Here is a 57,671-nt window from a genome sequence, read left to right on the forward strand (position 1 = left end):
GCCTAGTAGGCCCCGCATGGTAAAGCAATCAAAGACGAGGTATCCAGTATCTCGTAATGCTGTTTCGCTTAAGTGAACAGCATTAACCCTGAAGGTGGCTTTTATAATGTTAAAGCACTTAGTTTAACGCTTTTTCAGTGCTTTAATTACAAACGGCCCAACCAAAGCAAGCAGCGTTGCGATCGCTAGTGTAATAGTGATGGGTCCATTGAATAGAATGCCCCAGTCTCCACCACTTATAGAAAGCGCTCGACGTAGGTTTTCTTCTAGTACAGCTCCTAGCACTAAGCCGAGAATAACCGGCGCCAATGAGAACCCTAGTTTACGTAGAATGAACGCAAACACACCCAGCACGACCATGAAGTAAAGATCAAAGCTGTCACCATGAATGGAATAGATACCAATAAAGGTTAACATCACGATGATCGGTACAAGATAAGATTGTTTAATAGACAACAATCGAACGAACATACCAATCAGTGGTAGGTTCATCACCAACAAAGCAATGTTACCGACAAACATAGAGGCAATCAGACCCCATGCGATTTCCGGCTGCTGTTCAAACAACAGCGGTCCTGGTGTGATGTTAAACATCAACAACGCGCCAAGCAGAATCGCTGTCGTACCACTGCCAGGGATGCCCAATGTCAGCATTGGCAACATTGAGCCAGCCGCCGATGCATTATTCGCCGCTTCCGGTGCCGCTAGGCCGCGAATGTCACCTTTACCAAACTGATCATCATGACCTTCCGCGAAACGCTTTTCGGTACCGTAGGCCACGGCACTACCGATAGAGGCTCCTGTGCCGGGTAAAACACCAATAACAAAACCAACGATAGTAGAGCGTAACACGACCCATTTCACCGCCATCAAATCACTCATCGATACAAAACTTTTGCCAACTGGCGTCAGCTTCATATCGTTGCGTAGCCAGCTTTCCAATAACACTAATACTTCACTGATCGCAAACATACCTATGACAACGACCAAGAAGTCGACACCATCAAAGAAGTTTGGAATGTCCATCGTAAAACGTAGGATCCCCGTACCAGAGTCAACACCGACCGTTGCTAATAACAAACCAATGATCACACCAATGGTGGTTTTAAGAGGACGGCTGCCAACCATGGTTGCAAGACAGGTAAAGGCGAACGTCATCAGCCAAACAAACTCACTTGGGCCGAATTTAAGCGCAAGATCGCTTAACATCGGTGCGAAGAACACAATTAAAATAAGTGCGCCCATGCTACCGAAAAATGATGCCACCGCTGAAAGCGCCAACGCTCTTCCACCCTCACCTTTTTGAGCGAGTGGATAACCATCTAAGGTTGTCATGATCGCTCCGGCGTCGCCGGGCACATTTAATAAGATACTTGAAATACGGCCGCCATATTCTGCACCGTAATACACACCAGCCAATAGAATCAGTGCGGATTCAGGTGGAAATCCCATGGCATAAGCCAATGGTAATAAAATGGCCACACCGTTGATCGGTCCGATACCTGGTAACGAACCAATGAGTGTTCCCACAAAGCAACCAATTAATACTAATGCCAAATTCATTGGCGCGAGAGCGACCGAAAAGCCCGTCGCAAGAAATCCGAGCGTTTCCATATTACCCTCCGAATAACATACCAGTTGGTACGTTTAGCTGCAGTAGATGTTTCATCACAAAGTAACTGACGACACTTAAGATGACAGAGTAAATGATTGCTCGAACTGGTTTTTCGCCAAACAGAATACAAAATACCGTGCCTACAATGGCTGTCGATACAATAAATCCTGCTTTTTCAAATAGAAAAGCGTAACCCGTCATTAATGCGACACCACTTAAAAGCTTTAGTAACACGGCGCCCGTTGGTGCCCATTTATTTGGGCTAGGTTTGACGAATAACCAAACTGAACAAAAAGCCATTACTGTCGATAAAATAAGAGGAAAGGCTTTAGGCCCAAGCGGTTCATACTGAAAAGGCACATCGAAGTGATATGCTGTCCAGGCAATAAGCCCAGACAGACATAACAGAGCGCCAGCAAATAGGCGGTCAAACATAAAAAGCCCCATCCATTATTTAATCAAGCCGGCTGCTTTTGCTAATTCACGCATGTCTTGAACTCGTACTTTCACATACTCATCCAATGCTTCGCCGTGCATGTAAAATGGCATCAAGCCTTTTTCTGCAACCGTTTGCTTAAAGCCATCTGTTTTATAGGCTTCAGCAAATTTATTTGACCAGTACTCGTACGCATCATCTGATACTTTTGGCCCTAGATAATAGCCACGCATAATGGTCCATTCGGCATTGAACCCCTGCTCATGAGCCGTTGGAATCGAGGAAAACTCACCTTCTAAACGCTCTGGCGACATAACGGCCAAAACACGCACTTTACCCGCATCAAGTTGGCCTTTCATTTCACCAATATCACCAGGATATACTTTGATATGTCCGCCCATTAACGCCGCAGTTGCTTCACCACCACCTTCGTAGGCAACGTAGCGCATTTTCTTGGGGTCGATGCCAGACGCTTTCATCAAGATCGCAGCTTTCATCCAATCTTGACTGCCGACACCGCCGCCAGCACCCAGTACAAAGGCGGTAGGATCTTTTCGCATATCTGTTACAAGATCGCCAAGTGTTTGCCATGGCGCATCCGATGAAACGATGATAGCGCCGTAGTCAACCCCTGCAGTGCCGACCCAACGTGCATCATTCTCGTCCAAGCCCTTACCAAACTTACCTTGCGCTAGGTTAAGTAAAGAACCAGAGCTGAATGCCACAAGCACATCGCCATCATCTGGGTTCACTTTGTTGATATGGTTATAAGCCACCGCGCCAACACCGCCAGGCATAAACTTAACGGCCATTGGCTTATCAAGCAGTTGAGCGCGCTCGAAACCTGTTGAAATCACTCGGCAAGTTAGGTCGAAGCCGCCGCCAGGTTTTGCTGGGGCAATACAAGTAGGTTTAGATGGCTCATAGGCAGACGCCATGGACGCCATGCCGATGAAAGAAAGGGCTAGGAGAGATTTCTTAAAAGTCTTCATTATTAAAGCTCCGCTTTTGTTGTTATTGTTCTGCATCGAAGATCGCAGTAAGGTAAAAGTAAGCACCGAAACTGACATCAACCTGACAGGTATAAAAAAGAGTATCTCTATGCGGGTTTTACTTACCGAAGACAATGAAGGATTAGCCAACTCGATCGTTCATTATTTTACTGAAAATGGGCATGCGATTGACTGGGTGAGTAGCGCGGAAAAGGCCGACTCGATACTTGCGCACGACGAATTTGACATGTTGATCCTTGATGTTAACTTGCCGGGAAAAAGCGGCTTTGAGCTGCTATCTTCTCTAAGAATTCGAAAAAACCCACTTCCAGTATTAATATTAACAGCGCGCGCTGACATTGATGATCGAGTGAGTGCCTTAGACTTAGGTGCGGATGATTACTTGGTAAAACCGTTCGATTTAAGAGAGCTCGCGGCACGTTGCCGAGCACTGGTGAGACGAGAACGAGGAAAATCAGACAACGAAATTCAATGTGGCAATTTAAGCTTTAACAGTGCAACCAAAACCGTAAAGATTGGCGATGAGATCATCGAGCTACGGCCGCGAGAAGTACAAATGCTGGAACTGTTTCTAACGCATCTCGATAGAATGCTAACCAAAGATGATATCGCTAACCGTCTGTATAATTTTGGTGAGGCCTATACACCTAATGCGGTCGAGCAAATCTTGACGAGGTTAAGAAAGCAAATTCAAGGGTCGACTTTGATTATCAAGACCGTTCGTGGCATGGGATATTTAGCGCATGTTCACGATTAAAGAGCATCTAAAGAAGCTCACTTCGTCGCGAATGTATTCCTTACGCCAGAAGATGCTGACCCGAACAGCGCTGTTGATGTGTACCGTGTTAGCCATTCTCAGTGTTGGCGTATGGCATTACGCCAACACCAGCGCTGACTATTCCTATGACCGACTGCTCTCAAGTGCCAGCGTTACCATGTTGGATGGCATCAACGTCGCTAAAAACAAGGTACATATTGATCTGCCCTATTCCGCTTTTGAGATTTTACAACTCGCCCCTGAAGATAAAGTTTATTACGCCATTTATGGTCCAAATGGTGATTTTTTAAGTGGTTATTCGGATTTACCTCTTTCCCCATCGGTAACGGAGCAAGCGTCCACGCAGCCACGTTATGAATTGCATTTTTACAAACAGCAAAAAGTACGCTTTATTGTGCGTCATAAGCGCTTAAGCGAGCGTTCTGTTGCTGGCAATGTCTCCATCATTTTGGGGCAAACAACCATTGCTCGCGATGAACAAATGCGAGACACACTCTATGCCGCACTGACAACCCTAATGGCGGTCATGGCCATTGCTCTCTTGGTTATGTGGGTTGCCATTAATCGTGCCCTATCACCGCTTAGCTGGCTTTCTTCACAACTTGTTTCTCAGTCACCTATGGAAAACGGACGACTGCCCGCCACCAAAATACTAGAAGTTGCTCCATTAACACATGCGATTAATAACTATCGGCAACAATGGTTGGATGCGCTGGTAGCAATGCGCGACTTTATTGCTGACGCATCTCATCAAATACGCACAGCCCAAGCCACAACAAAAGCGCAGCTTGAGATCGCTCTGTCGTCTAAAAACGAGCGAGTAGATAAAAAAGTTGTCGAAGCGATCTATCAAGACCATACCAAACTCACACGTTTAACCAATCAATTATTAGTTCACGCAACCATCGTACATAGGGGCGACCATCAAGCCTTTACGCCTATCGATATGCATCATTTTTTACAGGACATAATCACCTATGCAGTGCGCGATTATGCGCACACAAACATTGAGTTTGAGTATGTCCCCGCCTCAGAGAACATCACTATTCTTGGGGATGAAATAGTGCTTAAAGAAGCCTTACGAAATGTCATCGACAATGCCGTTGCTCATGGCACTTCAGATCGTTCAACAACACATGGAGTCATTCGTATTAGTCTTGAGACATATGATTTAGATTGTCGAGTGTGCATAGAAGACAATGGTCAAGGTATTCCAGAAAATCAAAGAATGCATGCATTAGAACGCTTCGTGAAAGTCGGAACCAACACTCAAGGCTCTGGCCTAGGGCTTGCTATCGCACAAAGTGCGGCGTTATCCCATCAGGGCCGCCTGATACTCTCGAAAAGTGAGTTGGGTGGTCTTGCCGTTTGCTTTTCATTACCTCGATTAACGGAGACACTCCATGCGTCGTCTAATCATTAGCCTCTTGAGTTTTTGTATCACCTCCCATCTTTTTGCGAACGATACCGTGCTTCGTATATACAGTGCTACGGACATTGGCGCCATACGACCCATGCTGCACGAATTTGAAACGCTTTACCCTAATACGACGATCGTATATAGAGAGTTTAATACCATTGAGCTGTTTCAAGAGTTACTCACGCCTACTTTACCGGCGCCTGATGTGGTGATCAGCTCTGCATCAGACTTACAGGTAAAACTGGTCAATGACGGCTTTGCCCAACCCGTTTACGATGTACCTGAAGTCACGTCTAATCAGCCCTGGGCACAATGGACGAACGAGCTGTTTGGTTTTACTTATGAACCGGTCGTGTTTGTATACAACAAAGAAGCGTTTATTAATAAACCTATCCCTCATACCCACGAAGCACTTGCTGAACAGCTGAGGGAGCAAGCGGATTTTTATCACAACAGGATTGGCACTTATGATGCAGCCAGTTCCGGACTGGGTTATTTGGTCGCCTCTCAAGACGAGGTTGCTTTCAGTCTTACAGGTCGATTACAGGAGAGTTTAGGTCGAGCAAGAGCCGATATTCATTGTTGTACATCACTACTTCTGACACGACTCACAACAGGAGATTTGGTTTTCGGCTATAACCTTTTAGGCTCTTACGCCATGGCAAAAGCGGCTTATAATGAGCACATTGGCGTGATTATTCCTGAAGACTATACCTTGGCGATTATTCGTTCCGCTTTTGTTCATCGAAACGCTAAAAGTCCTCCTTTAGCCGCGGCCTTTATCACATACCTAAGGTCTCCAGCAGGGCAAAAAACCATTGCCAACAAAACTGCATTAATGCCACTTGACCGCCGCCTCGGCTCCCATAACGACACCAATAATCAGCTGCAAAAGTCCACGAACTTCCACCCTATTCGTCTTGGACCGGAATTATTACTCTACTTGGACCAACATAAAAAAATGCATTTTTTAAACAACTGGTCGTTAGCAATGGACCCTTAAATCTGAGAAGAAGCGAACCCTCTGATCATGCAGTGATGATCAGAGAGATGGAGAGTAGCCAATACATCTATCCTAGACGATACAAGTCTAAACTGAAGCGGTTTAGTGTCGCGGTGCGAAAAATGTCGTTGTTTTTTTCAGCGTAGCGTCTCCTGCTGTAAACACCATTTCAACCGCTGTTTTTCCGGCAGCCGGGGCATTTGTACACAGTCGAACAGAACGCCAGTAAGCGTCGCCGGGTTTAAGCGCGATATCAGAATCACCGTAGATTCGGTAGGTTGAATTACCGACCCGCATCTGCATGGTTTTGGCTTCAATATTAAACGCTTCCGCTTTGACTTTATAGAAGTTACACACGTCTCCATTCCCCATGATGCTGTACATTGCACCTCGCTCGCGGTTAAATTCCACTAATAAATCCGTTGTCTGAGTGAAGCCATACGCGACCGTTGCAAACGCGATAGACATGACTGAAAAATACCCGATAAGTCGTGGACGCAACAGCTGATAGCGTTGGCCTTCTAGTTCCGATTCACTGGCAAAACGAACCAATCCTAGCGGCTTGGAAAGCTTTTTCATGACACTGTCGCACGCGTCAATACACGCACCGCAATTAATACAAGGCGCTTGTAAGCCCTGCCGTATGTCGATCCCAACGGGACACACTTGCACACACAGAGTACAGTCAACACAATCCCCTTGACGCGATGCCTGTGCTAGCTGGCGCTTAGATACCCTTGGTTCGCCGCGAGCAACATCATACGACACAACTTTACTGTGCTGATCCAGCATCACCGATTGAAAACGCGAGTACGGGCAAGCATGTAGACAAATTTTCTCGCGAACAATGCCAGCATTTAAGTAAGTGAATGCACTAACAGTCATAAGCCAACCCACTAGGTAAATGGGCAGTTCAAAATGAATAATCTGCGACAATAAACTGTATAAATCGACAAAGTAACCGGTGAATGTTAAAGCGGTCCAGACAGACACGATTAACCATAGTGCGTGCTTTAAGAGTCTTCTGTAAACATGTGCTTGTTTAATCGGTTGCTTATCTTGTTTGGCTCGTCGATTGGCTTTGCCCTCGACCACATCTTCAATACGAATAAAGATCCAAGTCCACACACTTTGTGGACATGCAAAACCACACCAGACTCGTCCTGCCAACATGGACAAGAAAAACATCAGTGTTGCCCCTGCAATAAGCAGCCCTCCAAGCAGCTGAAGGTCGTACCAAGACAACTCCAAACCAAACAATAGAATACGGTGCGTAGAAAAGGAGAACATCAGCACTGGAACGTCGTCAATACGTAGCCAACATAACAGAAAAAACGCAGTCAGCATCGGCCAACTAATCAAGCGTCGTAACGTTTGAAAGCGCCCTTTTATAAGGCGCACGTAGATCTTGCCATCCGAAACAGTGGTGTCTTTTAAGGGAATCTTTTGCATGGGTTGTACCTCAATGAAACATCGAGGCTACTTTAGTGATATTTATTTTTAGAATTAGAGACAGATCACCCCGAAATACATGAGCACAGAAGGTTAAAAGCCATCCCTTGATTTAACTCAAATTTTTGCCACCAACCAAAAACTTAATACGTTAAAAATATACCCAGATAGATGAATTCCCAAATAAATTCGCTAAACTATGCCCAGATGAGCCAATTAAACTAGGAGCACTACCTTATGGGGGCATTTCGTTACCAAGCACTTGAAGTATTGCTTCGCCAACAGATTCAAACAGGTCGTTTTAAAGTGGGTGAAAAACTCCCCTCTGTCAGAATACTCTGTAAACTTCATGAGATGTCTAAGGCAACGGTTGTTCATGCTTTACATAAATTAGAAGCCGATCAACTGATCTATGCGGTACCTAAATCTGGATACTTTGTGAATGAGGCGAATGCGGATTACAATGCGCCGCAAAAAGTCTCTACGCCTTCGGTCCCAGCATTGGTAAACGTGCCTGACATTTTTCGCGATATTATGTCTCGAAGTGCCGCGTTCGACATATTGCCAACGGATGACCCCGTGCCCGTGGCACAACATCTAGTGACACTGAATCGCATGATTGGCAAAGCTTCTCGCACTCATCCAGAACAAAAAGCCCATTATTACGATGAACCCAAAGGTCATGTGGGATTGCGTCAAGCCATTGCGGACTTATATCGGCAGCGAGAAACGCAGTTAACACCTGACGACTTATGCATTACTTCTGGCTGCCAGCATGCTTTGTTTCTCGCTTTAATGGCCGCTTGCCAACCGGGGGATACTGTCGCGATTGAATCGCCTGCCTTCTACGGTGTATTACAACAGCTAGAGCAACTTGGGCTGCATGTCATTGAAATTTCATCTGACCCCAATACAGGGATTGATTTACAAGAACTGGCCGAAAAAATACAAGACTGGCCGATCAAAGCCTGTATTGTCACCCCCAATTTTAACACCCCAACTGGGGCTAGGATGCCCATAGAGCACACTAGATCGCTTCTGCAACTTGCCCACCAACATGATTTTTTCATCATAGAAGACGATATTTACGGTGAACTACGTTTTCGCAGTGAACTGTGCCCACCCATTAAAAATGAATGCCGCGAAGGTCGAGTTATTTTGTGCAGCTCGTTCTCAAAGTGCTTATCAAGAGAACTTCGTATTGGGTGGGTTGCCGGCGGCGCATTGCATGCGAAAATAGTCCAGTTAAAACTGATTACGCAATTGGCGAGTCCACAAGCGGTGCAAGAAGGGCTGGCAGAGTTCATCCATCAGGGGCATTTCAAGCGTTACGTCAATCAATATCGCCAGCAATTAAAAGAGCAAAGAGACCAATTGCTCGACGAGCTGAAGCGTTATTGGGGGGGACAAATAAAGTTTAGTAAACCTCATGGCGGGCTCAGCTGCTGGGTTGAGCTCCCTAATCAGATCGACACTCAAAAAAGCTATAAACTGTTACTGGAGAAAGGCATCGTACTCACGCCTGGTGTTCTATTTTCAGCACATGGATTGTATAAAAACCACATGCGTTTGAGCTTTTCGCAACCGTTGACTGAGCGCCGTCGAGCGGCGCTGCATCTGCTGTTTCAAACGTTGTTGGAAAATCAATAACGTCGTACTCGCCTAAACAAAGGTGAAGGCGAACTGACGCTTGAGCTGTAAGTGACGGACAGACCTTTGATGCCTTTTAATGCATCATAGGGATCTTTCCCTTCTTTGATAGCAAAGCTGGTAAAACCACATTGTCGCATCAAACTTAATTGATCACGGAGTACGTCTCCGACGGCCCTTAGCTCACCTTTATAGCCAAAGCGCGTACGCAGTAAATACGCCAAGCTATAGGCCCTGCCGTCTTTGAAGTCCTTGAACATTAAAGCCACCAGTCGAATATCCTGCAAATATGGCTGAATATCATGCAGCTCTTGTTCTTGCTCAATTAGAACCGCCGCTCCCCTATCGGACGCAGGTCGACTTAACCAAATCGCTGATGGTTCAACGCAGTACTGCCCTGAACATTCTTGATTCAGCACTAGTTCCCATGGGTCGTTTAAATCCACACTCGCTTCACCATCGACTAAGGTAATCGTATTCTTCATACACTTTTCTCCTGGTACAGTGCGTCCTTGAAGGGTGCTAAACCAATACGATCTACTACCTGAATGAAGCTCTCTTTTACCTCACGATGTCGTCGATACACATCAAACAACATGCGAATAGCCTGTGGTAATTCCGACTCCGCAATCGCTGGGCCAAGCACTTTACCTAATCGACTCTGCGTTCCCTGTCGTCCGCCTAAGGTAATTTGATAGTGATCTGTTTGGCTCTTGTTGAGACCTAACATGCCAATGTTAGCGATGTGATGGTGCGCGCAAGAGTTTATACATCCTGATAAATTCATACTAACAGGACCAATATCTTGCTGTTCCTCCAAGCTAAAAACTTGAACAACCTGCTCCGCTACTGGAAAAGAATGTGCTGTTGCCAAATTACAATAGCTTGCGCCTGGGCAGACAATCATATCGGACAAGAGTGTGTGGTTAGATACACCTAGGCCTAGCTCATTAAGCTGCATCCAGACTTGAAACAGCGCAGTGTTTGGCACATCAGGCAACACCAAATTTTGTTCATGGGTGACGCGCACTTCACCAAAACCAAAACGTTCGGCTAGATCTGCTATTCCACGCATTTGTTCGCTGGTAACGTCGCCTGGAATGTTATTGGGAAATTTCGTTGAAATGACCACCGATCGATAACCAGAGACTTTGTGCTTACGTACATTCAAGTTATACCAGTTAGAAAATGCCTCATTATTTTGTAGGCGCGTCGCGAAACCTAAATCTGTTTCGTCTAACCGCTGGTAAACCGCAGGCAAAAACTGTGAGGCAATTCGGCTTAGTTCACTGTCCGTTAACCGATTAGGCTCTTTAGCAATTTGCTGAAACTCTTGCTCAACCTCTTGCTTAAAAGCATCTATTCCCAATGTATTTACCAAAATCTTGATGCGCGCTTTGTATTTACTATCTCGTCGGCCATAGCGATTAAACACCCGCAAAATTGCCTCTAGATAAGACAGTAGATCACACCAAGGCAGCCGGTCATTTAAAAGCTTACTAATGTATGGTGTGCGACCTAATCCGCCACCGACCATAACTTTAAAATATAACGCTTCAGACTCATCACGATGCAAGTATAAGCCAACATCATGAATACGTACCGCCGCACGATCCTCTTCTGTGGCGCTTACTGCAATCTTGAATTTTCTTGGCAAGAACAAAAATTCAGGGTTAATCGTCGACCACTGACGAATGATCTCTGCAAAAATGCGCGGGTCATACACCTCATCTTCGGCCACACCGGCAAACGCTTCCGTGGTGACATTACGCACAACATTGCCAGAAGTCTGAATCGCATGCATATCATGCTCAGCTAGGTACGCTAGAATATCGGGCACTTTAGACAATTTGACCCAGTTATACTGAATATTTTGGCGCGTTGTAAAATGACCATAGCCTTTATCATACCTGTCACCAATGTCGGCCAGCGCGCGTAATTGTTTCGTTGATAACACACCATATGGAATGGCAACACGCAGCATATAGGCATGTTTTTGCAGATATAATCCATTTTGCAATCGTAAAGGCAAAAACTCTTCTTCACTCAGTTCTTCTGCTTGGTAACGTGCAACTTGATCGCGAAATTGTGCAACGCGCTCTTTCACTAAGGCACGGTCATAGTCATCGTATTGATACATAAAATAGTCCTACAAGGTTTTGAGTTAGCCGTGTACTTATCTAGTATTACCCTTCTGTATCACGAACTTTGGCGCAAAAAACATGATAAGACCAATAGCAACAACCAAGTATGACAGGTACAAAAATAGCGCCCCCCCAGAGGGTAAAGGGTAAGCTCGATTCAGGTGCGGCCGCTTGATAGACAGTCAGATCTGGCGGGATAATGTTCGGCATCAAGCTAGTAATCAACGTGAAATAAGCTAGCCCAAGCAGTCCTAGCGTCAATGCAAATGGCCACTTTTGCCATTCTGAGAAGCGAATAACGTAGTACACCCAAGTAAACTGCATCAAACCAAGCATTGGAATGAAGCCCATATAGAAGAAATTTGGTAGCCCTAGCCAACGCTCTCTTAACGCTTCTGTTAAGAATGGCGTAACAAGGATAAGTACGGTCATCGCGTAGCCAAGCCACACTAATAAATGGTGCGAATAATGGCGCATTTTTTGGTTGAGTTCGTTTTCCGTTTTGATCAATAACCAAGTGGATCCCAATAAACCGTAAGCAGGCAAAATACAAAAACCAACCAGAATACTAAACCAACTCACCCAATCCCATGCACTTCCAACGAATTGACCATTCTCAATGGCAAACCCTTCAATGACCGCTCCTATCGCCACGCCTTGGAAGAAGGTCGCCACAACAGAGCCCACACAGAACAGGGCGTCCCAAATACCTTTATCTTTAGCGCCCGCTTTGAAGCGATATTGAAAGGCAACTCCGCGCAGCATGAAACCAAACAACATACACAACAAAGGAATGTATAACGCGTCTAAAATGATCGAATACGCCAGCGGAAACACGGCCATCATGCAGGCGCCGCCGAGTACTAACCAAATTGCATTCCCATCCCATACAGGGGCCACGGAATCTATCATTACATCTCGGTGTTGTTTATTTCGGACCCCAATAAACAACAAACCGACACCCAAATCAAAACCATCCATCAAGACATACATCATTAGCGCAAAGCCAATTACGAGTGCCCAGATGATAATTAAGTCGAATCCCATAATGTTACCTCTTAATCAATAAAATCTTCACAACAGACAGTGGTTTGACAAGGTGCTGCACCCATGTAAGGGATCTCTGCCGTGCTTCTAAACAAGCTGATAATAGGACTGTTTAAGAATTCAACACAGGTACAAAAAAGAAGAGAATAAATAGGGACAGATAAAAACGTACAATGGATTCTCAGTGTCTGTCATCATCTTTTATTTCACATCTGCCCCTACTACTTGAACAAAAACCGTATCAATATCCTATTTATGCGATGACTTGTTTTTAGGAATAAAATGACTTTACCCCTACCCAAATTTAGTCTTGAGACAACAGGCAAGAGCGTACAGGAGCTCTCAACGGTTGCCGGCCTGCTGCCACCCCATACGCCCGTTAATATTGCTTTTATTGGTAATGAAACGCACCAGCAACGAATTCAGGCTGCTGTCACAATCAAAGCGCTCGGTTTAGAGCCTACACCTATCCTTTCGTCAAGAAGGATCACGTCAAAAGCAGACCTCGACTATTTAGTGGGTGAGCTAAAATATCGCGCTGACATCAAACGACTTATGTTCGTTGGCGGTGACCCAGTGGCGCCTGAAGGACCGTATGAAAATTCACTGGCGCTGTTTGAAAGCAACATATTGAAGACATGTGATGTTGAAACCATTGTTATAGCGGGCTATCCAGAAGGACACCCGCATATAACGTCAGATCAACTAATGGCGGCATTGAAGTGGAAAATCGCATTTCTAAGAAAAAACCATTATAAGATAGAGATCACTACGCAGCTGGCGTTTTGTACGACGCGTATTATTAAGTGGGTTCAGGACATCAGGGCAGCGGGAATCATGGAGCCTATTCGAATCGGCGTACCTTGCCCAACAAAGGTGAAAACAATACGCTACTTCGCCAACCTTTTTGGCGTGCCTATTACGGCTGACGCACTCGCTCACTATAAGATGGATATCGCTGACGAACAACTCGATGCGAAGACCGACTCACTTTTTGTTGAACTGGCTCAGCAGATTGAAAGACTGGGTATAAAAAATATCTATTTTCATCTCTATACTTTAGATGGTGTAAGCAAAAACACATCATGGATACAGAACCACCTATAATGGAAAACAAGACAAGCTGTAAACGCGGCTAAGCCTTATCGGTAACAACGATAGGGCTTTAATTTTTGCCATTACTCAGGCTTTCAAGTATCCTGCCAAGCTTATATCTTTGTGACGTGTACTAACGATTTTACCATCGCGGATCTTGTTTCGCCTCGCTGCAACCCAGCTTTTTCTTAACCAATAACCATTGAAAGGCTTTTAATGATTCTCAAGCTATACATTAGCAGGATGAACAGAGTGTTATTAGCTGGATAAGGTAATGCTGATACACTACCATCTAGTATCATCGAACATTTCTTAAACTACATTCTCCTCAGTGATCATCGGACTCCTCACTTATGTCAGCAACGCTATTTTCATTATTGGCTTTATTCGCCAGCGGCTTCTTCATCTATATAAGCCATGGACTCATTAATGTCCTGCTTCCTCTACGGTTAAATTTCGAACACGTAAGCACCGGAAACATTGGTTTAATCATGTCTATGTTTTCCGTGGGGCTGTTGTTAGGTGGCGTGTTTACTCGACGATTGATGACACGGGTTGGACATATTCGAATGTACACGGCGTCAGCCGCGCTGGCTGCGATCAGTATTTTGATCTGCTACCTATGGTTTGATGAATGGGTTTGGGCGATCATGCGTATTCTTATGGGGTTTTGTATTGCTGCGACCAACATTGTTTCCGATGGTTGGCTAAGTGAACGTTCCACCTCTGAAACACGTTCACGTATTTTGGCCACTAACCAAATTGTAGTGCTGTTGTCGATGTTCTTAGGGTCATTTGTCGTTAATATAGCTGATGTCACTCATGCAACGCTCTACATCATCGCTGGTCTGCTTCTGTGTGGCGGGGTTGTCCCCATCGCAATGGGCAAAGCAACGGCACCTCAAGTCGAAGATACTGTGCCTATGCCAATGCTGCAATTGATTCGTACATCCCCAGTAGGTGCCAGCTCGGTACTGGTCTGTGGTTTAGTATTAAGCTCCTTACTTAGCATGCTGTCCGTTTATGCGGATTCAAAAGGCATCTCTGGTGTGAATCTATCACTGCTGGTTGGTGCTGCTATCATTGGTGGCGCCGCGCTGCAATTCCCAATAGGCTATCTTGCTGACCGATTAGAACGACGCAAAGTTATACTCTATATTGTACTTTTCTCGATCGTATGCACGTTACTCATTCCTACCGTTCTGGGCTTTGACTTCTTCATTGCATCATTGATATTGATTAGTATCAGTAGCGGAATTGTTTCAAGTCTCTATCCGTTAGGTATTTCTGAAACATTTGACCGATTACAACAAAATCAAATGAGCGGTGCTATTGGCGCCATCATTATCATCTATGCGACTGGAGGTATTATTGGCCCCTACATTATCGGTCTGGTAATGGAGCACATTGGCATTGACTATTTCTTTATTGCACTGGGTCTTATTCAGTTAGTGTTCGCGTTCTTTGTTGTTTACCGCAGTAAGGTACGTCAATCTATACCGCTTGATGAGCAAGAGTCCTTTGTCCCGCAAGGTGCAGCAATGGGTTGGGTAAGTAGCGAACTAGACCCTCGAATAGAATACGTCGATACGTCTACGTTAAGTCATGAAGTGGCGATCGCGGTCGATATTGCTCAGTTACAGCCAAAGCTGGCGTTGAAGATGGTCAGCATCTTGGCGCGTTCTTATCCTGAACAAGTGTTAGATTTTGCCAAAGCGTTGGCCAGTATCGAAGGTATCGATGTGACCGAGCTGTACCAACGGTTGAATAAATACGATCCTAACCATGAGCATCAGCAAGAGCTAATCCAGACGATTATTACCAACGCATCGGGTTCTACCGCAGAATTAGTAGATCTTGTCTTTAAAGAAGCAGATTACGAAGAAGTACCTGAGTTGACCACCATGATAACCGACGCAGACCCTGAACACAGTATGGAAATCTTTGAAGCGGCGGCCGAATCGGTTATGGAGGAACATCCCGAGACCGTTGTAGAGATTGCAGAAGCTTACGCAACTTCAGCTGCGACGCAGTTAGAAGAAATGCGCTACGCGGATCGCTTGGCTGAAGAAAGCGAATTGGAGCAAAACATCAGTGGTATGGTTGATTACATCTCTGAGAACGCGCCACAACACGCTGACGATATTGAATCCGTTATTCCTGAAACGCTAAAGCATAAAGACGAATCAACTCAGTAAGACGCCTGATTTAACTGTCTGCCTCTATTTCAGGGGCAGACTGCTCCCTCGAATAAACTAAAAGCTCTCATTACCCTGCTCCATTCACTTTTTTTGCTCCAGCACAGCTAAGCTTTAACTGTTACTCAAAAAGGCAGCCCCCCATCATTAGAATAATTCAACACAAACTGAATTAGACGAATTTTACTCATAATAACAATGTGCGTACATTGTCCCTATACCGAGCTGCCAACGATGCTAAAGCAACGCATTGCTCAAATAGGCAGAAAACGCTGGATGATTCGAAAGATAGGATGACAGATCGCCATGAGCCACGAATTTACTTACTCAATTTCGACGATTCGCTTTGATGAAGACTACCAACCTTCAGCGAAAACACGCACCACCACCAACTTCGCTAACCTAGCACGCGGTGAGCGTCGCCAGCAAAACTTGCGCGATACCTTGAGTATGATGAATAACCGCTTTAATGCGCTGGCTCATTGGGACAATCCTACTGGCAACCGTTATGCCCTTGAGCTGGACATTGTGTCGGTTGACATCGATATTGAAGGCAAAGGTGAAACCTTTCCCAGCATTGAAGTACTAAAAACCACCATTATTGATCAACAAACCAATGAGCGAATTGAAGGGTTGGTTGGCAATAACTTTTCATCGTATGTACGCGACTATGACTTTAGTGTGGTACTGCCTGAGCATAATAAAGATCAATCCGACTTTAGTGTCCCTGAAGACTTTGGTGCCCTACACGGTAAAATCTTTCAACACTTTGTTCACTCAGAGGCCTTCAAAGCGCGCTTTAAAAAGCTACCTGTTATTTGCCTCAGTGTGTCTGAAACAAAAACCTACCAGCGGACGGAAAACAAACACCCTATTTTGGGCGACGAATATGTGCCTAGCGGATCATCGTTAACCGAGAGCTACTTTAAGAAAATGGGCTTAGCGGTACGCTACTTCATGCCTGAGGACAGTGCAGCACCATTAGCCTTTTACTTCTATGGTGACTTACTAAATGACTACACCAATTTAGAGCTGATTGGCACGATCAGCACGATGGAGACGTTCCAGAAGATCTATCGTCCCGAGATTTACAACGCCAATGCTGCAGCAGGTGAACACTTCAAACCGAGCTTAAAACATTCGGATCACTCGTTAACGCAGATTCAATACGATCGAGAAGAACGCAGTCAGTTGGCCGTAAAACAAGGCAAGTTCACTGAAGAGCATTTTATTAAACCTTTTCAAACGATTCTAGAACAGTGGTCGGCGCAATCTGCCATCTAACACAATGATATTGAGAGCACCCAATTATGAGTATTTTACTTCCTACTTCTACCGCAGGCAGTTTGCCGAAGCCCGCTTGGCTAGCACAACCAGAAACCTTATGGTCCCCGTGGAAACTTGAAGGCGATGAGCTGATTGCGGGAAAGCAAGATGCACTTCGTGTCGCATTGCATGAGCAAAGCTTAGCTGGTACAGACATCGTGAGTGATGGCGAGCAAACACGTCAGCATTTCGTCACCACTTTTATTGAGCATCTAAACGGTGTCGATTTTGAAAATCGTAAAACGGTGAAAATTCGTGATCGCTATGATGCCAGCGTACCGGTCGTCATGGGTCCTGTTTCACGCCAAAAGTCGGTGTTTGTCGAGGATGCTAAATTCTTACGCCAGCAAACGAAACAGCCCATTAAATGGGCGCTGCCTGGACCCATGACTATGGTCGACACACTTTACGACGACCATTACAAAAGTCGCGAGAAGCTCGCTTGGGAATTTGCCAAAGTTCTCAACGAAGAAGCCAAAGAACTAGAGGCAGCAGGCGTTGATATCATCCAATTTGATGAACCGGCTTTTAACGTGTTTTTTGACGAGGTCAATGATTGGGGCATCGCATGCCTGGAACGCGCCATTGAAGGTCTTAAGTGTGAGACTGCTGTGCATATCTGCTATGGCTACGGCATCAAGGCTAATACCGATTGGAAGAAAACACTGGGCTCAGAGTGGCGTCAATACGAAGAAATATTCCCAAAACTGCAAGCTTCTAACATTGATATCATTTCACTCGAATGCCATAACTCACATGTGCCAACAGAGCTTTTAGAACTGGTGCGTGGCAAAAAGGTTATGGTCGGCGCCATTGATGTCGCGACCGATACCATTGAAACCCCTGAGGAAGTAGCAGCAACCCTACGCGAAGCATTAAAATACGTCGATGCTGACAAGCTGTATCCTTGCACCAACTGCGGCATGGCTCCCCTGTCACGTGAGGTGGCTCGTGGTAAATTACAGGCACTTAGCGCCGGTGCCGCCATCGTGCGTAAAGAACTATCTCAATAGCCCTTTCTAGCAGCCCCACATCAAAACCGGCTAATTATTTAGTCGGTTTTACTACACCCGCCCAATACACGAATCGAGCACAGAGGTTAAAAGTATTACCTTGCGTGTTTCGCTATCCACTAGACTCAGTAGTCCCATCGCAATACTTCTCTAGCACCTCACCTAAGAATTTTCTTGTCCAGAAACTAGATCAAACACTTGACCTTAGAGTTTACTCCAAGGTTTATACTGGCGTCATAAATTCATAAGAGTAAAGCAAATGTATCGAATCGGTGAGTTGGCTAAGCAGTTTGATGTCAATACAGACACCCTGCGCTACTACGAAAAAGAAGGGTTGCTAGTACCATCAAGCGTTGCTAGTAATGGCTATCGCATGTACTCCTCGGCAGACGCTAAGACGCTTGGCGTTATTTTACGCGCCAAAGCCATTGGCTTTTCTTTGAGCGACATCAAAACCTTACTGTCAATCGAAGTGGATAAGGCTAATAAAGAATGTCTAGATGTAAAGCTGGTCGTGGACGACAAACTGGACCAAGTAAATGCCAAAATTGATGAGTTGCAAACTTTCCAACGCTCTCTTAAACGACTATCCGATGCCTGCTGTGGCGGACATGAGAGCGCGCAAGATTGTACGATTCTACAAGCATTAGAGTCCGAATCGTTTACCATCCTATCCGAATGTCACCATGACTAGAGAGGCATCCCTATGAATTGGCTTATCGCATTTGTCGATTTATTTTTAGAATCCGCACCGTGGTTGATGCTCGGCTTGGTGATGGCGGGCGTTCTTAAAGAGTTTGTCTCTATGCAATGGATGGAGCGCCAACTGGGTAAAAATGCGCGTTTTGGCGTCGCTAAAGCCGCCATTATTGGTTCGCCTCTACCACTGTGCTCGTGTGGTGTTATTCCTGCGGCCGCGGGTCTACGAAAAGCCGGAGCATCCAAAGGTGCCACCACTTCTTTTCTGATCTCAACCCCAGAAACAGGGGTCGACTCGATTGCTTTATCTTGGGTACTCCTTGGCCCATTTATGGCCATCATCCGCCCCATTGCAGCCATCGTCAGCGCCATCACTGCGGGCTGGTTAGTCGGTAAAGAGTCCACTGAGCCGAGCCAAATACCTGAAGCCAAATCTTCCTGTTGCAGCAGCCGGGGGTGCTCCAGCTCGCAGCCAGTTCCTAAGCCTTCTGTAATGCGCCGTCTGATACGCGGCTTACGCTATGCAGCCACTGACATGGTTGACGATATCGCCCTCTGGCTTGTTGTCGGCATCGGATTTGCGGCGTTAGTACAAGCGTATGTGCCAACGAGCTTTCTGGCCGAATGGGGCAATGGTTTGATGGCCATGTTAGTGATGGTGGTTATTTCAATCCCTATGTATATTTGCGCTACGGCTTCAACTCCGATTGCCGCTGGATTACTGGTAGCCGGCGTTTCACCTGGTGCCGTATTGGTATTTATGTTGGCGGGGCCCGCGACCAATATCGCAACACTCGGCGTTGTATATTCCTTACTCGGTAAAAGAGCGCTAGTAAGCTACCTAACTGGCGTGCTGGTCTGTGCCTTGGGATTTGGTTTTTTATGCGATTGGATTTTTACTAACTTTGAGTTAACCCTCAATGTAGCAGACTCGATTCATGCCCATGCTCATGTTAATTGGTGGTCAGTATTAAGTGGTGTCTTGCTAGCAAGCTTGATAGGTCTAAGCCTTGCAAAACTACTCACCAAAAAGTGGTCCTCTTCACCCAGTAAAAGCTGCTGTTCATAGCAGCTTTTATGCCTCCCCTACCGCCTTAACAGTTCAGAATATAACGGACAGCCTGCCAAGTGATGAGCTTAAACAAGCTCATGAACGCCACTCACCCAAATGAGAATTATTTTTTATCGAAGCGTCGCGCAATAGCCCCTACAATATAGCGCTTTGATCATTCATATTGGCAATGGAGTTCCAGTGAAATCAGTCTTTTCCATGTCGCTAATCGCGGCAGCTTTTTTTAGCGCAGCGCACATCTCAGCAACGGAATATCCTTTAACCATTGAAAACTGCGGTTACACGCACACCTACGAACAAGCGCCACAAAGCACTGTCACAGTCGGCCAAGCGGCTACCGAGATTTTGTACACCTTAGATCTCGCCGATAAAGTCAAAGGCACATCGGTTTGGTTTAACGAGGTTTTACCTGAGTTTAAAAAAGTGAACACTGGTATCCCACGTTTGGCCGACAATGACCCAAGCTTTGAGTCAATTTTAGAAAAACGCCCTGATTTGGTTACGGTTCAGTATGAGTGGCATGTAGGTGACCAAGGCATCGTTGCGACGCGTGATATGTTCCACGACGTAAACGTCCCTACGTACATTTTACCTACTGACTGTGATAATAAAGACAATTCCGTAGGCCTTGATGGCACACGTCTAGATCAATTTTCGACAGCTGCTTTATACAAATCAATCGATCAATTATCAGATATCTTTGACGTGTCGGGGCGCGGCGATCAACTGGTGGCGTCTTTAAAAGAACGTGAAAACCAAGCCATCGAACGTGCCCAAGCCGCAGGCAGTGAAGGAAAAACCGCGGTGTTTTGGTATTCCAGCGCTGCGATGGACATTGACCCATACGTCGCAGGTCAAAAAGGCGCAGCCGGATACCTAATGAAAACTCTAGGCATTGAAAACGTGGTTCAGTCTGATGAAGAATGGCCAACGGTCGGCTGGGAAACCTTAGCCAAAGCCAATCCTGATATCATTGTCATTGCTAAAATGAACCGCCGTCGCTTTCCAGCTGATGATTTCGAGAAAAAACTGGCATTCCTAAAGAGCGATCCAGTGACCAAAGAAATGGATGCGGTTAAAAACGGTAATATTGTGATCATGGATGCCTTAGAGATGGACGCCACCATTCGTCTTATCAACGGTCTTGAAAAGTTAACGGATGCGGTAGAAGAACTTTAATCTATGCTGATTCAAGCATTCAATAGGGTGACCTCACGTCACCATTTTTCATTTGTTGTATTGAGTTTCTTTATTTTGCTAGCGGCCGTCACCATGGGTGTTGCCATTGGAGAAACCAATATCGCCTTTTCGACAGTGTTGCAAGCCGTGGCCAATGCTGCCTGGGGTGCTGATTACGCCGTGCATCCCATAGACCAAGGGGTAATTTGGAATTACCGGTTGACCCGGACGATTGTGGCAGCATGTTGCGGTGCTGCATTAGCCGTCACAGGTCTGGTGCTACAATCGCTCCTGCGTAACGCCTTAGCCGACCCCTATTTGCTGGGTATTTCGGCGGGCGCTTCTACTGGTGCCGTTATGGTGACCATTGCCGGCATCGGCATTGGCGTGTTGAGTATGTCGTTTGGTGCTTTGATCGGTGCCATGTTGGCATTTGGATTCGTTATGCTACTTTCAGCTTTAGCGTCTAAGCGACGTAGCGGTAACATTTCCACGCAAATTATCTTAGCCGGTATCGCAGGCTCACAATTATTTAACGCTCTTACAGCATTTGTGATCGCAAAATCTGCCAATGCCGAGCAAGCTCGAGGCATTATGTTTTGGTTATTGGGTAACCTCTCAGGTGCTCGCTGGCAAGAAGTCACCTTGGCACTTCCTGTGCTCTTAATTGGACTTGCATTAGTCATCTGGCACGCAAGAGCCTTGGATGCCTTTTTATTTGGCTCGGATGCTGCTGCATCAATCGGAATCCCCGTTCGCCGTGTGCAAGTCATTCTAATTTTCGGCACGGCCATGATGACGGCTGTCATGGTCTCTATGGTCGGCGCCATTGGCTTTGTCGGCCTGGTGATTCCCCATGCCGCACGGTTTTTATTTGGTAGCTCTCATTTAATTTTGGTGCCGGCTTGCGCTGTCATTGGTGCCCTGTTCTTGATCTTTTGTGATATCGGCTCACGCATCGTGATACCTGGGCAAGTCTTACCCATCGGTGTGGTTACAGCACTGATCGGAGCACCCTGTTTTGCTTTGGTGCTAATACGAGGACAAAAGCAATGAACTTAGATGTTTCCAATATTCAGTATCAACTTGGCAAGAAGACACTGCTCAACGATATCTCGTTAAGCATGAACAAAGGCGAACGCGTCGCCCTAATTGGCCCTAATGGCTGCGGTAAGTCGACTTTGTTGCGCTTAATCTGCGGTTTAAACAAACCCAGTACGGGGCAGATAAGGCTGAATGGTAAAGCCATTGACCGTTACCCACGACGAGCCCTCGCCCAACACCTATCGTTTGTGCAACAAAAAGCCACCACTGAAGAATTAGTCAAAGCTGAAGACGCTGTGGCACTTGGTCGCACCCCTTGGATAAAAGCCTTCGAACGATGGAGTGAGACCCACCAAACTTACGTCGACCAAGCATTGGAAAAAGTCAGTATGCTGCATAAGCGTCAACAGCACTGGCATACTCTATCCGGCGGTGAGCAGCAACGTTTGCATATTGCGCGAGCTCTGGCTCAGAACACCCCTTTTATCGTCATGGATGAGCCAACCAATCACCTAGATATTAAACAGCAAATGGTCGTGCTATCCCTGATAGAAACCATCCAACGTACCATGCTGGTTGCTGTTCACGACTTAAATCACGCATTGCGTTTTGATCGCATCATCGCCATGAAAGACGGTCAAATCATTGCCCAAGGTCGCCCTGAAGTGCTCATTAATGAAGCCTTTATTGCTGATGTATTTGAGGTGCAGTCGCGGGTTATTCACTCATCAGACCACCCTCCCCATATCCAACTACTGAACTAACAAGGAATCCTGACATGTTAAAATCAATGTTTACGCTCACTCTTTGTGCGCTCATGGCAAGTTCGCTATCTGCCAAACAGTATGAAGTCAAAATGGTGAACCGTAATAGCCTAGGAGCGATGTCTTATGAACCAAGCTATCTAAATATTCGACCAGGCGATACTGTGAAGTTTCTGCGTACTGCCCCTGGTCATAACGCCGCCGCTATCAAAACCATGTGGCCAGAAGGCGCGACGGCATACCGTGGCAATATAAACGAAGAGATAGAAATGACCTTTGAGCAAGAAGGTACTTACGGTATTGAATGTACACCACATATGGCTATGGGAATGGTCATGATCATTCAGGTAGGTGAGAAAAATCTCCAAGCGATCACCACACCTGACACTCTTCCACAACGAGCCCAAAAGCGAATGATCGATATCAAACAAACATACGCGAACTAATTGTTTTCAACATCAGATTAACTTTATGAAAACGGTAACCCTAGAACTCATCAACGAGCACCATCTTGAGGCAATCTGCGTATTGGCTAATAACCCCAATATTAGTCGAACCAGTGGCGTTCCAGATAATTGCCAGCCAGAACACGTGTATTCTTGGATTCATTCAACACACGCGCCTAAAAGTGAAGAGATGCACTTTGTTATTGTGTCCGAAAAAGGTGTTATCGGCTGCTGCATTTTGAAAAAGATCAACTATCACGTTCAATCCGCTGAACTATCGTATTGGGTTGGTGAGCCTTACTGGGGCAAAGGATTGGCTCAAGAAGCCGCTAAATATGCGCTGCAGTTTGCCTTTGAGTCCTTAAAGCTTGCTAAAGTTGATGCTCATTATCTAAAACACAATAACGTTGCATCCGGTTATGTTTTATCAAAATTAGGATTTGCACCGGACAATAGCCGTAAGGAATTGCCCGTTGCTGGACGTTTCAAAAAGTTTACCGGTGATGTGTGGACCTTCGTATCAATAACACGTCAAGCATTCGAAACGCGCCAGCACTGGATTCTATAATCGCGTGATTTTTGGTGAAGGCCGAACCGCTGAAATTGTCCTACGCAGTAAATTCTAAGCGAAAAAGCGCCAATACCTTTGAGGTTATCGGCGCTTCTCAATTAGCAATCAAATTCATTACCTCAGCGCTCGGTAATATTAAAGATCTATCTCGATAGAAATAAAATATCTCATCTAACTACGTTTTATTTAATCTCGTGCCATTCCACCTCAATCGTGTGGCCCGGCCCTGCGTCCATTAGGATATAAAACTCTCCATTGTATGGCTTAAAATGCACATTGGACTGCTCATCAAACGCTTTGCTCGCGATGATTTCTTCGTCATACGAAATTAAGTCTATGGTAACACCAGCCACACCTGAGCCATCGGAAAAGCCACCTTGGCAGACGATATCCACTGTGCTTTGATGGCACTCCACAAAGGGAAAATGCGCCAATGCCATGGATGACCACACACTGGCTAAGGCCGCCAGCGTTATAAAACGCATATACGTTCTTAACATGTTAAAGCTCCTGTTGCTGCTGCAAAAATTCGATGGTAGCGGGTGACGCTTGGCGCAGTGGCCATTGCACTTGATGCAGTGAACCATCCCATCCCTCTAATGTGAGCCAAACATCAGCGTCCACCGAGGTATTCTCCGGTACCGGCATACTAAAGCTCATGTGATACGGTGAACCGAAGCCAATCACCCCAGCTGTACGCAAGCTACGCGGTTTACCCAAGCGCATATACACCGCTTTTACCTGCTCAGCACATTGCTGACACAGCGCGGCATTAAACGTCTTCATGTAGCCTGCAGGGCCGTCTAACTTAGGCCCACGTTCAAATTGTTCGGCTAATGTAATGCGCCACGGACCAACCTGTTTTTCGCCAATCGTGCGCTCACCCAAGCCATTCGCACCACCAAAGACCGACATTAATTCAATATAGAAAGGTATCAACGAGAAAGGGATAAGGATCAGTAATCCAGTCAAATGAAAACGCCAGCGAAACCAACGGCTATGGGACTTCTTTGTCGCTGAGTTTGAGCTCATACTGAACCTCCTGGTTGAATCGCTCTGGTCGTCTTTTGGCGTATCGCCGCTTTGGTCGATTTGAAAGTACGCGTCATCCAAATGCGCATACCACTAAACACCATCATGGTGAGCAGCACACCAAAGAAGAAATACACCAACTTCAAACTTAAACCGACAAAATCGCCCGTGTGCAACGCACGCATCGACAAACGCGTCAGCATCAAACCTGGCTGATCCATCACTCGCATGGCTTGATCAATCGAGCCCGTATAAGGATTGACGAGGAAACTTTCGTGAACCAAAGGAAACGCTTGGCTACGTCCTAAAATGCGATAATGTCCAAAAGCCGTGCTCGGCAAATCTACTCTTTGTGTCTCAACATTTTCATAGTGCTGGTTGACTTGGGCGATGGCTTGATCAGGCGAAATTAATGGCGGCCGACCTTGATTTGATACAGGTACCTCATCACGCGCCACAAACACAGGTGCTTGAGACGCACCGTTAAACGGTACACCCACCTCAAACAATAAGCCTTGGATCATGAACCAGATCGCGGTCACAGAAATGATAAAGATGAACGGAATCGACCAAATCCCCGCTAAGCGATGGAAATCACCCCAGAACACTCGTGCCCCGCGGTTGAAGCGCAAGCGCGGACGCAAGAAACCACGCCAGAACTTCTTATACACCACTAAGCCGGTGATCAACGATAACAGCATGGGGATACCTAGAATGCTGACCATATACCAACCTAAGCTGTAGCGAGTGAAGCCAGTATTGAAGGGAATCAGCAACCATCCATGGATCGCGCGGACAAACTGGCGGAAATTAAAGCCTGTCGCAGCCCGTCCCTGAATCTCACCCGTATAAGGGTTAATAAACACATTTTCGCTGGTCGAATCTGGGTAACTAATCTCGGCTGTCAGGGCAAACTGAGATTTTACTGGGCGTGTTATCTGCTCAACATAGGCACCGGGAGCTTCGCGCTCAACTACCTTAATTACCTCATCAAATGTCAGCATCGCGCCCACCTTGTCCGGAGGATTGGCGCGCACACTCGAATCAAACAGCCAAACAATCTCTTGGCTAACCGTAGCAATGGTGCCCGTCAGACAGACAAAAAATAAAAATAGCCAGATTGGCATCGCCAACCAACTGTGCAGCAAAAACCACCACTGCGTCCGCTTCTTCGGCGCATTGGTTTGTATATCGGGATTCATAAATCAGACCTAATTGAACACTCTATAACCGCCAAATAGATAATTGACGAGGGATATTAGGTATGACGTTTGAGGCATATAAAAAAGGTACTTCAATAATCACCTTCCTTATTTTTTACTATTTTAAACAACTAAATGACCCGTAGATGGTTAAAAAATCGTCGTCGTGAATACGACCCATCTACAACACTACATCCATGATTTTTTTAAGGATTCGGTTTTATACAGTGCTTGGTTCGCTATATCGTATGCGAGTGATTCATCGATATAAGGGACTACAATGGCACCACTGGCTAAGACAAATTTGACGGATGCTAGCTTGCGCTTTGTCATCAAGAGGCTTTGCTCAATGCTAACCTGTTGTAACTTATAAATCGGAAAACACACGTACCGCACCCCAAGGATGCCGCTACGTACGTAGTAATAGTGGTCATCTGCTGCAAACCCTAGGCGACGCCAATGACAGAAAAACAACAAGGCAATTATGATCAATACACTCACGCCAGCGAGCGCATAGCCAACGTCCAGGTACACCCATAAAGCAGTACTCGTCACAATGCTCAGCGGTAAGACAAACAGAGTCAGAAAATATAAAAAGTAATACGGGCTCGCGGAGCGATATTGCACCTTTGTAAACGGCTGAGCATCTGGCCATGTCTCGGCAATCAGCGCGTCTCGCTCATGGGCTTTTACAGAAGGAACGACTAGGCTGCTGACTGTCTCTATACTGCGACTATCAGAGCCACTGAGGTTTTGTTGAAACACAAGGTTCGTGCGCCCGATCAGTCTGTCCAACCAATCTTGTTTGCTCTCAATCATTTGAATACGGGAAAGCCGTACACTCACCTCTTGACGGGTAAACAGACCACAACGCCGAATATAACGATCGCTTAAACAGCTTAGTCGATAGTTATAAAATACGATGATCGAGCCAAGTATTGATAAGAGTGAAAGTGGGATCAGTAACAGCAAAAATAGCATCAAAGCTGCTGCACTGATCTGCCACCAAGACCCTGTTGCCTGAGCAATGACATCGTCGATATTAAGTCCTAGATCCGAAAGCAGTCCCTCCATCCATGACAGCAACACATCCTGTGCTGATAGCAAAGCACCTAGCAGTATCCAAAGACGGTTATTGGCGACGCCATGAATGACCAGATCTAATACACTGCGTGTGTTTAAAAGTTGTTCGTCTTGCTCTGCTCCTTGGTTAGCAGGCGATGGCGTAGTATTTACTATCGTTGCTTGTAAGTCCGGCTGATCGGCCTTTCTTGCCAACAGAATAGCTTCTCGAAGCGCATTCGCATCCTGTTGTGTCAGCGCATATATTTTCGCTTCTTCATCCTTGGAACCGGCACTGTCCAATGTCACCGCAACATGACCGGTGAAACGATAGATAAGCGGCTGCTCCAATTTTACATTTTGAATTCGCTCAAACGGAAGATTCAAGTAACGTTTTTTAAATAAGCCCACGCTTACTTCAAAGGTATCTTGGCTGATTCGATACTGATAATACCAATAGGATGCGAAGCATCGAGCACAAACCAGCACTATAAAACCTATCGCCCCAATCAGAAATTCATTTTCATGCCCCGATATATAACGGTGGCCAACCACACCTCCAGGAATAAGATAAATGAATGACTGCGAAAGCGACTTGATAACATCAAACAAGAAATAAACGATGGCAATGGGCGATAGGCGCTGCCAACTAGGTTGCAGTGTTAAGGTCGACGGTGAAGACGTTGTCATAGCATTAACCAGCGTTCAAATCTTTATGTTCTAAAATATAGGCACGCAGTTTTTCTGCTGTTACTTGCTCTAATCCCGGAATCGAAAATGTATGCGCAGCACCTCCGGCCGAGTAGACATGTAATTTTGCAAGACCAGCGAAGCGATCTATCGGCCCCTGTTTTATCTCCACATGTTGTATACGCAGCATTGGTTGGCAAATAACCTGCTTGCAGATGACGCCCTTTTTCAACGTTAGATCATGCTCTCGCAATGAATAGCGAATACGCACACATGCCAAGTACGCATAGATCAAATAACCTACACTCAATATTACGACCGCAGCAAAAACATAGAGATAAGCGCTTTGCAAAAATGTTGGCAAAGATAACCAAGGATTAAAACGCAAAGCGCTCAATACACCAAGCAACGGTATGACAAGCATCAGCGTCGCGGCAATATGGTAGGTTCTATAGGCTAGAGAAATAGGCTCGGTCGGCAGCGTTCTTAGATCCGGTAATGAGTGTGTCGTAATGGCGTTATTTGTGAACCCTTCCATGTCACTTTCCTTTAAATGAGACAAGGCGTGGCGTTATCCGTGCATCGGATAACACCACATATAGATAATGAGAATTAATTTCATTTTAATCTATAGCTACAACAAAAGGCAATGTGCAGAGGCGACCGTTTTTCGCTGCATTGAAGCCGCCAAAATTCTCGCGTTACCCGCTAACTGAGTGTTGCCCACTGCCTTAAGCGCTGTAACCAAGAATGATGCTGACAATAAAAAATAGAATTCATAAGGTATGACATCAATCGGTCAAAGTTAAAGCATATTAAAATTATTTAAAACTGGTTTGGATTGGCAAAAAAATTTTAGATGAGATTTGTATGAAGATTTTATATGGAAATAATCATGGTGGGTGTGGAGAGGTTCGAACTCCCGACATTCGCCTTGTAAGGGCGACGCTCTCCCAACTGAGCTACACACCCATCGCAATGATGGTAACGCTTGCATTCACTTTGGGGAAAAGTAAATGGCGGAATGGACGGGACTCGAACCCGCGACCCCCTGCGTGACAGGCAGGTATTCTAACCAACTGAACTACCACTCCTAACTCGGACTCAGCAACTTGGCTTCGTCATAAGATGGAGCGTATTATAGGCAATGTAATTCTGAAAGCAACCCCTAATTTTAAAAATAATGCTTTAATATACAGTAGGTTAAAAAGCGAACAGCGCTTAATATCTAACATCAAAATGCCCTCCTCTAGACGTCCCTAATTTCAACCGGTTTGGTGAGCAAGCCCTTTCTTTTAGCCCAAAAAAAACGCCCGATTACTCGGGCGCTTGGTTAACGAAGTAGAGCGGAGACACCTCGTTAGAAAATCATCAACCCAGCTCCAATGATCACACCAGACCCGAGCAATGCTAGGATACAATACCCCATCACATCTTTTGCCCCTAAACCGGCAATCGCGAGCGCTGGTAATGCCCAGAAAGGTTGTATCATATTGGTCCAAGCATCACCCCAGGCAATGGCCATGGCTGTTTTCGCAGCATCAACGCCTAGTTCAGCCCCAGCTGGCATCATCACAGGCGCCTGTACCGCCCACTGACCACCACCCGAAGGCACAAAGAAATTCACAATACCCGCGCTTAAGAAGGTAAACAGAGGGAACGTCGTTTCATTGGAGATGGCAACGAACCCTTGTGAAATCAAGCTTGCTAGACTGTCACCTGAGCTGCCTACTGCCGTCATCATACCCATGATGCCCGCATAAAATGGGAATTGAAGTAAAATGCCTGAACAGTTCTTGGCGCCATCAGTAACCGCATTCAACAGACTCTTTGGCGTCCCATGTAACAGTACTGCGGTAAATAAGAAGGTAAAGTTGACGATGTTTAGGTTCAGTGCAAAGCCATTGTTGGCAAAGTAATAAACCACGTAAACAAAGCCCATCAAACCAATCAGCAACGATAATAAACGGCTGCTTTCTAAGCGCTCGGCCGGGGTCATCTTGGCTTTGTCTGGGGCGGGGTTGTCCGATTCCTCGCCCACCAAATTACTGGTGTCAAACTCAATCGTATCTTGCGGTGCTGGATGCATTAATCGGTTCAATAACGGAATAGCGACCAGCATGACGGCAAGGATAGTTAAGTTCATCGGTGAAAAAATGGTCTCAGACGTTGCAATCGGTGCCGTAACCGCACCATTTGTGACAGCGCTGATATTGTTACCGCCAGCAATGGCCAACGGAATAGAGCCCGATAGCCCGGCATGCCAAAACAAGAAGCCACTGTAGGCCGAAGCAATCAGCAAACGATAATCGACGCCTCGTACTCGCGCGGCCAACTCACGGGCAAAGATAGCCCCAACCACTAAACCAAATCCCCAGTTTACCCAACAGGCTACAGCGCTGATAAAGGTAACGAGCAGAATCGCTTGTCCAGGCGTCGAAGCAATGCCTGCAATCACGGCCAACTTTCGCTTAAACGCTGGAGCACTCGCCATTGCATGCCCTGTCACCACCACCATCGCCATCTGCATAGAGAAGCTAAGTAATTTCCAGAAACCGCCTGCCCACGCTTCAACAACCTGTATGGGCCCCTGCCCTGTACTGGGCATCGCGATCACAAAGACTACCAACGTCAGCACAATTGCAAATATAAAAGGGTCCGGAAGGTAGCGTTGCAGCAACGTAACAAAGAACTGACTCGCGCGTTGCAGCGCGGTTTTTTGCGTCATTGAATTAGACATAGTGTTTACCATTTTATAGTTATTTTAGGCGGGACTTGTGGCCCCTTATTTGCTTTTTATAAGGCGATGTTAATGCGTTTGACTGAGCAACATCGCTACACCCATACCACCACCGATGCATAAAGTGGCCAACCCCTTTTCAACTTTCTGCTTCTGCATTTCATGCAGCAGAGACACCAACACACGACAACCGGAGGCGCCAATAGGATGACCCAAAGCAATGGCGCCGCCATTCACATTGACACGCTCAGGCACTAAGCCAAGCTCTTGCCCAACACAAAGCGCCTGCACTGCGAATGCTTCGTTTGCTTCGACCAATCCCAAGTCCTGTACAGACCAATCGACTTTATCTAACGCTTTTTGGCTGGCCGTGATGGGCCCTGTTCCCATGATTTGTGGGTCCACCCCCGAGGTTGCACTGGCTTCAATGGTGGCCAACACCGTCAGCCCTAATCGCTTTGCCTCGTCATCCGTGGTGACAACGACCATCGCAGCACCATCGTTTAACGTGGACGCATTACCTGCTGTCACCGAGCCGTCTTGGGTAAAAGCCGGTCGCAGCGCAGCCAGAGAACTGGCATTTGTCTGTGGGCGTATCTGTTCATCTTGGTCAACAATAATGTCGGGGCTCTTGCGCTGCGGAATTGCAACTGGAAGAATTTCGTCTTGGAAGCGACCCGATGCTTGCGCATTCGCCGCTTTCAGCTGTGATTGGGCCGCAAAAGTATCTTGTTGCTCTCGGCTGATATGCCATTGGTTGGCGATGTTTTCAGCTGTTTGGCCCATATGATAATCGTGAAATGCATCCCACAGACCATCAACAATCATGGTATCCAGCATACTCCAGTGCCCCATTTTTTTTCCAGAGCGACTGTTTGGTAACACATGTGCCGCTTGGCTCATGCTTTCTTGTCCGCCCGCCACAACCATCTTGGCGTCACCATTCAACACGGCTTGCGCCGCCAGTTGAACCGCTTTCAAACCGGAACCGCACACCATATTGACCGTCAAAGCAGAAACATGATTTGACAGACCAGCATTTAACGCCGTTTGTCTGGCAGGGTTTTGGCCGCAGCCTGCGGTCAGCACTTGCCCTAAAATCACATCATCAATATGCTGCGTCAGTTCAGGTTGCTTGGCCAGCATTCCTTGTAAGACTTGTGTGCCAATTTGCACGGCACTTAACGAGGAAAGTGCGCCATTAAAAGAACCAATTGCGCTTCGCCCAGCGGCGACAATCACAGCCTTCATTATGTCTCTCCATTTATTGTTGTTTTGACACTTATGTAAAGTGGTTTAGGCAAACGTCATCTCAGGTACGTGTTCAGGCACCACTAACTTGCCGGCGGTTTTCTCGACAATCTCTTCCACCGAAACACCCGGTGCGCGTTCCACCAATGTAAACTGACCCGCATCGATCTCAATCCACGCCAAGTCTGTTAGAACTTTCTTAATGCAGCCTTTACCGGTCAGCGGCAGGCTGCAATCGGCCAATAACTTTGACTCGCCATTTTTAGAGGCATGCGTCATGGTCACGATAATGTTGTCCGCACCGGCCACTAAATCCATGGCCCCGCCCATGCCTTTGACCAGCTTATTAGGAATCATCCACGAAGCAATGTTGCCATGAACATCTACTTCAAAGGCCCCCAAAACTGTCAAATCTACGTGCCCGCCACGTATCATGGCAAACGACTCTGCCGAGGAGAAGATAGACGCCCCCTTCACTGCCGTCACTGTTTGCTTACCGGCGTTAATCATGTCGGCGTCCAACGTCTCTTCTGTAGGGAACGCCCCCATGCCCAATAGGCCATTTTCAGATTGCAGCATCACCTCCATGCCTTGTGGCACAAAGTTCGCAACCAATGTTGGAATACCGATACCTAAATTTACGTAATAGCCATCACGCAGTTCTTGCGCGACGCGCTGTGCCATTTGTTCTCGTGTAAGAGCCATAGCGACCTCTTTTTATTGTATTAATGAATGGGGTAGGCGTTACGAACGAACCGTGACTTTTTCAATGCGCTTTTCAAATGTGCCCTGAATGACACGGTCTACATAGATGCCAGGGGTATGAATTTGCGACGGTTCCAACTCACCCACCTCTACAATCTCTTCCACTTCAACTACTGTAATTTTGCCCGCTGTCGCTGCAAGAGGATTAAAGTTTTGCGCCGTGTGACGGTACATTACATTGCCATAGCGGTCAGCTTTCCAACCTTTAACAATGGCAAAATCGCCCGTGATAGACTCTTCCAGCAAGAATTCTTTGCCGTCAAAAGTACGTGTTTCTTTGCCTTCAGCAACAGGCGTACCCACACCGGTGGCGGTGTAAAAAGCCGGAATACCCGCACCACCAGCACGCATCTTCTCTGCCAAGGTGCCTTGCGGCGTCAAATCCACCTCAAGTTCACCATTAAGAAGCTGCTTTTCAAAAAGGGCATTTTCACCCACGTAGGAAGCCACCATTTTTCGAATTTGCTTATCTTCAAGCAAAATGCCTAAACCAAATCCGTCTACACCGCAGTTGTTGGACACTACGGTTAAGCCTTTCGTTTGGCGACGCTTAATTTCGGCAATGAGGTTTTCGGGAATACCGCAAAGCCCAAAGCCCCCTGCTATAACGGTCATGCCGTCGTCTAACCCTGCCATTGCTTCGTCGTATGACAACACAACTTTGTCAAAACCCGCCATTACTCCACTCCTAATTATTATTTTGAGATTCATGCCGTATGGGATGTCTGATTCCAGAGTTTGACTTATCACTAAAGATTAATTAATTTTATTTTTCATATTTATTAATAAGTAAAACAAATGAATATAAAACAGGTTAAAGCCTTTTTGTCCGTAGCGGAGTCGATGAGCTTTGCGCAAGCCGCGCATCAGCTACATCTGTCACAGCCAGCTCTGAGCTTAGCGATCAAAAGTTTGGAGGAATCGTTAGGGGGAAAACTCCTGACTCGCACGACCCGCACCACAGCTTTAACCCCTGAGGGGGAAGCTTTGGTGCCCATCGCACGTCAGTTATTAGCTCAATGGCAAGACGCGGAAGATGAAATGAAACAGCGCTTTGCCTTGCAAATGGGCAAGATATCCATTGCCGCCATGCCGTCCTTTGCGGGCTCTCTGCTGCCTAAGGCCATACATGATTATCATCAGCACTTCCCTAACATTCAGATTTCAATTGACGACGTGCTCTCTGATGTAGTCGTTGAGCGAGTCAGCAATAACAGTGTTGAATTAGGGGTGACATTCGAACCCAACACATTGGAAGGGCTCACTTTTCATCCTTTATACAACGATAAATTTATAGCCATACTGTCCGCCAATCATCCCTTAACAGCTTTACCTAAGCTGACCTGGAGTGCGCTACTGAAACAGGATTTCATTACCCTGCAACGCCCGTCGAGTGTTCGAAGCATGATCGAAAAAAGTTTAATCGATGCCAACATTGACCTCCCTGTTGCCTTTGATGCGCACCAACTGACGACGGTCGTTAGAATGGTGAGTGAAGGCATGGGCGTGGCGGTGGTGCCAGCCACCTGTCGACAGCAGATCCGCGAACAAAATGTCGTCGAGCGAGTGATTGACCAACCCACGATCGAACGCCGAGTGGGGGTCATATGCAAGCCACGCTCAATGCTGTCCATCGCTGCCGCTGCCATGCTGGACACATTGATTAATACTTATGCAACAGCCCCCGATAACCTTCCACAAGGTGACGCACTTCAATGACACAGACACCGACACAAAAACTTCGCCAAGCGGCGCAAACCTATCGCACGATTTTAGATGCCCTCGAAGAATGGGTGGTGGTCGTGGATCATAATGCGAGAATTTTTTACCTCAACCGCCCTTATGCGCGTTTTCTCGGAGTCAATGCCGAAGAAGTAAAAGGCAAAAAAGTCACTGAGGTGATTGAGAATACGCGCATGCATCTCACGATTAAAAATGGTGTAACGGAACGCTTGTCGATGCAACGTATTCGAGGCAGCAATATGATTGCAAACCGTTTCCCTATCACCGACCAAGGAAAGGTCATCGGCGCAGTCGGCACCGTGATATTTCACGACACCTACGAATGGAAGCGCATCAACAGTCATATCAAAGCGCTGTTAGCAGAGCATGAGTTCACTAACCAAACGGCACCGGTCGTCGCCAAGCAACCCTCTGCCCAGTATCGCTTGGCCGACATTGTGGGTGACAGCAAAGCGATTAAAAACCTGAATCAAACCATTACCCAAGTGGCATCGGGTGATGTCACCGTGTTGTTACGTGGAGAATCCGGCACCGGCAAAGAGCTTTACGCACACGCTATTCATCAACTTTCGGACCGAGGCGATGGACCTTTTATCAAAGTGAACTGTGCGGCCATTCCTGAAAATTTACTCGAAAGTGAGCTATTTGGCTATGAAGAAGGGGCCTTCACGGGCGCCAAAAAAGGCGGCAAAGCCGGCAAGTTTCAATTGGCAAATGGTGGCACCCTATTTTTAGATGAAATAGGTGACCTTCCCCTTTCAATGCAAGCCAAACTGCTACGTGTTTTGCAGGATCGAGAAGTAGAGGCCGTTGGCAGCACCTCAACCACCCCCTTAGACATACGCTTAATCACAGCAACGCATCGTCCTCTAGAGTCTTTAATTAAAAGCGGGGATTTTCGTGAAGACTTGTACTATCGTATCAATGTCGTCAATGTTTCATTACCGCCCTTAAGGGAACGACCTGAAGATATCTCTAAATTGGCTGAACATTTTCTGCAAACGTTATCACGCCGCACTGGCCGCCGAGCACCCAAGCTAACCGCCCAAGCAATGACCGCCCTGTTGGATTACGATTGGCCGGGCAATATCCGCGAGCTCGAAAACGTGATGGAGGCCGCCTTTTTCACCGCGACAGACCGGAAGATTCCCTTATCGCTACTGCCTACCGCCCTGTCTCAGCAAGCTGACAGCGACGTAAACAGCGTTTTGACAAACACGCCTCACGTCAGTGCCACCGGCACGCTCAAAGAACAACTTGATTTGGCGGAAAAAGCCGCTTTAAAACAATCGCTTACTCAGCACTACGGCAACAAAACCCAAGCGGCGAAAAGTCTAGGTGTGAGCAAATCTACCTTCTATGAGAAGTTGAACAAGCATGGATTGCTCTAAAATGTACTTTTTCGTCCGAAAAATCAGATCATGTCCGAATATTCGGACATATTATCGAGATTTTAATAAGTAGGCCGCCGACAAACCGTCCGATAATCTGGAAAAAAAGTATAATCCCACATACAAAAAAGCACAAAATTCTAATAAGATATTGTTTTATATAGATATTATTTTTTTGGCATTTATCTTGTAATACATATCTCTGCAACATGATTGCGACCCCAGTCACACCCAGTGACCGGCGAGTCTAAAACAACAATAAATAGGATCACATCATGAAGAATGCTGTTATTGCACTATCCTGCGCGACTGCTCTGTGTGCATCGGCTCCTACCTTTGCCGATTTCGACAAAATTCGCTGGCAGGTCCCGATGGCATTTTCGTCTACGCTAACGGCGTTAGGCGATACCATGCCAGAAGTATCTAAAATGCTGAACGATGTCAGTGGTGGCCGCGTCAAACTGCAAGTTTTTGAGCCAAATACCGTTATACCAGCGCTGGGCGTTTTCGAGAATGTCAGCACAGGCAACATTGATGCGGGATATTCTTGGATGGGCTACGAGTGGGGTCAAGTCCCTGCGGCGGCACTGTTCGGCGCCACACCTTTCGGTTTAGAGTCAAGTGAATTCACCGCCTGGATGTATTTCCATGGGGGCGATGAAATGCTTAAAGCCTTGTTCAAACCGCACAATGTATACCCCATTTTATGTGGCACCATCAGCCCTGAAGCTGCGGGTTGGTACCGTAAAGAAGTCAACACACCAGAAGACATGAAAGGCTTGAAATTCCGCGCGGCAGGCGTAGGTGGAGAGATCATGTCTGAATTGGGCATGTCAGTCACTGTGTTACCTGGCGGTGAATTATACCAAGCACTGGAAACGGGCGTATTAGACGGCACTGAATTCTCTATTCCGACCGTGGATCAGCAACTTGGGTTCTTTCAGGTCGCGAAGCACTACTACCTTCCAGGTTGGCATCAACCGAGTACCAACCAGTTCCTCTACATCAATCTTGACAGTTGGAATGACTTAAACCAGCAAACACAAGCTTTGATTGAGAACAGCTGTGTGGCGGCTAACACCTTGTCTATTGCCAAAGCCGAAGCCTTGCAAGGCGCAGTACTGTCTGACTTTGAAGACAAAGGCGTTGAACTGCACCAATATTCGCCAGAGATATTGATGGCATTTGAAGAAGCAACGCAAAAAGTCATGGCACGCCGCTCTGCTGACGACAAGTCTTTCGGCGACATTTACGCGTCTATGAAAGCCTTCCAAAAAGAACACGGTTCTTGGAAGAAATTCGGCTACCTACCACGCGACTGGGGTCATAACTAAGCTTCACTGCTTACGTTTTCACAGGCCGACGTTCAGTCGGCCTTGTTTGCCAATTTCTGATTTGGAATGTTTGTATGTCAGACCGTGACAACTCACTTGATCTTGCTGAGATCGAAGCAAAATTATCGGACACGACGTGGTTAGCGCTGCCTCAGACGGCCCTGTCGAAACGAATCGAAACCCTTATTGAAGTCATTGGGCGCAACATTTCCTTTGTTTGGATTGTGTTGATGGTGCTTATCGTTGCCAACGCTTTAATGCGCTATTTCTTTAGCGTCAATTTTATCGCATTAGAAGAACTTCAATGGCACCTATACGCTGTGGGGTTCATGATCGGGCTGTCTTATTGTTTGATCCACGATGGCCATGTACGTGTGGACGCTGTGGTTGAGCATCGTTCCTTACGCACCCGAGCTTGGATAGAGCTGATTGGCTTGTCGGTATTATTACTGCCATTTTGCTTGATTGTTCTTGAGTACGCTCTGCCCTTTGTGACCCGCGCTTATCAACTCAATGAAGTCTCGGCCTCTCCTGGTGGCTTACCTATGCGCTGGCTGATTAAGTCCACCATTATCGTGGCGTTTGTCTTGTTAAGCTTAACCGCCTTTTCTCGATGGTTGCGTTGCCTAGCGCTTGTACGCCAGCCCTCCGCTAACAATGTTGTTTAGGAATTAGCATGTTTGAGACGTATGAATTTTTAGTCATTGCCATGCTTGGCAGTTTCATTGCTCTAATTTTCACGGGATTCCCCGTTGCTTGGATACTGGCCGGCCTGGCTGTGATCTTCAGCTGTGTGGGGATTTTAGGGTACGAATACTTAGATTGGGACACGTACTATATGACCAACTGGCGTATATACGGCACCTTTGTACAACGTATCTACGCACAAATGAGTAATTGGGTACTGGTTGCCCTGCCCATGTTTATCTTTATGGGGCTGATGCTTGAGCGGTCTGGCGTTGCCGAGCGTCTGATGTTGAACTTTGTGCGCCTATTTGGCCGTTTTCGTGGTGGCTTGGGCGTCTCTGTTATCTTGATCGGTATTCTTTTTGCGGCGTCCACGGGTATTGTTGGCGCATCTGTCGTGTTGCTTGCCATGCTGTCCATGCCTGTTATGTTGCAGCAAAATTATTCAAAATCGTTTGCAAGCGGTATCGTCGCGTCATCCGGCACACTGGGGATTTTAATCCCGCCAAGTATTATGCTTATCATCATGGCAGATCAGTTATCTCTGTCAGTAGGTAACCTGTTTATGGGCGCGCTAATGCCCGGATTAATGCTTGGTATTCTTTACATCGTGTATGTGATTGCGAGCGCTTTTCTCAACCCTAAGTCCTGTGAGCTGCCGACAGATTTACCCCCTGTGACGTTTGCCTTAATCAAAGAGACTTTATTTGCCGTCATTCCACCATTGGGCTTAATTCTAGCGGTTTTAGGCTCCATATTTATGGGCATCGTGTCGCCAACCGAGGCGGCTGGGGTGGGCGCATTAGGGGCCACATTGTTGGCCATTATGAATAAACGCTTTAGCTTCGCTATGCTGGCCGATGTGTGTCGTCGCACCACCATCACCACGGCATTTGTGTTCGGTATCTTCTTAGGCGCTACCGCTTTTGCGGTTGTCTTGCGCACATTAGGGGGGGATGAGTTCATCAGCGAGATGCTACAAAGCATTCCTTTATCGCCAGCTGGGATCGTAGTGGTGATTTTGTTAATTACATTTGTCGCGGGCTTCTTCCTGGATTGGCTGGAAATTAGCCTTATCCTATTGCCGCTTGTTGGACCGGTTGTCGTCGAGCTTGGCTTCAGTTTGGTATGGTTTGTGGTGCTGTTTGCTTTGGCCTTACAAACCTCCTTCTTAACCCCTCCAGTTGGGTTTTCATTGTTTTATTTGAAGGGTGTTGCACCCCCAAATGTCACCACATTGGACATTTATAAAGGCGTCATTCCGTTTATCTTGATTCAGTTATTTGCCGTGAGTCTGGTGTTCTATTTCCCTGACATCGTACTTTGGCTCCCAGATACCCTCTATGGCAATTAGACAACGAGTAACCACATGAAACATAAAACAGTATTAATCACCGGTGCCGCCAGCGGCATTGGTCTTGAGATTGGCATGGCTTTTTTGAAACAAGGGATGAATGTTGCCATCATCGATTTTAATGAGACGTCCCTCAAGGAAGCAGAGCACCAGTTGTTGCCGTATTCAGCACAGTGCCAATTACTCCAATGTGACGTCACCCATGAAGCCAACTTTCTGGCGGCCATCGATCAAGTGATTGAGCACTTTGGTAAAGTCGATGTTTTAATAAACAATGCTGGCTTGCAGCATGTTGCACCCATTGAAGGCTTTTCAACCAAACGATACCGTCAATTAATCGACATCATGCTGGTGGCTCCGTTTGTGGCCATTAAAAAAGTACTGCCAAGCATGAAAGAGCAAAAGTTTGGGCGCATTATTAATATGGCCTCTATTAACGGGCTGGTGGGGTTTTCGGGTAAAGCCGGCTATAACTCCGCCAAACACGGGGTCATTGGCTTAACCAAAGTGGCAGCGTTAGAGGCCGCCCCATTTGGGGTCACGGTTAACGCTTTATGTCCAGGCTATGTCGACACGCCGCTGGTTCGCAATCAATTAAAGGATCTGGCTGAGACTCGAGGCGTTGCCCTAGACGATGTGTTAGAGCAAGTCATCTGGCCGCTCGTGCCGCAAAGACGCTTGCTTGAGGTTGAAGAAATATCTGACTACTGCTTGTATCTTACCAGCCCATCAGCCAAGGGCATTACAGGGCAAGCCGTTGTCATAGACGGCGGTTATACCGCTCAATAGAAACGCTGCGCTGATAACAGCCCCTTTGCTATATGATCGCCCAATATAACAAACAGGGGCTGTGATTTTTAAGTCGCTTACAGCCTTCCTGATGCTCGGTACTCTGAGATGACTGCCCCACTACGGGCCATGCATAAACTTATAAGAATAGACTTAATACGTTGACTGATATGCCTTGAGCTGAGCTTAGGTGCTCAAATGTGGGTGCAAAAAGTGCTTACAGGAAAAAACAGGGAATTCAAAATACGAAAAGGATCTATCATGGTGGGTGTGGAGAGGTTCGAACTCCCGACATTCGCCTTGTAAGGGCGACGCTCTCCCAACTGAGCTACACACCCATCGCAATGATGGTAACGCTTGCATTCACTTTGGGGAAAAGTAAATGGCGGAATGGACGGGACTCGAACCCGCGACCCCCTGCGTGACAGGCAGGTATTCTAACCAACTGAACTACCACTCCTAACTTTGGCGAAGCACTTGGTCTGCGCCATAAGATGGAGCGTATTATAGGTGAAGTTTTTGTGAAAGCAATACCTAATTTCAAAATAATGTCATACGTAACAGTAGGTTAAAAAGCGAACAACATTTATACGTTCAAGTAGTAGCCCAAAGTATCTTACAGCCCCTTCCCCTAGACGGTGTATATCATTGATTCGTCACTGCACTGGCTCATCATTAAATGACGTGACAAAACCACACAAATAATATCAATTATCATTTGTCTTTGACGTTTCATTTACATAGAATGCGTTCACTTTCTTTACAAACTCTTTCTTAGACGCGGTTACACTATGTTCAAAAAGAAATACCCTCTTCTTATTCTTGCTATTAGCTCGGCCAACATTACCTTGATGCATGCAGCCCATGCCGAAGAAGCAGCACCCGGTGTGCTGCCTACGCTTGTCATCGAAGGCATGGAAGAAGAAGATCCGTCTCGAAGCTATATTGACTATAAACAAGCTAATGTCACACGTAACGGCTTGGACAAAAATGAAATCCCACAAACCATAGACACCATTGATGTCCAAAAATACAAATTGTATGGCTCCAATGACCTAAGCGTTATGCTGCAAGGGACGCCGGGGATTTCGACGTCTTACGATATGCGTGGCGATGGCATTATGCTGCGTGGTTTCGATGCCAACAATGGTGATATCTATCGTGACGGTGTTCGTGAAAGTGGCCAAGTACGTCGTAGTACGTCCAACGTTGAGCGAATTGAAGTCCTTAAAGGGCCTGCTTCGGTATTGTATGGCCGCAGTGGCGGTGGCGGTGTGATTAACATGGTCTCCAAATACGCTAACTTTGAGTCGACCAGTTCCGTTGGCGCTTACATTGGATCCGATGCTAATCGTGGCGTTACGGTCGATGTAAATGAAATCGTGTCTGATAATTGGGCCGTTCGCTTAACGGGCGAGCACGGTGAAAGCGGCAGTTTTCGAGACGGCATTGAGACTGACATAGACATGTTGTCACCCAGCGTGACGTACGATAATGGCCAAGATCTAAAGTGGACAGCCCAGTATACGTACGACAAGCTAGACCGTATCCCGGATCGTGGCCCTTCTTACGATGTTTTGCCAGCAGGCACCCCATTGACTCAAAGTTTTGCCCAAGATGGGGACTTTGTAGAAGATGAGCTGCAAGTCTTCCGGTCTGACTTAACTTACGATGTAAACGACATGTGGCAAGTTAAGTGGGCAGCCAGTTACCGTGAAGCGTATCAAAACTTTGATCATTTTTACTCGGGAACTTACTGTGAGTCAGAAGACACCAGTGTTCGTCGCGGCGGTAGCTGTAGCGGCCATGTTGGCGACATCAGTCAGGTTTATTACTGGCAGGAAACGGGCAATAACACGCTAAGTAATAATGTCAGCTTACTTGGTGACTTTATGACCGGCACATTACGTCACCGCATGGTCGTCGGACTCGACATGTCGCTTGAAGGGCGCGAACCCAAGCTTGCGAATACTAACCAAGATGGCTCCAGCATTTATGGCTACGTTAACCCTCTGACAGGAGAAAAACAAAGTACCCGCGGTACAGGTGACCTACTTATAAATACCCACAATTACTATGACTCGATGAATGTCGGCCTTTTTGCTCAAGACCTGATCAGCTTAACGTCTAATCTGGATGTCATGATCGGCGCACGCTTTGATAAGTATGAAAGCACTGCGCAGAATAAATTGCTCGACGCTAACGATGAAGACTATGAACGTAGTATCGATGATACCACCTTCAGCCCAAACATTGGTATCGTATGGCGCCCCGCATCTCAGCACGCGGTGTATACGTCATACAGCCGAAGCTTTGCACCGTTTGGCGGCCGCGTTAGCGTGAACAGTGTTCGCTCCAGTCAAGATCTAGATTTCTTCAACGCCGATCCACAGTACAACGACCAATATGAAGTGGGTGTTAAAAGTGACTGGTTAAACCAACGTCTGATGACACAACTGTCGGTTTTCGATATCGAAAAAAGCAACATCCGTTACCGCCCTGATCCAGACAACGACCCTTACCGCTGGGCGATCCAAGGTGAGCAAGAATCGCAAGGGATTGAGCTGAGCTTTATCGGTCGCATTGCTGAGGATATGTATGTGCGTGGTGGCTATGGATACAACAAAGCGACTGTAAAAGAAGACAAAACGAGCCCTGAAAATGAAGGCAAAACGTTATCTGGCGTACCTCGTCATACAGGCAACCTGTTCTTAAGGTACTTACCGACTGAAAGCTCTTACACGGAAATCGGTGTGACGCACGTTGGCGATACATGGACCAACTCAGATAACACCAATAAACTAGAGGGTTTCAATCGCGTCGATGCGGCGGTTGGCTACAATATTGGCGCTTGGCGCACCTCATTGGCCATCACAAACCTATTAGACAAAGAATACTGGCGTTCTAGCTCTATGCCGGGCACACCGCGCAGCGTCCTTGCTCGCGTCAGCTATAAATTTGACTGATTAAAAACAGCGCCTTGTCTCTCTAGCGGACAAGGCGCTTTCTCTTGTTACTGTGTGTTTCTTTGGATAGGTTACTCTCCAACCAACGCATAGCGTGACTCCAGCACTAAGATTCTGGCTGCCAGTTCAATGACCGCCCCACTCGCTCAGATAGAAAATCCATAAACGCCCGTTGAAGCGGCGTTATTTGTTTACGCGTTGCATAAACCGCGTAGACCCCCAAAGCCTCCGCCTTCCACTCACTGAGTAGCGGAATCAATGCGCCAGTATCTACATAACGTTTAACCGTTGGAAACGGCTGCAGACTGATGCCACCACCACGTAACGTAGCAGACAGCAATACCTCAGATACGTTAGCACTGATGTTCCCCTTGATCGAGACAGATTCAGGACCGTTAGGGCCATCAAATTCCCATGCGCTGCGTCCAAAATAATTGTATGAAAGACAGTTATGCTGCGCTAACGCTTGGACATCTTTCGGCGTACCGTGAACGGCTAAATATTCCGGCGAGGCACAAATCACAGAACGACACTCCCCCAACCGCTTTGCGACGACATTCGGCGCTAAATCATTGGTAATTCGAATCGCTAAATCAATACGGGATTCAATTAGGTTTAGCGGTTCACTGGTCGATAAGATATCAATGGACGTTTTCGGCCACTGCTTCACAAAATCATTCACAACATCGATCAACAAACTGTCGACCAACGTGTAGCTTGATGTGACTCGAAGCTTTCCTTCTAAGTCCAACGCATTCTTTTGTTTAATGCCTTCTAAACTTTGCGCCATGTTTAACACACCAAGGGCTGCATTAAACGTTTCTTCACCCACCCCAGTAAGGCTGAGGTTTCTTGTAGTACGATGCAACAAGCGTGCGTCCATCCACGTTTCCAATTCACTCAGATAACGCGATACCTTTGCACGCGACATGTCTAAATGGCTCGCCGCCGCACTGAGGCTGCCATGCTCGACAATGGTGACAAATACATTGAGTGCGGTGAGTCGGTCCATCATTCTATTCGCTCGAAAACTGAAACAGAGAAAGCCAGATTAGCCAGTATTTCATCGAAAAACAATCCAATATACTCACTCCATACTCAGTAAGCCTTTAACCCAACTGTTTGGAGAACATCACTATGACTAAGCTATCAACCCTATCTTTACTAAGTGCCGCGATCATCGCAGGCACGGCACACGCTGCAGATTTGCAACTGACGACTTACAACGCTGGCCCTGACGCCATCTTCCCAGTTACATCGGTATTAGTAACCGGTGAAAAAGATGCCATTTTGTTCGACGCGCAATTCAGCGTCAGCGACGGCCAAGAACTGGTAAAACTGATCAAAGCGTCCAACAAACACCTTCGTGCGATTTACATCAGCGGCGGAGATCCAGATTTCTACTTCGGTCTAGAGCCCATCTTGGCGCAGTTCCCAGATGTGGAAGTGATCGCAAGTGAAAGCGTTGTTGAGCACATCAATGATACGAAAGACGCCAAACTTGATTATTGGGGCCCGATTCTAGGGGACAATTCGCCATCTAAAATCTTCACACCAACGGTCATGAATGAGAATTCACTGACTCTGGAAGGCCAAACAATTGAGTTGAAAAAACTTGGCACACATCAGGCCTACGCTTGGATTCCATCAACGAAGACCGTTTTTGGCGGTGTTTCTGTGTCGTCTGGCATGCATGTTTGGACCGCCGATACACAAACCAAAGAAGCACGCGCGCAATGGCAAGCATCGCTTGAAAACATGAAGCAGCTCCAGCCAAAAACCGTTGTACCAGGTCATTACCTCGGTGATATGCCAAAAGGCGAACAAGCTATCGACTTTACATTGAACTACCTAAAGTCGTTCGAGAAAGCATTGCAGCAAAACGATACCTCTGAGGCCGTTATAAACGCACTAACCACAGAGTATCCAGAACTGCCTGGCCTTGACGATTTAGCATTAAGTGCAAAAGTTAACACTGGCGAAATGGCTTGGTAAACCATATCTAATCCATGAAGAAGCGATAGAGCAGCGGCCCTATCGCTGTTTTATGGCTTAATTTTGGTAGTGTTTAGCCCACTTTAATAAACGATGTGATTGACGAACCGCTCGCTCAATGAGATCGCCAGATAATTCTTTAGCGGTCTCGGTTTCTTGTCGGCTACGAATCCAACCTAAATAAGTAAATCCGCGCAACGCTAAAAATAAATCTAGTAGCTCTAGTTGATCATCAGACAAATCACGCTTAGATCGATAGCCTTCAATGATGGCCTCTTTGATCAGATCGTAATGTGGCTCAGTCTGCATAAAGTACAGCGCCGTTGCGATCTCAAACATATGCCAACCAAAACCCGCATCATCGAAATCAATCGGTCGAATTTTATCGCCTTCAATCATAATGTTATGCGGGTCAAAGTCGGCATGGATCAAACTGTAATTGTCTGAGTTTTTAGGTACGCTCTGCAGGATCTCAGCGGCTTTGGCTCGCGCTTCAACTAGCAAAACTTGTTGTTCAGGTGTCAACAGTTCAAGCTCCCAAAAACGTCCCCAAAAAGGCTGTTCACCAACCAACCCCTCTAAATCCCAAGCATGACGTTTGAAACCTTCTGGTAATGTCCAGCTGGAAGACTGATTGTGTAACTGAGCCGCGATTTCACCAATTGTGTAGTACATAGAGCGGTTTTCTTCCGCCGTCACAACAACACCTTCATCCGCCCCCAAGGAAGTGCCGTTGACCCAACCGAATAGGTCTACATAAACGTCTTCACCGGTTTCTGGAATGACTACTTTGGTCATCAACTCGCCTGCTTTTGTCTCGATAACAGTCGGCGTTTCTATGCCAAAATCAGACAGCGCACTCATCCACTGTAACTCAGACAACAATGCTGCAAAGTCATGGTAGCCTGGGCGGTGAATGCGTAATGCAAAATGCTCTCCGTCTGGACTTGTCAATTTGTAAACGGCATTTTCACGGAACTTAATTAAATCCAGTGTGGAACCTTCTAAGTCCCACTGCGACATTGATGTCTCGGCCGCCGCCGTTAGTTGTGCTAAACGTGGATCAATCATCTTAAATTTCCTCTGAAAAAGCAGTAAATGCGTTGTCTAACGCGCTCAGTAAGATATCTGCATGTTCTGGTTTAAATGGCATAGGCGGACGGATTTTTAAAACGGAGTCCCATGGCCCAATCGTACTGATCAGAACGCCTTGGTTACGCATGTGATTAACAATTTGCTTAGCTTGCTTCGTCGCTGGCTCTTTTGTTTTAGGGTCGAGTACTAACTCAACGCCAAAGAACATACCTAGGCTGCGTACGTCACCGATCATGGAAAACTTCTGCTGTAGCGCGATTAAACCCTGCGTCACATACTGGCTTGTGGTTACCGCATTTTGTGGCAGTTGTTCTTGCTCCAGCACGTCTAACACAGCATTACCGACCGCACAGGCAACCGGAGTACCACCAAAGGTATTGAAATACATTGCATGTTTCGTAAACGCATTGACATGATCGAGATTGGCCACTAAACCTGCCAACGGGAAACCGTTGCCCATGGGTTTGCCCATGGTGACAATATCCGGCACTACGTCGTACCATTGATGAGCCCACATATGCTCACCTGTACGACCAAAGCCCGCTTGCACTTCGTCATAAATCACCAGACCACCGGCATCACGCACTAACTGCGCCGCCTCCTCCATAAAGCCATCTGGAATATTCAACAGGCCTTCGTTGGCAAAGTCAGGACAAATCAACATACCAGCAAAGCCGATGCCATCGGCTTCAAAACCTTCAATCGCTGTTTCGATGTGCTTCAGATAAGCCGCTTTCAATTGATCAACAGGGACACCAGGCAAGCCACGGTACGTATCGGGAATTGGAAAAGAGCGTACGCGTTTGGTCGTTTTTGCTTCTGGCATAAAACCCGTACCGAGTTCACCTACCGCTTCTGTATTACCATGATAAGCCGCGTCTGATACGATAATGCCTTGCCTACCGGTGATGAAACGCGCCATACGTAGCGCCAATTCATTGGCTTCACTGCCAGAACAGGTCAACATGGCTGCATTCAGGCTGTCCGCAAACGTAGCGGTCAAACGCTCGATGTAATTGACAATGTTCTCGTGTAAATAGCGTGTGTGAATATTCAGTGTGCTGGCTTGTTCAGTGATCGCGCTGACGATTTTAGGATGACAGTGGCCGACATGTGGTACGTTGTTGTAGCAGTCTAAAAATCGATTGTCTTGTGTGTCGTATAACCAGACACCTTCACCGCGAGCAAGATGGATAGGACGCTCATAAAATAATGGGGAGTATTTACCAATCGTGTTGTAACGTCGCTCAAGCAGCGACTGTGTTTGACTTTCCATTGTAGCACCTACAAAAAACCGTAAAATAGAAGGTTCATGTTAGGTGTCTAGCATTCATAAGAGTATCAACCAGATGGTTGATACCTTAAATCAGAACAAATGTAGGTAGCCGTAGTTTGCAGACCAACCAATTTCCATCACTATTTCAAGCCAAAAGCCTTGAACTGATTGGCAACCTCATCGAAGTCAGTGGTTCGGCGTTTTTCTTAGTACAGCCAGACATGCAGCATCAAGGTGCCTACATTTATAATGCCCCTTCTGATATTGAAAAATCCTACACTTCGACCTACTTTGCTTTAGATCCACTCAATCCTATCCACTTCAAACACACGGACATAAAAGTCGCCACATTGGATTCACAACAGCCGCAACAGGAGCTTCTGCAAAGCCGCTATTACCTTGAATTCATGCAACAATATCAGCACCGTTATGTGGCTGACATTTTCTTTCGCAACGCTCGTAATGAAATCATCGCTGTCATTAGTTTATTAAGAGTCAAAGCGATGGGGGACTTTACCGCGCAGGAAATACAGCTGTTGCGCTCTGTACATGACTTTTTGGAATACAGTCTAAATACCGTGTATTTGCCTAAGCGAGAGACGGAGCGTAATAATTTACAAGAGCGCTATGGCCTAACTGACCGAGAATTGGACGTACTTGAGATGCTGATTTCAGGCGCCAGTAATAAAGAAATCGCTCGTCGCATTGACATGGGTATCGCCACGCTTAAAACGCATTTAAACCATATTTATCGCAAGACCTCCGTTCAATCACGTACGGAGTTAACCGCCCGAGTGCTGTCAGAAATCTAACGGTAAGCTTTTCTATTTACGCCTCTCCCCTAATAGACTTACCTACCATGAAAAAGCGCCGTAAACAGGCCTCTACGACGCTTTTTTATTCTTCCTAAGCGTTGATTAAAGTTCACTTCCCAACAGTTGATAGCTGTCTAAACGCTCGGCTTGACTGTAGGTCACGGTCACCAGCGACAATTCATCGCAGCCAAATGCATTCGATAAGGTATCCATTTCATCCCAACATTGCTCAGGTGTGCCTACGGTATAACCCGCTAAAATATGGTCATATGCAGCTTGTATCGAAACAGGTAATTGCTGATAACGATCCTGGACTTCTGCAGGGGTTAAGAAATCCTCTCGCTGACCTAATTGCGCTGCCAGTTTACGATAAACAGCCGTGCCTGCACGCAGTTTGGCTTCGTGCTCGGTTTCCGCACAAATGGCCGCAATCGCCAAAATAGTATTTGGCTCACCCTTATGACCAGCGTTAGACCACGCCTGTTTGTGCTCAGCGAATATGTCAGGACGACAATTATCTGGGTCGATAAAACGCGCCAAAGCAATGTTATAACCCAACTGCCCGGCAAGCGCCGCACTACCGCCGCTTGAGCCTAGCATCCAAAGCTCAGGGGTTGGATTGGCATCAGGCATCACTTTAATCCCCTGATAAGGGTGATTCCTTGCCAAGGTGCCATGTAAAAAACCTTCTAATTGTTGCGCTTTGTCCGCATAGGATTCTGCCGCCGCTGGGGCGTTTGGATAAGCTAGCGCTGACGACGTCTGTCCAGAACCACCGGGCGCTCTACCGACACCTAAATCAATGCGATCAGGAAACAGTGTCGCCATCATTGAAAAGCACTCAGCCACTTTTAATGGACTGTAGTGGGACAGCATGACCCCGCCACTGCCAACACGAATACGCTCCGTCACACTGGCAATGTGAGCCACTAGAATTTCAGGACAAGGATTAGCAAAATGCACACTGTTGTGATGCTCAGCCACCCAATAGCGATAATAACCTAATTGATCACAAAGCTTTGCCAGCTCAACACTCAGCGAGGGCGCTGCAACTTTACTATGGCTGCCATGAACAGGTGTCTGGTCGACAACCGACAGTTTGATGGACATAAACACTCCAACGGCGAAAATTCATTAGCATGCGAGCTTTAACACTATTCACGCATCATTTTGACCGTATTTATAAAACTTACGACGTTAGACGAAACAAGCCCCTATTGGTCGCATCAATAGAGGCTTGTTTAACATGACAAGGAATTATAGACGGCTCTGACCGTATACAAATTCTCCCGATTCACGTGAAGCTTCTGGACCGGGTACCGCGTCTCCCGTTTGCGGGGAAACTGGGAAAATAGCATTAATTTGGCCTGTGCCTGAGCTACCAAAATACGGGGTAACCACTTCGACTTTCTGATCATAATCAGACCAGCCCAATGCACCCAACAGCATCGCGGTATCATGCATAAAGCCCTCGCCGTGTCCTTTAGCCGCGTATTCAGGCAACATGCCACAGAATTTTGCCCATTCTGCGTTTTCCCACATTTGCACAACACGGTGATCAAGGTCTTCTAAGAATGGACTCCACACTTTGTCTGAGAAATCTGGCGCTTGACCATTCTGTGCAAAACGGTGAGACAATGAACCACTCGCAAGAATCGCAACTGTTCCATCGTAGTGTTTTTCAATCGCTTCACGAATTGCCCAACCCAAACGCGCAGAGTCATTTAGATAATGAACTGTCAACAAAGCTGATACCGAAATACACTTAAAATGTTGATCTTCGTTCATGTAGCGCATCGGTACAAGCGCACCGTATTCTGGTGCTAGGGTTGTCGCATCATGCGCCATGGTTTCAACACCCTGCTCGTTACACACTTCTGCAATAATACGCCCCAACTCAGGGTTACCATCCAGACTATATGGCATATTATTGATGAAGTGCGGCAGCTCATTACTGGTGTATACCCCTTCCCAATGTGGTGCACAGTTAATGTGATAGCCCGCGTTCACCAGCCAATGCGTATCAAATACAACAATCGTATCCACACCCAATTCACGACAACGACGCGAAATTTCATGATGACCATCAATGGCCGCTTGTCGAAATCCTTTCTTAGGACCATCCAGTTCTGAAAGATACATAGATGGTACGTGAGTAATTTTTGCAGCCAATGCTAGCTTGCCCATAGTAAAACTCCGATAGATTAATTATCTGTATAACATCTCTGGTAAAAACAAAGCGATTGAGCTGACAAATAGAATCAACGCTAAGCGGATCATATCTGCACACCAGAAAGGTACGATACCTTTAAAAATCGTGCCCGCTTTAACGTCATCCAGCACCGCACTCAGCACAAACACATTCATCCCCACTGGCGGGGTAATCAAACTGATTTCTGTGACCACTACAACCAGTACGCCGAACCAAACAAGATCAAAACCTAAACTTTGAACCAATGGATAAAAGATCGGTACGGTCAGTAGAATCATCGACAAACTTTCAAACACCATGCCCAGCACCAAATAAATGGCAACGATAATCAGCATAATGCCCATCGGCGATACATCAAAACTCTGCACGAAAGCCAGCAGCTCCGCAGGCAACCCTGCAAATGTGATGAAGTCTGAGAAAATCAAAGCACCGATCAATACCGTAAACAGCATGGCGGTGGTACGCCCCGTATCAATCAAGGCATGAAATAAAGCATCGAGGTTCAGCGATTTGCGTAATAGAGCAATGATAAACGCCCCCCCTGCGCCAACGCCCGCCGCTTCTGAAGGTGTGAACACACCTAAATAAATCCCGCCCATAACCACACCAAATAAGGCCAGCACACTCCAAACATTTTTCAGAGCGATCAGTCGTTCAGGCCAAGGCATCGATTCACAAGCAGGGCCTGCTTCGGGATTACGCCACACCACATAGCGTGTCGCCAGCAAATACAGCCCTATGCCTAATATTCCCGGAATAAAGCCTGCCGCGAACAGTTCACGAATACTGGTTTCGGTCAATAATCCGTACATCAGCAAAATCACACTGGGGGGAATCAGAATGCCAAGAGTCGATCCAGCAGCAATAGAGGCACTGGCAAGACTGTTGCTGTAACCGTATTTTTGCATCGGCGGCATGGCGACTTTCGCCATGGTGGCAGACGTTGCCAAACTAGAGCCACAAATAGCAGAGAAGCCACCACACGCAACAATTGTCGCCATCGATAAACCGCCTTTACGATGACCTAAAAACGCATGCGATGCTCGGTACAAGTCTCCCGAAAGGTTCGCTTTGGTGACAAAGTTACCCATCAAGATAAACAACGGAATCACCGACAAGCCATATTCTTGCGCCGTGTCGATGATACGATTCGAGGCCAACGAAACGGGGCCACGCCAACTAAAATCCAGCACATTATCGAATGTCAGACCTTGAAGATAAGCAAAGCCCACAATGCCGACTGCGCCCATGGCAAAGCCAATCGGAACACGAAAAACTAGAATAAGACTTAATAGAATCAAAAAGCCGATAAAGGATTCAATCATGAGCACTTACTCCCTTGGCTTTTTGTAGTAGGTTGCGAACAGCCACAATGATTAAAATAACCGCTGAAACGCACATCATGACACTGATGAACTGCACAAAATACGCAACAGGAATACCTAAAAACTCGGTGACCACACCACGTCGCAACGAACGCTCCGCCATTTGCCAAATTCTTTGCGCTAAAAAGAAAAAGCCGAACCCCACTGCGACATTGGAAATCACACCCGATAATCGAATAAAAATAGCCGGTAGAAAACTGTCCAAAATATCGACAACAACATGTGACGCAGCAATGGTGATCACAGGAATTTGACAGAAAATAATGACCCCTAAGGCCAATTCTGTGAGTTCCGTGGTGCCATTAATCGAGTTGTTAAATAGATAACGACCAATAACATCGCCACAGGTGAGTAACATCAGCGCCATGAGCACAACAGAGGACACCACTTCCAGTGGAAAGGTTAGCCACTTGGCTAACCCAAATCCTCCATGATGCTTATCGACTAAACGACTTAGCAACATAATTATGCTCCGTGGCTTTCACTGTATTCTTGTGCCAACTTGCGAAGATGATCTAACGCTTCTTGACCGTTATAGCCTTTAGCGCCTACGCTATCAATCCAATGTTGCGGCACACTTTTTAGACGCTCATCAAAGGCTTTTGACAACATATCGTCACCGGTCAGCTTTTTAACGCTCACACCAGCCTCTTGGGCGATTTCAATACCTGAAGCATCACTCTCATCCCAAGCTTTACCTGCTAAAACAGACAGTTCAGCACCTGAAATAGCATTAATAGCCGCCTGATCTTCTGCTGATAGATCTTCAAAAAAGTAAGGGTCCATAAACATAGAGAAACTCCCCATGTACATTCCATGAGGTAACAACGTTAAATAATCGGTGACTTCGGCTAGACGTAAAACGCGTTGTTCTACCGCGGGTAAAAACGCCCCATCAATCACACCTTGCTGCATCATTTCATAGACTTTTGGCGCTGGTGCACCGACCGGTGTTACATGAAACTCTTCGGCAATAATGCTTTGCACACCGCCACCAATACGAATCTTTTTGTTTTCAAGATCCGCTACATTATTGATTTCAAAATTAGAGTGAATTTGACCAGGACCATGAGTAAATAACGCCAACAGTTTCAAACCATCAAACTCACCTGAGTCTTTGAAGTACTCTTGATAAGTATTCCAAAGCGCATAAGACGCGGCTTCAGCATTCACATTTAGACCGGGTTGCTCAACTATTTGTGGCAATTCGAAACGGCCTGGGACGTAGCCATGGTAGCTGTAGCTGGCTTCTACAATGCCATCTTCAACTAGGTTCCACATGGTTTTCGGATGTCCCAGTCCATAAAGAATCTCAACATCGACTCGACCATCGGTTGCTTCGCTGATCGCTTTCCCCCATGCAGGGATAACGTCTTTATTCATCGGATTGGTTGGTGGTAACCAGCTTGCTACACGTATAGTTTGTGCCGATATAAAGGTGCTGGTAACAAGCGCTGCACCTAACAGGGTGAATTTGATAGTGTTCTGCATGACGATTTCCTCTTTTATAATTATTACAATCGCGTTCTATCTGTCTTACTTAAATAGAGGGTGAATATTGTTCTTGTTGTATTTCAGTTCCGGATCAAGCTCTGTCAGTTCAAACGAAATTTGGACGTAATGCTCATTTGTGACAGGTTCCATCCAGTCGCTCAAAATCGAAAACACGTTTTGTGCAACTTCACGCTTAATCTCCATACTACGACCATGACCAATCTTTAAATTTAGGTTCAATAACGCAAAGTCCTCACGGCCATCGGCGACGCGGTAGTGATCCACTCGAATCGCTCGGCTTCTGACACCCCCGATTGGAAAGTGACCAGTTCCGACAACGTATTCATGAAGTGCTTTAAACAGTGGTTGAAAATCCAGTTTGTCTTCTAAATTTTCTGAATACTCGACAACAAAGTGCGGCATATCTACTCCAGTAAAAACGAGAAAGAAGCTAGGCGTGGCCCAGCTTCTTTACGATGACAAACGTGTTTTACACACCCCATTTTGGAATATGGTGTGAGCCCATGCTGATACAGACATTCTTCGGTTCACAGAACACTTCGAAGCTGTAATCACCACCTTCACGACCGGTACCAGACGCTTTTTTCCCACCAAATGGTGTGCGAAGATCACGAACGTTTTGCGAGTTCACAAACATCATGCCTGCATCGACTTTCTGAGCAATGCGATGAACCTTGCTCACATCTTGTGTCCATAGGTAAGACGCTAAGCCGTATTCGTTGTCATTCGCCATGGCCACCACATCCGCTTCGTCTTCAAACGGAATCAATACAGCTACAGGCCCAAAGATTTCTTCTTGAGCGATACGCATGTCATTGGTCACATCACGGAATACCGTAGGACGGACAAAATGGCCGCCTTTCAGATGATCAGGTAGCTCATCCACAGGCTTATCAGGACCGCCAGCAATCAGAGTGGCCCCCTCTTCAATACCGATACGAATGTAGCCAGTAACTTTATCGAAATGCTGCTGACTGATTAATGAACCCACTTTGGTATCAAGATCTGTTGGATCGCCGACTTTGATTTTGCTGGCACGCTCTGCAAATTCTGCCGCGAATTTATCGTAAATACCTTTTTGTACGAAGATACGAGAACCTGCTGTACAGCGCTCGCCATTGATCGAGAAAATGCCGAATACCGCAGCGTCCATAGCGCGCTCGTAGTCACAGTCTTCAAAGATCATGACCGGTGATTTACCACCCAGCTCCATAGAAAACTTCTTCAGACCAGCATTGGCAATGATGTGTTTGCCGGTCGATGTACCTCCTGTGAAGGAGATCGCATCTACATCATCATTGGTGATGATGGCATTACCGGTTGTCGAACCAAAGCCATGTACGATGTTGAACACGCCTGGCGGAACACCCGCTTCGATGGATAAGCGACCTAAAAAGTCTGTCGTCAGAGGTGACAATTCAGACTGTTTCATAACCACAGTGTTACCGAGTGCTAACGCAGGCGCTGTTTTCCACGTACCTGTCATGAACGGCACGTTCCATGGCGAAATCAACGCACACACACCCGTTGGTTGGTACAAGGTGTAGTTCAACATTTGGTCATCAACTGGGTAAGTGTGACCATTCATTTGCTTCGCTTTTTCAGCGAAGAAGTAAAAGTTATTTGAGGAGCGTGGAATCAAGGCATTCAACGTTTGGTAAAGCGGTAGGCCCGTATCAGCGGTTTCAAGACGGGCTATTTCTTCAACGTTCTCAGCAATCAGGTCGCCAAGCTTCTCAATAATTTTAGAGCGTTTTGCGATTGGCATGGCCGCCCAAGCAGGAAACGCATCTTTCGCTGCTTGTACCGCTGCCGCCACTTGCTCATCAGAAGCATGAGCGACTTCAGCCAAGACTTCACCCGTCGCTGGGTTCACTGTCTGAAAGGTTTTTTCACTCTCTACCCACTGACCATTGATTAAGTTTTTTATCATTACTGCTCATCTCCTGTAGACAAAACTATTCGGCATGGAAGTTAAAAATGGGACTTCCATTTCGTTAACATGTTAAGTAAATTAATACTGCTTGGTAATTCTGTCAAGATCTGTCGCACCAACTAATCGCACTTCTTGATATGAATGCACTATAGAATTGCACTTTCTAATAAGAATTAATGAGCCGCAGTTTTATTGGGATTTGATGCCTATAATGCAGTAGAGTGTAAATAACTAATAAAAATAGGAGCGAAAACATGATGGCAGGTTCTTTGTATCAGACGCTACCTGATCTGATTAGTACAATCGGTCAAAGTGACTTCTATCACGAAGTCGAACGCAGTTTCAAACAGGTTCCAACGGTTTCTAAATTTAAAATCATTAGTTACCCGAAATCTTCCAAACCTGCTTTTTTAGGAGGGTACAGTGAGCCAGAGTTCGATCGAATCTATTGTGAGTCGGCCTATCTACTCGATCCTTTTTACGACGTTATTAATAAAGATAATCGTAACGAGCTGGTGACACTGGACAGCATCATTCGTCATGACTTTCATAGTTCAACGTATTACGATCGCTTTTATCATATGACTGGCTGGACCAATGAATCGAACTTCATCGTCAGCCTGAATGATGAACGCACTATCTGCTTGGCGTATACCGCCCACGATATGCCGATGAATGAGCTGAATCATGAACTGCGCCCTTACCTTCACGCCATCAAGTCTGCAATCCGAAAACATGAATCTCTAACCAGTCAGATTATTGAGTCTTCTCATTGCTCTGAATTAAAATCTGAACATCACGACAGCAATCATCAAATGAGCCTGTTTGGTCTCACCAAACGTGAAAAAGAAATCGTTAGCTATATTCTACAAGGCCATCCTTCTTCGAGTATTGCGCAGTTATGCTACGTTTCTGAGGGAACCATCAAAAACCATCGCAAAAACATTTATCGAAAACTCAATATTCACACTCAAGGCGAACTCTTCAGAAAGTTTCTTAATTAATTAGCACGACTGTTGACAGCTTGAGATAATTTACGTCAATATACTTAACATGTTAACTACATTTGGTGATTGGGCTATGTATACCTACCGACAACAAGAATCAGGCCAAGCCGTTTCAAAAACGTCAGAAGCAACATTTGCTGTTGAGCTGGCAGATCCGTTACTGCCAGCAACCAATGGCGCTGTCATTGGCGTGGCGCTCAATAATAAAGACCTTGTGGATTCTTTAGCGCCTGAATTTGACGCTAAGCCATACGTGAACCCGCCGAAAACACCGGTATTGCACATCAAGACAGACAATACACACATCGGTCATGGTCAAACAATTAAAGTCCCGATCGATAAGGGCGACGTATACGCGGGTCCAGCTTTGGGTATTGTTATTGGCGAACGAGCCACACGCGTGAGTGAAGCGGATGCCCTTAATTTTATCAAAGGCTATACGGTCGTAAACGAAGTATCGCTTGCAGAAACGTCTTTTTACCGCCCGGCTGTGAAAGCAAAATGTCGTGATACGTTTTGTCCTATTGGCCCATGGGTCATTGACAAATCACTTGTCTCTTCGCCGAACGATCTAGCGATTAAAACCTTTGTTAACGACACGCTCGTTCATGAAACAAGCACAAACCGCTTAGTGCACAGCGTTGAGAAAGTAGTGAGTTATATCTCCAGTTTTATGACGTTAGAGCCCGGCGATTTGATCATTGCCGGTACGCCATTACGCGACCAGTCTTTGGCTATTAAAGATGGCGATATTGTGATGATTGATGTGGAGGCCGTTGGCCGTTTAGCGAACCCAGTTGAGAAAGAGTGAGACCGACCATGAAACACGCTCGCGTACTAGTTAACGACGAAATCCTAAACGTCACCGTAAATGACAACAACGAAGCTGTGACGGCTTCAGGCGATGTGCTTGCCAACGGCTCTTTCAAATGGATGCCGCCATGTGAAGGCAAAATGTTCGTGTTGGCGATCAACTACGCCGATCACGCGGCAGAGCTGTCTTTCAAAGCGCCAGAAGAGCCACTAGTGTTCTTAAAAAATGCCAATACCCTGATTGGCCATGAACAAAACACATATCGTCCTGACAATGTCGACTACATGCATTATGAATGTGAACTGGTCGTAGTGATCGGTAAAGAAGCGAAAAACGTGTCAAAAGAAGACGCTATGCAATACGTTGGCGGCTACACCGTCGGCAATGACTATGCAATTCGCGATTACCTAGAAAACTACTACCGCCCTAACCTTCGTGTTAAGAGCCGCGATACATGTACACCGATTGGCCCTTACATCATTGATGCAGAGCAGATCCAAGAACCTCATAACTTGACACTGCGCACCTATATCAATGGTGAACTTAAGCAAGAGGGCAACACTAAGGATCTTGTTTTTGATATCCCTCACTTAATTTCTTACTTAAGCGAGATCATGACTCTGAGTCCTGGCGACATGATTTTCACTGGC

At 46.4% G+C, this 57,671-nt stretch carries 53 protein-coding genes and 4 tRNA genes (1 of these 57 running past the window's edge); 27 read left to right on the forward strand and 30 right to left on the reverse strand.

The genetic code is table 11. The features are described 5' to 3' along the window. Positions 1–123 precede the first annotated feature (123 nt). From AYW76_RS06625 to AYW76_RS06635, 3 genes are read right to left on the reverse strand one after another with little or no spacing between them, the layout of a single operon-like run. A complete protein-coding gene (locus tag AYW76_RS06625; protein ID WP_067217462.1) occupies positions 124–1,614 on the reverse strand; it encodes a tripartite tricarboxylate transporter permease in 1,491 nt (496 codons plus the stop codon). Between the two features lies 1 nt (position 1,615). After that, the gene (locus AYW76_RS06630) at positions 1,616–2,050 is read right to left on the reverse strand and encodes a tripartite tricarboxylate transporter TctB family protein (RefSeq protein ID WP_067217465.1); all 435 of its coding nucleotides are present in this window, start codon (positions 2,048–2,050) and stop codon (positions 1,616–1,618) included. Between the two features lie 15 nt (positions 2,051–2,065). Further along, positions 2,066–3,043 carry a Bug family tripartite tricarboxylate transporter substrate binding protein gene (locus tag AYW76_RS06635; RefSeq protein ID WP_082866142.1) on the reverse strand — a complete coding sequence of 326 codons (978 nt, stop codon included), beginning with the start codon at positions 3,041–3,043 and terminating at the stop codon, positions 2,066–2,068. Between the two features lie 109 nt (positions 3,044–3,152). Between AYW76_RS06635 and AYW76_RS06640 the strand changes: the two genes are divergently transcribed. Genes AYW76_RS06640 through AYW76_RS06650 form a run of 3 tightly spaced genes read left to right on the forward strand, consistent with a single transcriptional unit; the run spans position 3,153 to position 6,265 of the window. Continuing rightward, entirely contained in the window at positions 3,153–3,821 is a 669-nt protein-coding gene (locus AYW76_RS06640) for a response regulator transcription factor (RefSeq protein ID WP_067217468.1), read from the forward strand. Further along, entirely contained in the window at positions 3,808–5,265 is a 1,458-nt protein-coding gene (locus AYW76_RS06645; protein ID WP_067217472.1) for a sensor histidine kinase, read from the forward strand. Before AYW76_RS06640 ends, AYW76_RS06645 begins: the two co-directional genes overlap by 14 nt. Continuing rightward, complete coding sequence (locus tag AYW76_RS06650; RefSeq protein WP_067217476.1) at positions 5,246–6,265, forward strand: ABC transporter substrate-binding protein; 1,020 nt, start codon at positions 5,246–5,248, stop codon at positions 6,263–6,265. The genes AYW76_RS06645 and AYW76_RS06650 overlap by 20 nt, the downstream gene beginning before the upstream one ends. 102 nt (positions 6,266–6,367) lie before the next feature. Here the strand turns inward: AYW76_RS06650 and ccoG are convergent, their stop codons facing one another. Continuing rightward, entirely contained in the window at positions 6,368–7,717 is a 1,350-nt protein-coding gene (gene ccoG / locus AYW76_RS06655) for a cytochrome c oxidase accessory protein CcoG (RefSeq protein ID WP_067217479.1), read from the reverse strand. 237 nt (positions 7,718–7,954) lie between these two features. Here ccoG and AYW76_RS06660 point away from each other — a divergent pair, with 237 nt between their 5' ends. Further along, the gene (locus AYW76_RS06660) at positions 7,955–9,367 is read left to right on the forward strand and encodes an aminotransferase-like domain-containing protein (RefSeq protein ID WP_067217483.1); all 1,413 of its coding nucleotides are present in this window, start codon (positions 7,955–7,957) and stop codon (positions 9,365–9,367) included. Here AYW76_RS06660 and AYW76_RS06665 read toward each other — a convergent pair. Genes AYW76_RS06665 through cydB form a run of 3 tightly spaced genes read right to left on the reverse strand, consistent with a single transcriptional unit; the run spans position 9,361 to position 12,558 of the window. Continuing rightward, positions 9,361–9,852: a DUF934 domain-containing protein gene (locus AYW76_RS06665; protein WP_067217486.1), complete on the reverse strand. Its 492-nt coding sequence runs from the start codon at positions 9,850–9,852 to the stop codon at positions 9,361–9,363. The two genes, AYW76_RS06660 and AYW76_RS06665, sit on opposite strands and share 7 nt — an antisense overlap. Next, entirely contained in the window at positions 9,849–11,507 is a 1,659-nt protein-coding gene (locus tag AYW76_RS06670) for a nitrite/sulfite reductase (RefSeq protein ID WP_067217488.1), read from the reverse strand. The genes AYW76_RS06665 and AYW76_RS06670 overlap by 4 nt, the downstream gene beginning before the upstream one ends. Positions 11,508–11,553: 46 nt before the next feature. Next, positions 11,554–12,558 carry a cytochrome d ubiquinol oxidase subunit II gene (cydB, locus tag AYW76_RS06675; protein WP_067217491.1) on the reverse strand — a complete coding sequence of 335 codons (1,005 nt, stop codon included), beginning with the start codon at positions 12,556–12,558 and terminating at the stop codon, positions 11,554–11,556. A 282-nt stretch (positions 12,559–12,840) separates the two neighbouring features. Between cydB and AYW76_RS06680 the strand changes: the two genes are divergently transcribed. From AYW76_RS06680 to AYW76_RS06730, 11 genes are all read left to right on the forward strand, one after another. Further along, positions 12,841–13,665 carry a methylenetetrahydrofolate reductase gene (locus AYW76_RS06680; RefSeq protein ID WP_067217494.1) on the forward strand — a complete coding sequence of 275 codons (825 nt, stop codon included), beginning with the start codon at positions 12,841–12,843 and terminating at the stop codon, positions 13,663–13,665. A gap of 341 nt (positions 13,666–14,006) precedes the next feature. Continuing rightward, complete coding sequence (locus AYW76_RS06685) at positions 14,007–15,851, forward strand: MFS transporter (RefSeq protein WP_082866143.1); 1,845 nt, start codon at positions 14,007–14,009, stop codon at positions 15,849–15,851. A 306-nt stretch (positions 15,852–16,157) separates the two neighbouring features. Continuing rightward, positions 16,158–17,135 carry a DUF1852 domain-containing protein gene (locus tag AYW76_RS06690; RefSeq protein ID WP_067217501.1) on the forward strand — a complete coding sequence of 326 codons (978 nt, stop codon included), beginning with the start codon at positions 16,158–16,160 and terminating at the stop codon, positions 17,133–17,135. A 26-nt stretch (positions 17,136–17,161) separates the two neighbouring features. Then, the gene (locus AYW76_RS06695; RefSeq protein WP_067217510.1) at positions 17,162–18,190 is read left to right on the forward strand and encodes a methionine synthase; all 1,029 of its coding nucleotides are present in this window, start codon (positions 17,162–17,164) and stop codon (positions 18,188–18,190) included. A gap of 259 nt (positions 18,191–18,449) precedes the next feature. Continuing rightward, positions 18,450–18,884, forward strand: coding sequence for a Zn(2+)-responsive transcriptional regulator (zntR, locus tag AYW76_RS06700; RefSeq protein WP_067217512.1), 435 nt, complete (start codon positions 18,450–18,452; stop codon positions 18,882–18,884). A gap of 12 nt (positions 18,885–18,896) precedes the next feature. After that, on the forward strand, positions 18,897–19,958 hold the full coding sequence (locus tag AYW76_RS06705) for an SO_0444 family Cu/Zn efflux transporter (RefSeq protein ID WP_067217515.1): 1,062 nt from the start codon (positions 18,897–18,899) through the stop codon (positions 19,956–19,958). Between the two features lie 183 nt (positions 19,959–20,141). Continuing rightward, entirely contained in the window at positions 20,142–21,140 is a 999-nt protein-coding gene (locus tag AYW76_RS06710) for an ABC transporter substrate-binding protein (RefSeq protein ID WP_331709436.1), read from the forward strand. A gap of 3 nt (positions 21,141–21,143) precedes the next feature. Next, entirely contained in the window at positions 21,144–22,196 is a 1,053-nt protein-coding gene (locus tag AYW76_RS06715) for a FecCD family ABC transporter permease (protein ID WP_067217522.1), read from the forward strand. Then, positions 22,193–22,948 (forward strand): ABC transporter ATP-binding protein, encoded by a 756-nt coding sequence (locus AYW76_RS06720; RefSeq protein WP_067217526.1) that lies wholly within the window; start codon positions 22,193–22,195, stop codon positions 22,946–22,948. Before AYW76_RS06715 ends, AYW76_RS06720 begins: the two co-directional genes overlap by 4 nt. Positions 22,949–22,962: 14 nt before the next feature. Continuing rightward, positions 22,963–23,394: a pseudoazurin gene (locus AYW76_RS06725; RefSeq protein ID WP_067217529.1), complete on the forward strand. Its 432-nt coding sequence runs from the start codon at positions 22,963–22,965 to the stop codon at positions 23,392–23,394. 25 nt (positions 23,395–23,419) lie between these two features. Then, positions 23,420–23,962, forward strand: a complete 543-nt coding sequence (locus tag AYW76_RS06730) for a GNAT family N-acetyltransferase (RefSeq protein ID WP_067217532.1) — start codon at positions 23,420–23,422, stop codon at positions 23,960–23,962. Between the two features lie 185 nt (positions 23,963–24,147). Here the strand turns inward: AYW76_RS06730 and AYW76_RS06735 are convergent, their stop codons facing one another. The 11 genes from AYW76_RS06735 to AYW76_RS06785 all read right to left on the reverse strand — a co-directional run bounded on the left by AYW76_RS06735 (position 24,148) and on the right by AYW76_RS06785 (position 33,385). Continuing rightward, entirely contained in the window at positions 24,148–24,465 is a 318-nt protein-coding gene (locus AYW76_RS06735) for a hypothetical protein (protein ID WP_067217536.1), read from the reverse strand. A gap of 1 nt (position 24,466) precedes the next feature. Further along, positions 24,467–24,997: a thiamine pyrophosphate-binding protein gene (locus tag AYW76_RS06740; RefSeq protein ID WP_067217539.1), complete on the reverse strand. Its 531-nt coding sequence runs from the start codon at positions 24,995–24,997 to the stop codon at positions 24,467–24,469. Beyond that, a complete protein-coding gene (locus AYW76_RS06745) occupies positions 24,994–26,199 on the reverse strand; it encodes a PepSY-associated TM helix domain-containing protein (protein ID WP_067217543.1) in 1,206 nt (401 codons plus the stop codon). The genes AYW76_RS06740 and AYW76_RS06745 overlap by 4 nt, the downstream gene beginning before the upstream one ends. Before the next feature lie 189 nt (positions 26,200–26,388). Beyond that, positions 26,389–27,951 carry a PH domain-containing protein gene (locus tag AYW76_RS06750; RefSeq protein ID WP_067217546.1) on the reverse strand — a complete coding sequence of 521 codons (1,563 nt, stop codon included), beginning with the start codon at positions 27,949–27,951 and terminating at the stop codon, positions 26,389–26,391. 4 nt (positions 27,952–27,955) lie between these two features. Then, on the reverse strand, positions 27,956–28,489 hold the full coding sequence (locus AYW76_RS06755; protein ID WP_067217550.1) for a PH domain-containing protein: 534 nt from the start codon (positions 28,487–28,489) through the stop codon (positions 27,956–27,958). A gap of 358 nt (positions 28,490–28,847) precedes the next feature. Next, a tRNA-Val gene (locus AYW76_RS06760) sits at positions 28,848–28,923 on the reverse strand. 45 nt (positions 28,924–28,968) lie between these two features. Further along, positions 28,969–29,045, reverse strand: a tRNA-Asp gene (locus tag AYW76_RS06765). Positions 29,046–29,311: 266 nt separating this feature from the next. Next, positions 29,312–30,691 (reverse strand): short-chain fatty acid transporter, encoded by a 1,380-nt coding sequence (locus AYW76_RS06770; RefSeq protein ID WP_067217553.1) that lies wholly within the window; start codon positions 30,689–30,691, stop codon positions 29,312–29,314. Positions 30,692–30,760: 69 nt separating this feature from the next. Further along, positions 30,761–31,942 carry an acetyl-CoA C-acetyltransferase gene (locus tag AYW76_RS06775; RefSeq protein WP_067217556.1) on the reverse strand — a complete coding sequence of 394 codons (1,182 nt, stop codon included), beginning with the start codon at positions 31,940–31,942 and terminating at the stop codon, positions 30,761–30,763. Positions 31,943–31,987: 45 nt separating this feature from the next. Further along, positions 31,988–32,647 (reverse strand): 3-oxoacid CoA-transferase subunit B, encoded by a 660-nt coding sequence (locus AYW76_RS06780; RefSeq protein WP_067217559.1) that lies wholly within the window; start codon positions 32,645–32,647, stop codon positions 31,988–31,990. A 39-nt stretch (positions 32,648–32,686) separates the two neighbouring features. Further along, positions 32,687–33,385 carry a CoA transferase subunit A gene (locus AYW76_RS06785; protein ID WP_067217563.1) on the reverse strand — a complete coding sequence of 233 codons (699 nt, stop codon included), beginning with the start codon at positions 33,383–33,385 and terminating at the stop codon, positions 32,687–32,689. Between the two features lie 120 nt (positions 33,386–33,505). On the opposite strand from AYW76_RS06785, the gene AYW76_RS06790 reads away from it, so the two are divergent. From AYW76_RS06790 to AYW76_RS06815, 6 genes are all read left to right on the forward strand, one after another. Further along, positions 33,506–34,426 carry a LysR family transcriptional regulator gene (locus AYW76_RS06790; RefSeq protein ID WP_067217565.1) on the forward strand — a complete coding sequence of 307 codons (921 nt, stop codon included), beginning with the start codon at positions 33,506–33,508 and terminating at the stop codon, positions 34,424–34,426. Next, positions 34,423–35,841, forward strand: coding sequence for a sigma-54 interaction domain-containing protein (locus AYW76_RS06795; RefSeq protein ID WP_067217568.1), 1,419 nt, complete (start codon positions 34,423–34,425; stop codon positions 35,839–35,841). Before AYW76_RS06790 ends, AYW76_RS06795 begins: the two co-directional genes overlap by 4 nt. A gap of 275 nt (positions 35,842–36,116) precedes the next feature. Further along, positions 36,117–37,175 carry a TRAP transporter substrate-binding protein gene (locus AYW76_RS06800; protein ID WP_067217570.1) on the forward strand — a complete coding sequence of 353 codons (1,059 nt, stop codon included), beginning with the start codon at positions 36,117–36,119 and terminating at the stop codon, positions 37,173–37,175. A 74-nt stretch (positions 37,176–37,249) separates the two neighbouring features. After that, a complete protein-coding gene (locus tag AYW76_RS06805) occupies positions 37,250–37,843 on the forward strand; it encodes a TRAP transporter small permease subunit (protein WP_067217573.1) in 594 nt (197 codons plus the stop codon). Between the two features lie 8 nt (positions 37,844–37,851). Beyond that, on the forward strand, positions 37,852–39,216 hold the full coding sequence (locus AYW76_RS06810; protein WP_067217577.1) for a TRAP transporter large permease: 1,365 nt from the start codon (positions 37,852–37,854) through the stop codon (positions 39,214–39,216). Between the two features lie 15 nt (positions 39,217–39,231). Further along, positions 39,232–40,005, forward strand: coding sequence for a 3-hydroxybutyrate dehydrogenase (locus AYW76_RS06815; protein ID WP_067217580.1), 774 nt, complete (start codon positions 39,232–39,234; stop codon positions 40,003–40,005). A gap of 262 nt (positions 40,006–40,267) precedes the next feature. Here the strand turns inward: AYW76_RS06815 and AYW76_RS06820 are convergent. Both AYW76_RS06820 and AYW76_RS06825 read right to left on the reverse strand, forming a co-directional pair. Beyond that, a tRNA-Val gene (locus AYW76_RS06820) sits at positions 40,268–40,343 on the reverse strand. Between the two features lie 45 nt (positions 40,344–40,388). Then, positions 40,389–40,465: transfer RNA gene (locus AYW76_RS06825), tRNA-Asp, on the reverse strand. A 331-nt stretch (positions 40,466–40,796) separates the two neighbouring features. Here AYW76_RS06825 and AYW76_RS06830 point away from each other — a divergent pair. Next, a complete protein-coding gene (locus AYW76_RS06830) occupies positions 40,797–42,971 on the forward strand; it encodes a TonB-dependent receptor (RefSeq protein WP_067217584.1) in 2,175 nt (724 codons plus the stop codon). A gap of 106 nt (positions 42,972–43,077) precedes the next feature. On the opposite strand, the gene AYW76_RS06835 is transcribed toward AYW76_RS06830, so the two are convergent. Then, the gene (locus AYW76_RS06835; protein ID WP_197467775.1) at positions 43,078–43,986 is read right to left on the reverse strand and encodes a LysR family transcriptional regulator; all 909 of its coding nucleotides are present in this window, start codon (positions 43,984–43,986) and stop codon (positions 43,078–43,080) included. A gap of 122 nt (positions 43,987–44,108) precedes the next feature. Between AYW76_RS06835 and AYW76_RS06840 the strand changes: the two genes are divergently transcribed. Then, positions 44,109–44,966, forward strand: a complete 858-nt coding sequence (locus AYW76_RS06840; RefSeq protein ID WP_067217587.1) for a Vmh family MBL fold metallo-hydrolase — start codon at positions 44,109–44,111, stop codon at positions 44,964–44,966. A gap of 57 nt (positions 44,967–45,023) precedes the next feature. Here the strand turns inward: AYW76_RS06840 and AYW76_RS06845 are convergent, their stop codons facing one another. Together AYW76_RS06845 and AYW76_RS06850 are read right to left on the reverse strand one after the other, a co-directional pair. After that, positions 45,024–46,037, reverse strand: a complete 1,014-nt coding sequence (locus AYW76_RS06845; protein ID WP_067217590.1) for a phosphotransferase enzyme family protein — start codon at positions 46,035–46,037, stop codon at positions 45,024–45,026. A gap of 1 nt (position 46,038) precedes the next feature. Next, positions 46,039–47,337, reverse strand: coding sequence for an aspartate aminotransferase family protein (locus tag AYW76_RS06850; protein WP_067217592.1), 1,299 nt, complete (start codon positions 47,335–47,337; stop codon positions 46,039–46,041). A gap of 116 nt (positions 47,338–47,453) precedes the next feature. On the opposite strand from AYW76_RS06850, the gene AYW76_RS06855 reads away from it, so the two are divergent. Continuing rightward, on the forward strand, positions 47,454–48,149 hold the full coding sequence (locus tag AYW76_RS06855; protein WP_067217595.1) for a helix-turn-helix transcriptional regulator: 696 nt from the start codon (positions 47,454–47,456) through the stop codon (positions 48,147–48,149). Between the two features lie 105 nt (positions 48,150–48,254). Here AYW76_RS06855 and AYW76_RS06860 read toward each other — a convergent pair whose 3' ends face one another. From AYW76_RS06860 to hpaE, 7 genes are all read right to left on the reverse strand, one after another. After that, complete coding sequence (locus AYW76_RS06860) at positions 48,255–49,262, reverse strand: MsnO8 family LLM class oxidoreductase (RefSeq protein ID WP_067217600.1); 1,008 nt, start codon at positions 49,260–49,262, stop codon at positions 48,255–48,257. A gap of 147 nt (positions 49,263–49,409) precedes the next feature. Further along, the gene (gene hpaD / locus AYW76_RS06865) at positions 49,410–50,339 is read right to left on the reverse strand and encodes a 3,4-dihydroxyphenylacetate 2,3-dioxygenase (protein WP_067217603.1); all 930 of its coding nucleotides are present in this window, start codon (positions 50,337–50,339) and stop codon (positions 49,410–49,412) included. A gap of 21 nt (positions 50,340–50,360) precedes the next feature. After that, positions 50,361–51,689: a TRAP transporter large permease gene (locus AYW76_RS06870; RefSeq protein WP_067217607.1), complete on the reverse strand. Its 1,329-nt coding sequence runs from the start codon at positions 51,687–51,689 to the stop codon at positions 50,361–50,363. Next, a complete protein-coding gene (locus tag AYW76_RS06875) occupies positions 51,682–52,212 on the reverse strand; it encodes a TRAP transporter small permease (protein WP_067217611.1) in 531 nt (176 codons plus the stop codon). The genes AYW76_RS06870 and AYW76_RS06875 overlap by 8 nt, the downstream gene beginning before the upstream one ends. Positions 52,213–52,214: 2 nt before the next feature. Beyond that, on the reverse strand, positions 52,215–53,240 hold the full coding sequence (locus AYW76_RS06880) for a TRAP transporter substrate-binding protein (RefSeq protein WP_067217615.1): 1,026 nt from the start codon (positions 53,238–53,240) through the stop codon (positions 52,215–52,217). A 45-nt stretch (positions 53,241–53,285) separates the two neighbouring features. Then, positions 53,286–53,666 carry a 5-carboxymethyl-2-hydroxymuconate Delta-isomerase gene (locus AYW76_RS06885; RefSeq protein ID WP_067217618.1) on the reverse strand — a complete coding sequence of 127 codons (381 nt, stop codon included), beginning with the start codon at positions 53,664–53,666 and terminating at the stop codon, positions 53,286–53,288. Between the two features lie 67 nt (positions 53,667–53,733). After that, the gene (hpaE, locus tag AYW76_RS06890) at positions 53,734–55,197 is read right to left on the reverse strand and encodes a 5-carboxymethyl-2-hydroxymuconate semialdehyde dehydrogenase (protein ID WP_067217623.1); all 1,464 of its coding nucleotides are present in this window, start codon (positions 55,195–55,197) and stop codon (positions 53,734–53,736) included. 257 nt (positions 55,198–55,454) lie between these two features. Here hpaE and AYW76_RS06895 point away from each other — a divergent pair, with 257 nt between their 5' ends. The 3 genes from AYW76_RS06895 to AYW76_RS06905 all read left to right on the forward strand — a co-directional run. Then, the gene (locus AYW76_RS06895) at positions 55,455–56,204 is read left to right on the forward strand and encodes a helix-turn-helix transcriptional regulator (RefSeq protein ID WP_067217627.1); all 750 of its coding nucleotides are present in this window, start codon (positions 55,455–55,457) and stop codon (positions 56,202–56,204) included. Between the two features lie 76 nt (positions 56,205–56,280). Beyond that, positions 56,281–57,018: a fumarylacetoacetate hydrolase family protein gene (locus tag AYW76_RS06900; RefSeq protein WP_082866144.1), complete on the forward strand. Its 738-nt coding sequence runs from the start codon at positions 56,281–56,283 to the stop codon at positions 57,016–57,018. Positions 57,019–57,026: 8 nt separating this feature from the next. Then, positions 57,027–57,671 carry the 5' portion of a fumarylacetoacetate hydrolase family protein gene (locus AYW76_RS06905; protein WP_067217631.1) on the forward strand. The gene runs 120 nt beyond the window's last position, so only the first 645 of its 765 coding nucleotides appear in the window; it begins with the start codon at positions 57,027–57,029; its stop codon lies beyond the right edge, outside the window.

Source organism: Marinomonas gallaica (assembly GCF_001639745.1).
Lineage (GTDB): Bacteria > Pseudomonadota > Gammaproteobacteria > Pseudomonadales > Marinomonadaceae > Marinomonas > Marinomonas gallaica.

Excerpts from the sequence above, each read along its gene's own strand:
- AYW76_RS06625 (WP_067217462.1), bottom strand. The coding sequence starts at position 1,614 with ATGGAAACGCTCGGATTTCTTGCGACGGGCTTTTCGGTCGCTCTCGCG.
- AYW76_RS06630 (WP_067217465.1), bottom strand. The coding sequence starts at position 2,050 with ATGTTTGACCGCCTATTTGCTGGCGCTCTGTTATGTCTGTCTGGGCTT.
- AYW76_RS06635 (WP_082866142.1), bottom strand. The coding sequence starts at position 3,043 with ATGAAGACTTTTAAGAAATCTCTCCTAGCCCTTTCTTTCATCGGCATG.
- AYW76_RS06640 (WP_067217468.1), top strand. The coding sequence starts at position 3,153 with ATGCGGGTTTTACTTACCGAAGACAATGAAGGATTAGCCAACTCGATC.
- AYW76_RS06645 (WP_067217472.1), top strand. The coding sequence starts at position 3,808 with ATGTTCACGATTAAAGAGCATCTAAAGAAGCTCACTTCGTCGCGAATG.
- AYW76_RS06650 (WP_067217476.1), top strand. The coding sequence starts at position 5,246 with ATGCGTCGTCTAATCATTAGCCTCTTGAGTTTTTGTATCACCTCCCAT.
- ccoG (WP_067217479.1), bottom strand. The coding sequence starts at position 7,717 with ATGCAAAAGATTCCCTTAAAAGACACCACTGTTTCGGATGGCAAGATC.
- AYW76_RS06660 (WP_067217483.1), top strand. The coding sequence starts at position 7,955 with ATGGGGGCATTTCGTTACCAAGCACTTGAAGTATTGCTTCGCCAACAG.
- AYW76_RS06665 (WP_067217486.1), bottom strand. The coding sequence starts at position 9,852 with ATGAAGAATACGATTACCTTAGTCGATGGTGAAGCGAGTGTGGATTTA.
- AYW76_RS06670 (WP_067217488.1), bottom strand. The coding sequence starts at position 11,507 with ATGTATCAATACGATGACTATGACCGTGCCTTAGTGAAAGAGCGCGTT.
- cydB (WP_067217491.1), bottom strand. The coding sequence starts at position 12,558 with ATGGGATTCGACTTAATTATCATCTGGGCACTCGTAATTGGCTTTGCG.
- AYW76_RS06680 (WP_067217494.1), top strand. The coding sequence starts at position 12,841 with ATGACTTTACCCCTACCCAAATTTAGTCTTGAGACAACAGGCAAGAGC.
- AYW76_RS06685 (WP_082866143.1), top strand. The coding sequence starts at position 14,007 with ATGTCAGCAACGCTATTTTCATTATTGGCTTTATTCGCCAGCGGCTTC.
- AYW76_RS06690 (WP_067217501.1), top strand. The coding sequence starts at position 16,158 with ATGAGCCACGAATTTACTTACTCAATTTCGACGATTCGCTTTGATGAA.
- AYW76_RS06695 (WP_067217510.1), top strand. The coding sequence starts at position 17,162 with ATGAGTATTTTACTTCCTACTTCTACCGCAGGCAGTTTGCCGAAGCCC.
- zntR (WP_067217512.1), top strand. The coding sequence starts at position 18,450 with ATGTATCGAATCGGTGAGTTGGCTAAGCAGTTTGATGTCAATACAGAC.
- AYW76_RS06705 (WP_067217515.1), top strand. The coding sequence starts at position 18,897 with ATGAATTGGCTTATCGCATTTGTCGATTTATTTTTAGAATCCGCACCG.
- AYW76_RS06715 (WP_067217522.1), top strand. The coding sequence starts at position 21,144 with ATGCTGATTCAAGCATTCAATAGGGTGACCTCACGTCACCATTTTTCA.
- AYW76_RS06720 (WP_067217526.1), top strand. The coding sequence starts at position 22,193 with ATGAACTTAGATGTTTCCAATATTCAGTATCAACTTGGCAAGAAGACA.
- AYW76_RS06725 (WP_067217529.1), top strand. The coding sequence starts at position 22,963 with ATGTTAAAATCAATGTTTACGCTCACTCTTTGTGCGCTCATGGCAAGT.
- AYW76_RS06730 (WP_067217532.1), top strand. The coding sequence starts at position 23,420 with ATGAAAACGGTAACCCTAGAACTCATCAACGAGCACCATCTTGAGGCA.
- AYW76_RS06735 (WP_067217536.1), bottom strand. The coding sequence starts at position 24,465 with ATGTTAAGAACGTATATGCGTTTTATAACGCTGGCGGCCTTAGCCAGT.
- AYW76_RS06740 (WP_067217539.1), bottom strand. The coding sequence starts at position 24,997 with ATGAGCTCAAACTCAGCGACAAAGAAGTCCCATAGCCGTTGGTTTCGC.
- AYW76_RS06745 (WP_067217543.1), bottom strand. The coding sequence starts at position 26,199 with ATGAATCCCGATATACAAACCAATGCGCCGAAGAAGCGGACGCAGTGG.
- AYW76_RS06750 (WP_067217546.1), bottom strand. The coding sequence starts at position 27,951 with ATGACAACGTCTTCACCGTCGACCTTAACACTGCAACCTAGTTGGCAG.
- AYW76_RS06755 (WP_067217550.1), bottom strand. The coding sequence starts at position 28,489 with ATGGAAGGGTTCACAAATAACGCCATTACGACACACTCATTACCGGAT.
- AYW76_RS06770 (WP_067217553.1), bottom strand. The coding sequence starts at position 30,691 with ATGTCTAATTCAATGACGCAAAAAACCGCGCTGCAACGCGCGAGTCAG.
- AYW76_RS06775 (WP_067217556.1), bottom strand. The coding sequence starts at position 31,942 with ATGAAGGCTGTGATTGTCGCCGCTGGGCGAAGCGCAATTGGTTCTTTT.
- AYW76_RS06780 (WP_067217559.1), bottom strand. The coding sequence starts at position 32,647 with ATGGCTCTTACACGAGAACAAATGGCACAGCGCGTCGCGCAAGAACTG.
- AYW76_RS06785 (WP_067217563.1), bottom strand. The coding sequence starts at position 33,385 with ATGGCGGGTTTTGACAAAGTTGTGTTGTCATACGACGAAGCAATGGCA.
- AYW76_RS06790 (WP_067217565.1), top strand. The coding sequence starts at position 33,506 with ATGAATATAAAACAGGTTAAAGCCTTTTTGTCCGTAGCGGAGTCGATG.
- AYW76_RS06795 (WP_067217568.1), top strand. The coding sequence starts at position 34,423 with ATGACACAGACACCGACACAAAAACTTCGCCAAGCGGCGCAAACCTAT.
- AYW76_RS06800 (WP_067217570.1), top strand. The coding sequence starts at position 36,117 with ATGAAGAATGCTGTTATTGCACTATCCTGCGCGACTGCTCTGTGTGCA.
- AYW76_RS06805 (WP_067217573.1), top strand. The coding sequence starts at position 37,250 with ATGTCAGACCGTGACAACTCACTTGATCTTGCTGAGATCGAAGCAAAA.
- AYW76_RS06810 (WP_067217577.1), top strand. The coding sequence starts at position 37,852 with ATGTTTGAGACGTATGAATTTTTAGTCATTGCCATGCTTGGCAGTTTC.
- AYW76_RS06815 (WP_067217580.1), top strand. The coding sequence starts at position 39,232 with ATGAAACATAAAACAGTATTAATCACCGGTGCCGCCAGCGGCATTGGT.
- AYW76_RS06830 (WP_067217584.1), top strand. The coding sequence starts at position 40,797 with ATGTTCAAAAAGAAATACCCTCTTCTTATTCTTGCTATTAGCTCGGCC.
- AYW76_RS06835 (WP_197467775.1), bottom strand. The coding sequence starts at position 43,986 with ATGATGGACCGACTCACCGCACTCAATGTATTTGTCACCATTGTCGAG.
- AYW76_RS06840 (WP_067217587.1), top strand. The coding sequence starts at position 44,109 with ATGACTAAGCTATCAACCCTATCTTTACTAAGTGCCGCGATCATCGCA.
- AYW76_RS06845 (WP_067217590.1), bottom strand. The coding sequence starts at position 46,037 with ATGATTGATCCACGTTTAGCACAACTAACGGCGGCGGCCGAGACATCA.
- AYW76_RS06850 (WP_067217592.1), bottom strand. The coding sequence starts at position 47,337 with ATGGAAAGTCAAACACAGTCGCTGCTTGAGCGACGTTACAACACGATT.
- AYW76_RS06860 (WP_067217600.1), bottom strand. The coding sequence starts at position 49,262 with ATGTCCATCAAACTGTCGGTTGTCGACCAGACACCTGTTCATGGCAGC.
- hpaD (WP_067217603.1), bottom strand. The coding sequence starts at position 50,339 with ATGGGCAAGCTAGCATTGGCTGCAAAAATTACTCACGTACCATCTATG.
- AYW76_RS06870 (WP_067217607.1), bottom strand. The coding sequence starts at position 51,689 with ATGATTGAATCCTTTATCGGCTTTTTGATTCTATTAAGTCTTATTCTA.
- AYW76_RS06875 (WP_067217611.1), bottom strand. The coding sequence starts at position 52,212 with ATGTTGCTAAGTCGTTTAGTCGATAAGCATCATGGAGGATTTGGGTTA.
- AYW76_RS06880 (WP_067217615.1), bottom strand. The coding sequence starts at position 53,240 with ATGCAGAACACTATCAAATTCACCCTGTTAGGTGCAGCGCTTGTTACC.
- AYW76_RS06885 (WP_067217618.1), bottom strand. The coding sequence starts at position 53,666 with ATGCCGCACTTTGTTGTCGAGTATTCAGAAAATTTAGAAGACAAACTG.
- hpaE (WP_067217623.1), bottom strand. The coding sequence starts at position 55,197 with ATGATAAAAAACTTAATCAATGGTCAGTGGGTAGAGAGTGAAAAAACC.
- AYW76_RS06895 (WP_067217627.1), top strand. The coding sequence starts at position 55,455 with ATGATGGCAGGTTCTTTGTATCAGACGCTACCTGATCTGATTAGTACA.
- AYW76_RS06900 (WP_082866144.1), top strand. The coding sequence starts at position 56,281 with ATGTATACCTACCGACAACAAGAATCAGGCCAAGCCGTTTCAAAAACG.